Raw genomic sequence first — 55,830 nt, forward strand, 5'->3', positions numbered from 1 at the left:
TCTCAAGCAGCGCCCCGTCAGCCTCCAAGCCATATTCCTTCAATAAAAGGGAAAAACGGGTATTCATCACTTCATCGCGGCTGATGCCGCCGTCTTCAAAAGACCGCCATAAATGCTGATTGATTCTTTTGTAATCAGCTTTGATTTGATCTGTGAAAGGAATGTTTTGTTCCTCAAAGAGCAGGCGCAGCGCGGTGTTTTCCGCGGCGCCGAAATCCAAAAGTGTGTCATCGACATCAAACAATAAAGTGCGATACGTTTTCATAGGTATGCCTCCGCTTTTGTCTTTTGTTGGCCAGTGCCCTACAGCCAATGCCCAGGTTTCTTTAAAGCAGGCGGTAGTTGCGTTTTGCGATCACCCTTAGCCGAATTGACCTGAGCTTGCGTGAGAAAAATGCTTCCCAAAAGATTAGCCCCGCTCAAGTCAGCGTCTCGCAGATCGGCTCCGATCAGATCCGTCATCCTCATATCAGACCCTCGAAGATCAGCCGCAATCAAAAACGCCCCTCTGAGATCCGCTCCCCGAAGGTCGGCTCCTCTTAAATTGGCACCGATCATATCGATTCCCCTGCCTATCTTCATCCGCCGGTTCTGCTTTTTCGCTTTTGCCCGAACGAATTCGCTTGTCGAGAGAAGCAGGTCATTCACCATCGCCCGATGCCCTGGAACATCAAGATCAAGAAGTGATGCTGGATCCAGATTCGTGAGGGATTCCGTTTTTTCTATAGCAATCTGCAAATCTTCCTTAATGGGATGGGCCGCTTTTACATGAACCGCTTCATTCAGATAATACAGCATTTCATGAAGCTGCTGCATCACGGGAAACACGGCAAACATTTCTTCCGCCAATGCCGGGTGATCGCGCCAATCGTTTCCTTGATAGGCTTCTTGCGATACCTTTTGTCCGGCGCCGAAGCATTCATAAACAGCACAGCCCCGAAACCCTCTTTCCCGCAAATCGTGATGGATGCCGCACCTGTAATCCGGCTGCAAATTGGGACAAGGATCGCCTCCGTCTTTATCAAAAGCAAAGTCAGCAGACTTTGCATAAGGTAAAGCAACACAGCACAACCCGAAGCAATTCTCACAGTCCGCTCTTAAATGACCGGGAATACTGTCGTTGTTCATACTTACACTTCCTTCTGAAAATGGCTATGCTTAATCATAGTCTGATCTTGGAAAAAATACAATCGGGAATTGAAACAAGCCTTGCACGTGATGTGCAAGGCTTGCATCTCAGCTAAAATCAATCTCCTTGGCGCCGGATCGCAGATGCTGAACATGGACGAGGTACCGCTTCATCATGCAATGATCCCGACTGAAGTCTCCGCTTTCACTGATAAAGAAAGAAAAGATTGAGTAGCAATACACGACATCTTCGCAACATCCGCTCGGTCCATTTTGATGGCAATCATATGGCCTTTTGAGTAAATATAAGGATCTAAAAAGACGATTCATTTTGGTAATCCTCTCTTAATGGTTAGTTATTCATTTGCTATTAAAATGATGTGTAGTAAAATTAAGGTATTAAAGGTTTCTATTCCTATCTATTTAGTCGAACTTACGTTTAAAGGAGGATTTTTATGGCTAAAATCGGTTTGGTCGGCGGTTTAGGGCCCGAATCGACAGTTGATTATTATCAATCTATTATTAATGGCTACCAAGAAAAACATGGAAACAACAAAGTTTTACCACATCTTGTCATCAACAGCATCAATATGTATAAAGTGTTTGCGTTTATCGATGAACACAACACTCAAGGTTTAATTGATTATCTTACTAAGGCAGTTAATGAATTAGAAGCGGCCGGCGCCGAACTTGCTGCCATTTCGGCAAATACTCCACATATAGTGTTTGAACAAGTTAACCAACAAACCCGGCTTCCTATGATCAGTATTGTTGAGGAAACGGTTCAGGCTGTCCGTCAATATCATCTAAACAGTGTAGGACTAATTGGCACATGCTTCACGATGGAAAACGATTTTTTCAAAAAACCTTTCCGAAATGCAGGTATAAATGTAATTGTTCCCACCGAAAACGAACAAGCACTAATCCATGAAAAAACAGTTGAAGAATTGGAAAACGGGATTGTAAATGAGGACACTAAAGAAGTTTCCCTAAATATTATCAATCGGATGGAAAACGAGGACCGTATAGAAGGTCTAATTTTAGGATGCACGGAGCACCCTATGCTTATTAAACCGGCAGATACCTCCCTGCCGCAATTCAACACAACAGCTATCCATGTCTCTACTCTCGTCGAACGATTAGATTAAGTTTAAAGTGTGTAGATTGGAGGTATTAGTTTGAGGGAATATATCGGTGAATGTAAAATCTGTGGAAAAGAAATTTATTGTGAAAATGGATTTTTTAATGGGGTATTACTCTCAGACCATGACTATCTTTGCTTTAAGTGTGATGAAAGGGAACAACATAAACCACAAGAAGGCTGCTAACATATTTGTCAGTAAGCTCTCTGATAATTTATGTGTGTAATATGTGAAAAGCTCGTGAACATCAGTAATTTCTGTTGCGAACGAGCTTTTGTGTTAAAGGTTAACTTTCTATTTAGCTTTTAATTTGTAATGGGTTCGTGCATTTTGATAAATTTGCTGCAGTAGACTAAAAAACACACAAATCCAAGCTGTGATTGCGATATAAACCATAAAATGGGGTATTATCATTAATTTACCGAAGTCTAATGCCTTTGATAATTGCAGTGTACTTGTTGTGTACATCGCAAGCGGAAAAACCATCCCCCAAAGCTGAGGGTCATATGAAAGTGGATAACGATTGATCAGATGTCTCCAAATCATAAGAATAAATAATAATGGAATCCACCATGTCCCAGTAATCCAAAAAAACAAAGTAAAGCCTTTTAAAAAAGGAGTAATCTCACTTAACAAGGACCAACTTTTTGCGTGAAGAATTAAGGTGGAGCCTGCTAATGTTGTGATTGCAACCGCACCCATATTAATCCAATATGGTGGTGTTAATGCTGAGAATTCAAGTTTTAAAAAAGTAAAGCGATAAAAAATTAACGTAATAATATTTAAATAAAGCATACACCCGAGAAAATACATACATAATGTAAAAAATAAAACAGCAACTTTTACATTGTCTACATATGGGGTAAGAAGCGTACCTAGGATGGAAATAGACTGTGTTGCAACAGCAGCTATTAGCCATGCACCATTAATTCCCTCTGAGACAGAAGGTTTATTTTTTCTAATCGTAACAGCTGTGAAGAAGGTGTACATGATAAGTAACCACAATAGGATTGCAAGTACCCACAAATAGACAGCAATTGAATATTGTTCAGTAACGACAATAATCTGACTACCGAACACACATGTTCCGGCAACATACGTAAAGAAACCGGGTCCTCGAGTATGACTAGTGATATCTACTAGCATTCTTGGAAAAAAGAAATAAATACGCAGGAGAGTAAGCACCCATAAAGCAATGTAAGCAACTATATTCACGTATAACAAAAGCTTTGCAAAGATTGTCATACCAAGAAGGTAAGATCCGATAGACAAGGCACCAGTCGCCATAACTAGTGCAAAATATCCTGGAAATAAATCTTTTAAATGAATTTTTATATACCGTAACACAGGCTCACTCCTAATTCACTATTTCACTAACCTTAACTTAGTTTTATGTTGTTTTTCTCGACTAATAAAAAGAAATGTAGATCCAAACTTCCTGCAGGCGGCTTATTAATTGTAAAGGCGATAACAAATTCTATCAAAGCGCAGATCAGTAACGATACCCCCATCATTAAGACACTATATTCAAGCTTTTTTAAAACAAAATCCTCCAAATAATTATTCCATTCTTGATGATTAATATAAAAATTATAACAAATATACAAACGAACAACTGTTAGTTATATCATTAACATACATGTCTAATAACAAATTTAGCATTAAAACATTTGAAAGAAAAACAATCTCCCGGGTTTCAAAGGATAAAGATAGTTAAGGGTGATAGTGTAATTGGATGATATTTACAACAACTAATCTTCGATAATTCTTATTCGTAACAAACCAAAGTCATTTACTGTGTATTCAGCTTGACATGTTTGCCTAACTGCAGAGCCTGTAAATGAATGAATACATCTAAGCGATCGTCTTTTTCTCTGTCTTCCTCACCGCCCCAGCAAGAGTAAACTTCAATATCTTCGTCCTCGGCAATATTTAAATTGGTATAGTTGAATAACGCCCTAATGTCATTTCCGGGCTGATGCAAACAGCCGTTGCCTCATATACAAATAGTTTGCTGCATATTGTTCTGGCCATTTCGTACCCTTGATCAATCTCGTCGATATCAATCAAACCTTCTTCTGTTTGATCCCGAAAACTCCCCAGCGGAAGCTCCTTACCGTGTCTTCTCTCTTCCTTCCTGTATAAAAAAGAACCCTGTTAAAGGGTTCTTCAAATCGATCATATTCCGGCTTAGCAGCTGTTTCCGTCAAGATCGCACCGCAAGCCGTCAACAGACTTTTGTTTGCTTTCCTTTTCAATCACCTGTTCAAACACCTCTTGAGATGCAGCTCCGGCGATCCGCTCATTGCCGATGATAAAAGTCGGGACGGCTGTAATTCCGGCTTCTTCATAGGCATGCCTTAGCGCCTGCCGCTGTACGTCTTGATACTTTCTTTCAGCCAAAGCGTCATGAAATGCCTGTTCATCCAGTCCCGCTTCTTTAGCGAGTGTTGTTAACACATCGATATCGCCGATATTTTGGTCTTCTTGGAAAAACGCTTTGTAGACCCGGTCATTGTACGCTTTTTCTTTGCCATGCTCTTTCGCAAAGTGGCAGCCTTCATGGGCCAAATCTGTATAAGGATGCGGGGAGACATTCGGGAGCTTCATATCGACGCCCCACGCCTCAATTCTCGGCTTAATGGCGCCGTCCCACATCGCCAATTTTGACGGATCGTTTAAAGGATCAAGCTGCTCCGTTGGACGCGGCCTCAGCTCGAACGGCAGCCACTCGACTTCAACATCCTTCCCTTCGGTCGCTTTCTCAAACTGGTCTTTTCCCAGAAAACAAAACGGGCAGACGTAATCTGAATAGACTTTAATGTTCAAGGTCATGTTTTTTGTTCCTTTCTCATTTGTAACTACACAAGTTACATTATGTAATAATAATAGTTACACCTCTTTCATCTGTCAACCTTAAAGTTAAATAAAAAAACGGCAGGCTTGGAAACCTTTTGCCGCCTATCTCGTAGTATGATTCGTTACAGAAAGGAGGCAAGCAAATGAAAACAGAGAACAAACCAACCAGCATAAAACCGTTCTTCTCATTGATTCTCTCATCCAACGTCCCTAAACTCGCATTAGCAATCGGCTTAAGCACAAGCCTGATTACGACATTGGTGGGGCTGTCCATCCCGCTTTTAACGAGGGAAATGGTTGACGGCTTTTCCGCCCAATCGATCAACATCGCCTTAGCGGGAATCCTCGCGCTCGTTTTTATCATTCAAGCGATTTGCGACGGGTTTTCCACCTATTTTCTTGCCTATGCCGGGCAAAAAGTCGTCGCTTCCTTGCGTGAGCGGATGTGGTTTAAATTGCTGCGACTCCCCGTTCGGTACTTTGACGAAAAGACGAGCGGCGAAACCGTCAGCCGCGTTGTCAATGATACCGGCATCGTGGAAGACTTAATATCCGACCATTTTCCGCAATTCATTTCAGGGATGATCACGATTATCGGAGCCGTTGTCATTTTGCTGATCATGGACTGGAAAATGACGCTCCTCATGCTGATTGCCGTTCCGATTACAACCGTGATTATGATCCCGCTTGGTATGAAGATGCACAACATCTCGAAAACGATGCAGGATGAAACCGCCGCCTTTACGGGGAATGTCCAGCAGACATTAAGCGAAATCAGACTGATGAAAGCATCCAACGCGGAGGAGACAGAAAAAATGAAAGGGTTATCAGGGATTTCAAAGCTGTTTGAATACGGCTTGAAAGAAGCCCGTATTTTTGCGCTCGTCTCTCCGTTCATGCACCTTGTGATCATGATTGTCATCGTTGCTATCATCGGCTATGGCGGCATCCGCGTCGCCGACGGAACGATGTCGGCAGGCTCGCTTATCGCGTTTTTGCTTTATCTCTTTCAAATCATTTTTCCGATTACATCATTTACAATGTTTTTTACTCAGCTGCAAAAAGCAAAAGGCGCCACAGAACGGATTGTCGACATTCTCAATACGGAAGAAGAGGCAGGACAGAAAGGGATCGAACGCGATATTGCGAATCAGCCGATACGCGTTGAACATGTTTCTTTCTCCTACAGCCATGATGAACCCGTCCTGCGCAATATCTCCTTTGATGTCGAACCCGGGCAAATGATCGCCTTTGTCGGTCCGAGCGGCGGCGGGAAAACAACGATGTTCGGCCTGCTCGAACGCTTTTATGAACCGGATTCAGGCGTGATTAAAATCGGAGACACACCCATTCACGAACTGTCGATGAAATCGTGGCGCAGCCAAATCGGCTACGTCTCCCAAGACAGCCCGATGATGGCGGGGACAATCCGTGAGAACCTTTGCTACGGATTGGACAACGCCGGCGAAATTGACGATCAGAAGCTATGGGAAGTCGCAGAAATGGCCTTTGCCGCTGAATTCATCAAACAGTTTCCAAACCAGCTGGATACAGAAGTCGGTGAACGCGGCGTCAAGCTCTCAGGCGGACAGAGACAGCGCATCGCTATCGCCCGCGCCTTCCTGCGCGATCCGAAAATTTTAATGATGGACGAAGCGACAGCCAGCCTTGACAGCCAGTCCGAAGGCATTGTCCAGCAGGCCCTCACCCGCCTCATGAAAGGACGCACAACCTTCGTCATCGCTCACCGCCTCTCGACGATTGTAAACGCGGATCAAATTTTGTTTATCGAAAAAGGCGAGATTACCGGGATGGGACGGCATCATGAGCTGGTTGCTTCGCATGCGCTGTATCGGGAGTTTGCGGAGCGGCAGTTGACGTAGGTTTTCCTCGAATATAAAGGAGTTTCAATTGATAAATGCGGGACTCCTTTATGATTTTTTGATTAATCCTTCGAAAGAACAGGTATCTCCACCAATACCTCTCCGTTGTTGTTAGCATTATTATCAAGCTTCATTCTTCCATTATGCTGCTTGATGACCTTTTCGGTAAACGTTAATCCCAATCCATAATGGCTGTTATTCGTCCGTCCAAAGTTTTCGGTGTAAAAAAGTTCAGTACCTTTTTTTAGAGCTTCTTCCGAAAAACCGGGTCCTTGATCGATGATAACAAATTGAATATGGTCTTTATCCTGCTTGACGATCATTTGCACTTTTTTAGGCGGCGGTGTTCTTTCTATTCCGTTTAATACAATATTATTGATTGCTCGAATAAGCAGGATGACGTCTATATAAAGGCTAGCCTCTTTATGTGTCCAATCTTCGACAATGATATTATTGCCCAAGCTTTTAACTTCGGCTTTTAGCTTGCATAAGAAATCGGTTACCGATACTTCTTCCATATTCGTATTGGCTTGTTTGTTGTCCAGGTTGATATCGATCACTTCCTGAATGTATCGTTCAATCTGCTGTATAGAATTCATAATGTCGCTAAAATTTTCCTTCTCGTCCTCATCTCCCATTGCTTCCAAAAGTTCTATATTCCCTTTTATCACAGTCAGCGGAATTTTTATATCGTGGATTAAATAACTGATCTGTTCTGCCTTTGAATTGGTAATCTCAATTTCCTTCTGAATGGATTTAACAAGCGCTTTTGATAAACTCTCCATTGCGCCCATTACATCTTTGTACTCATTAAACCGAACTCGCGGAAATTCGATATTTAAGTCTCTTTCTTTTATTTTACGGGCTACTTGGATAAGCTTTTGGTTTTCTTGGACAATCATTCGAGAAAAACTTCTGATATGCCAAACTAAATAAACACAATAAATTAAGATTGAAAAAACGGATAGCCATACGCCAGGGTTCGGAAATACCCTTCTTAATTCAATATTGGCGAATTGAATTTTTAAACTATAATGAATCAAAATCGTTTCATAGCGACTGTCATACCTTATAAAGGAGCTCATGTTATCCTGACTAGGATGCTGATAAGCTTCTCTTGCTTTTACTTTATTTCTTGAGCTCATATTACTCTTTACGATTTTGTTTGTTTGCTTATTGAAAACGGCGTAATCCAGTTCTGGAGGAATGATGCTGGGATCAATATAATCGGCGCTTTCAACTTTACTCTGTATGTTTTCCGCTTTTTTTATCGGTTCGTTCGCCGGGAGAAAAAGTTGATGATTGAGTCCCCAAGTTACGAACCCGATATTCAGAGCCAACATTAACAAACCTGCAAAACCTAATTTTATGATCCATTTAACAAAATAAGCCGATAACGTATTCCTTATTCCCATATGTACCCCACACCCCAGACCGTACTGATGGGGGCTAAATTGAACTGGGCAATTTTTTTCCTTATGACTCTGATATGTTCAACAACCGTTGAAATTTGAGAATCGCTTTCTATTGAATAGACAGACTCATAGATATCTTCTTTGGAAAAGATTTTCCCTTTGTGTAATGCAAGTAGTTCACAAATTTTGTATTGAGTTTTAGTAAAGCTTACTTCCTCCCCTTTGATCATTACTTTTTTCGCTTCTAAATCAATCAGAATGTCACCATCGATAAATACACTTTTAACCCCCTTTTTCGGTCTTGCCTCCCGCCTTAAATGGGCCTCAATACGGGCATTCACTTCATGAATGCTGAATGGCTTTACAATATAATCATCTCCGCCAATGGATAAACCTTTAATTATTGAAGATTCATCACTTTTGGCAGTCATAAAGATGATCGGTATATCAATTAAAGACCTCATCTTCTCACAAATTTTAAATCCATCTTCATCCGGCATCATGACATCTAATAAAATGAGGTGATATTGATTCAATTCCTCTATCGTCATATCTTTTATACTTTGCAAAGTTGTAACCTCATGTTTTTTTAAGCTCAGCATTTTCCTGATCAGTCTTAGAATTGCAGCATCATCATCAATCGCCAAGATTTTGGCCATATTTGAACCACCCTTTAATCGTTTGTTTTCCTACCTGACCACCTATTTATCCAAACGATACTTAGTAGAATTATGCCTGTTGTCATAAGTAAAAAAGAATAACCTCCCATTAGAATTGTGGGATTACCCACCGGTTTTACATCTTTGATTTTCAAATACTCCGTTACATATTCTCCGAATCGGTTTGCCCACGCCCAAGGCAGGAGCCACCAGATTTTATCTCCTATTGTGGTCAAGCAAAGAGCGGTGATTATCACTCCTCCAAACCCGGATATACTGCACATCCCTATCCCATAATTATAACCAACGACTTGATAGAAGAAATATTGAAAGATGGAAGCTCCTGCAAAAATCATACCTGTTACATAGTAGAGAGAAAGGTCAACCTCATCGACGCCGGCCAGTTGTTTCAGAGCCAGGGTATAGATTGATATTGTTAAAAACAGTGCAGCAGTATAAAAGAATATCATCATTGTTGTTTGACTGATGAATGAAACGGTCCTGCTCTGAATCAATCCAAGTATATTTTGAAAATGGCCTGCCTCATTTTCAGAATCGGCCACCAGCCCGCAAATAATCGAAATGATGACCGGTGTACCGACTCCAATTAATTCGAAAAAAATGAGATAGCTTGCTTCCGCACCTACGGGTACATTCCTGAATAAGAAGTACATCACCAAAGCACCAGATAAAACGAGCGGAATGCTTAAGTGGGATAATAAAAATATACTTCGCTTTCTTTTTTTACATTCGCCCAGCAAACATCTGTAAAATTGCAGCATTAGTTCACCTCAAGTTTATTAAACGACTTAACCGTAATCAAAGTAAGGATAGTAAAAAGTGTAATGCTTAAAACTAGAGCGGTTGGAATTACTGAATAGCTCAGAAGTTCGTCATTTTGCGGCAAAGGGATTCCGTTTGAGTGCAGTTTCGTTAACGGCATTTGCACTCTTAAATGCCAGCTGTATGGAACAAACCACCAATATTCCGTAGGGGCAAAAACTGAACCTAGATTTAAATGAAGCATGCTATTTAACAGTAAGGTGATAAAAAGATTCGTTTTTCTAGAAAGCCACAAGCAAAACGGGATCTGCCATAGTGAAGTGATAAACATCAGGATCACCGCTAAAATACAAGAGGCAAGTGAAACCAAGTATGGACTTGTCTTAACCAGCAAACTCGTTAGGATGATAAAAATGATTAACAGAAGAGACCCTAGCCCCATTAATCCAGTTGTCAATAAAACTCTGCTCATTTCCTTTTTTTGAAGATCTATGGGTAAGCCAATAATCGTTTTAAAATTCGTCGATTTTTTTTCGAGATGATTTAAAAGCCCAGTGGAAAGGGCTGCAAACACGGATAGCCATAATATTCCCCAATGATTAATGATCGTTTCTGCACTCAGCCTTACGATCTCCGGACCGCCTAGAAAATTAAAACCTAGTGCAAGAATGGAACATATTAGGGGTATCACCAACAACATTTTTCTAATCATTGTTCTTTTTGTTTTTATGATTTCTGATTTTAAATATAAATACATTCGGCAACCTCCTATCGGGCTCTATGCTTTCGCACAACATCTGTAAATAGATTTTCTAAGTTATCATATGAATGATATTTACCTTCATAACCGAGTATTCCATTGCTGATAATGCCGACATCATCAGCTAAATGTTCAACTTCCGATAACAAGTGGCTGGATAAAAGAACGGTCATTCCCTGCTTCGGAAATGAAGCGATCAATTCTCTTAATTCTTGAATCCCAATAGGATCCAATCCATTAGTAGGCTCATCTAAAATTAATAACTTGGGACGATTCAAAATGGCAAGGGCAATGCCAAGTCGTTGTTTCATTCCCATAGAAAAATTCATCACTTTTTTACTTCCCGTATTTGTTAACCCAACAATTTGAAGAACCTCCTGAATTCGCTCTTTTGGCAGGCCGAGAATCGTATTTATCACCTCAAGATTTTCTATAGCAGTTAAATTCCCATAAAGCGGAGCATGTTCAATTAAAGAACCGATATAAAGCAAATCTTTCCTTGTCCACTGATTTCCATTGAAAATTACCTCTCCTGATGTTTGTTTGAGCAAACCGGATATTATTTTTAGCGTCGTTGACTTACCTGCCCCATTTGGCCCCAGCAGGCCGTAAACAGTGTTCTTTCTTACATTCATTGATACACCGTTTAAAACAATCGACTTTTTGTATTTCTTGGTTAAGTGCCTCGTTTGCAAAATAAACTCATGATTCATCTTCAAATAACTCCTTTTCGCCTTTATAAAAAGAGTTTAGCAATTAAAAATCAAGACTCTTCCAACATTAAAAAAATGGTTAAACCAATTGTTCAACCATCTGTCTGAGTTGTTCTATTCGTCAGAAAAAAGCCGACTCTATGTTTCTGTTTTCCACACAATCAATTAAAATAAAATGTAATTCAAACCATACCGCTTCATTAATCCAAAAGCTTTTATTTTAAATTGTTAAAGGAGGTCATAAACATGAACTTTCAGCTTGATGAAGCAATCGAAATCCTCGAACGCACGCCGGAAACGCTGAGTCAGTTGCTGACTAGATTATCGCGTGAGTGGATCAGCAGTGATGAAGGCGAGGGTACCTGGAACGCCTTTGATGTCGTGGGACATTTAATCGAAGGTGAAAAAAACAATTGGATTCCGCGGATCGAGATGATCCTGACAAAAGGAGAAACGGAAACATTTCCGCCCTTCGACCGCGTCGGGCAGATGCAGCAAAACGCCGGGAAGACCATTGAGCAATTACTTGGCGAGTTTGCGGCGCTCCGCCGGGAGAACCTGAAGACATTACGGCAACTCGTTGATTCAGAAACCGACTTCGAACAAACGGGAGTGCACCCCGAATTTGGAATCGTCAAGCTTAGAGAACAGCTCTCGACATGGGTGGCCCACGACCTCACTCACATCTCGCAAATCGCAAGGGTGCTGGCAAAGCGGTATCAGGACGATGTCGGACCTTGGAAGGCTTATTTGCGGATTTTGGCGGACTAACAAAAACATCCGCTCGCGTCTGTAACGAGCGGATGTCAGATTTTTCGATTTGTCGGGCTGCAAGAAGCAAATGAATATGACAATGAAACCATTGAATCTTCAAGGCAAGGTATTATTGATTGATTTCTTTTAAATGTGGCGCTTTCTGTTTAAAATGGGACGTCATCAAAGCAGCGACAATCGCGATCATAACCCCCAATGCACCAATCCAGGTGATCGAAGCCAATGATACGTTCTCTACAAAAATCCCCCCTGCTCCTGCACCTACAGCCATGGCAAATTGCATCATCGACTGATTGATGCCAAGCAATACACCTGATAATTCCGGTTCGATTGTAGCCAGATGATATTGCTGTGTCGGGCCGGTAGACCATGCGGCAAACGACCATAGAATGAGAATCACCAACACACCGATATAGGAATGGGTGACAAGCGACAGCAAAATCAGTGTGATGACATGTAATGTCATCCCGCCGACGAGTGTAAAGGGCACTCCCCACTTATCTGTGCTGTATCCTCCAAACTTCGATCCAACCAAGCTGGCGATGCCAAAAATCAGCAGAACGCCGCTCAGCAAATGGCTGCTTATCCCTGAAACGGTCAGGAGATATGGTGATAAATAAGTATAAGCAACGGAATATCCCCCGAGCCAGAAAAAAGTGATCGATAACCCCATCGCAACTTTTCGCTTCTTCAAAAGGGAAAGCTGTTGACGTATAGGTACGGGCTTATCTCCTTCCGTATGCGGAATCATAAAGGAAATAATGATCATTGCGATGAATCCCAATAGAGCAATTCCGCCAAATACAGATTTCCAGCCCAACGTCTCCGCTGTCATTCTTCCGAGTGGAACACCAATGATGAGGGAAGCGGTAAATCCCATGACGACAGTAGCAATCGCACTGCCCTGCTTACCTTCAGGCGCGATCTTGGCGGCAATCGTCAATGCGGTTACAACAACCATACCTGCCCCCATCGCCATTATGACCCGTGCTGCAATAAACCATCCATAACCAGGCAGGACAAAGGCGAGGATATTTCCAACCACAAATAAACCGAGTGCATAAATCATGATTTTCCGTCTATCCATGCTTGCGGTCAGCGCCATGAGAATCGGTGTAAAAATAGCATATACAAGTGAAAAGATCGTAATCAGCTGGCCCGCAGCAGCTAATGTGATCCCAAGTGTATGAGCAATCTGATCCAAAATACCGGAAATGATGTACTCTGAGGTTCCTACCAGGAAGCTCACAATGGCTAAAATATAAATTTTCCAGGTGTTAGACATCAATGTTCACTCCTTCATCATTATGAATCAACATATCGCGAAATATCGATATTTAGATTTAAAAAATAAACACATCGCAATATGTCGATATGTAGGGCGTAAAAATAAACACCTTGAGATGTTTATTTTTATCATCATATCTCTGTTTTCAGAAAGTCAGCAAGTTTTTCAATGGCCTCTTCGTCTCTTTTGTAGTACGTATACTTTCCGATTCGTTCCGCCTTAATCAGGCCGGCTCTTAAAAGGATGGTAAGATATTGGGAAGCCGTTGATTGCGTCATTTTCAATTTGTCAGTGATTTGGCTGACACAGACCCCGATTGTGTTCATATCAATCCCTTCATGGGGTGTAAAATGACGATCAGGCTCCTTCAGCCATTGCAAAATCTGCAGTCTTGATTCATTTGATAACGCCTTGAAAATTTCAATTGGTTCCATAGGAATCATTATATCGTAATATCCCGATATGTCAATATGTGTTTACACCAAAACATCCCTTTCCCATGATGACCAATTCTATTCGGGCCATTAGCCTGCCCAAAACGGTGTTGTCCGCAGTTTAAATCCCCGTCAGCACGATCCCCGCCTATTCCTGCTCGATAAACAGATACTTCTCTGGACTTCCCAAAACAGAAAACAGCCCCGCGAATATCTTCCACCCCCGGATCGGACTTCCGCATCTAAACTTCAGCACTTCTCCTTCATCTAAAGTAAACCTTAATATTTGGCTTGTGCACCAATCAATTTTCACTTGGATAGTATGTTCGCCAGGCGGTAAATCCATTCGCACACTCTCTCCATCCTTGATTTTTCCTGCCTCAACCCCATCAATCAGCACAGAAAATCCTCTCCATTTATTCATGTACTGTGATGTCCTGCTCATTTCAATATATGTTTCTTGATTCACGATTACACATCCTCAGGAATTTTAAAATCTATTATAAGAGCATCAATAGGACCGGCTCCCTATCTACGAGCTTTTTAACCCCTTTTAAGATTACCAAAAAAAGGCCGCGTGATCTATTGGTTTCTAACGAGACTGAACCCGACAGCCTATGATATAACCTATCAGTGAAAATAATAGAATGAAAAAATATGATCGCTTGATCGTTAAAACACATTTCTATGCTCTTTTTCAGCTCTCCATCATCAGGTAGAGTCAGAAGCTTCCCTCCGGAAATGAGCTTCTCGTTTTCACCTAAGGAAAAGCCATTCAGACATAAGCAAGCCGTTCCGCGGCATTGTCTCAACTGCGTTTATGAAGGCAGCATGATGGAAAGCGATCTTGCTTTACATCCTTTCCTTAAGATTACATAATGATCTATTGTAGGACATTTTTTCAAAGGAGAGTGTATGTGATGCGAAGTGAAACCGGAAAAACGTGTGTTCCGACTGGCGTTGACCTCAAGGACACGGGCTTTGGATATACGTTATCCTTAATAAGCGGCAAATATAAAATGATCATTATTTATTGGCTGTCTGAAAACAAGGTGATGCGGCATAATGAGCTGAAGCGAAGCATCGGTACCATTTCCTTTAAAACGCTCAGCATCATGTTAAGGGAGCTGGAGGCAGACGGCCTTATCATACGAAGAGAATTCCCTCAAATACCTCCAAAGGTTGAGTATTCATTATCTGAACGCGGTCTTTCTCTTGTTCCTTTGTTGAATATGATGTGCGAGTGGGGAGAGAAAAACAAATAGCCGGCTCTTTAGGGCCTCTTTTTTATGCTCCCATTACAGGCTGTCAATAAAATTCAAATAATCTTGTGCGCTTTTTTCCAATTCGCTTGCGCCAGGTGCATGTTCTTCTTCTTCGTTTCCGCCGGGATTGCTTTCTTTGCCGTAAAACGCAAAGAACGAGCGATAATCGGCATTGCAATACAGAAATGTCGTTTCAAACGGAACTAATATTTGCTCGAGCGTATATCGGTATCTTCCGGTTTCACGATAATCTTCTTTTTTGATTCCGGCAGTTACACCTAAAGCCACTTTGCGAGTCTTTAATTGATTCCCGCCATTTGAACCGTAAGCCCATCCATAAACCAAAACATCATCAAGCCATTTTTTAAGAAGAGGCGGACAATTAAACCAATGGATAGGGAACTGAAGCACAAGGTTACCATGGGATTCAACCAATGTTTGCTCTGCTTTTACATCTATGTTTCCATCAGGATAAACCGTGGACAATTCGTGGACAGTATACTTTTCCGGATACTTTTGGAGTTCTTTTACCCAACGCCTATTAACGACTGATGTTTCGATCCTTGGGTGTGTAACGATAACAAGAGTTTTCAAAGACTTGCCCTCCTAAAAGGATATTTTCATTCTGAGTATAAAGGGCACACGGAAAATATGTAAGTATGCACTTTTACTACAGGTACTTACATAGAGGTAAGCATCAAGCGGTTCCAGCTATCGTTTATCTTTTATATCAAGGTGAAATCAGCGCTATTTCGTTACATAAGGTCCAACACATTGCAAAGCTCAATCAGCTGATGCACGCCGCGTAATTGCTCGCGGTTACGCTTATTGATGCTGGAAAGCGCCTTTTCCAAGACTTTTTTCACTTGTTCAAGACTCTGGTTTTCAATAGCCTCCACAAATTCTTCCATGTGTTTGAGAAAATAGACGGTCTTTCTCAGTGTGCTTATGAGGAGGATCTTTCGTATGTGCAGAGGCGTGAACAGCCGATAACCATTCTCCGGATCACGTTTTGGAGTCAATAACCCTTCCTTTTCCCAATGGCGGATCGCTGATGCGTTCACCTTCGTAAAGTCTGCGGCTTCACCAATTGTCATCATTTGTTTTATATTTGTTTCGTCAGTCGGCAACTCCAAGTTCTCTATTAACGCCAAGGTCTGATCTGCAGAGTTTTTTTCTTGTTGCAGGTTGGCTTGTTCTTTGTTGACAAGCCAAAACGCTTTGTCCATCTCAGCGTTTTGTATGGATCGCAGTACTTCACAGGTGACCCCCACCCCAAAGCCGGCAAACATGGTACGCAGACACCGAAAGTAAGCGAAGTGCACCTTAGTATAGAGGCGATAGCCGTTGACATCCCGAGCGGGTTTGGGAACCACTCCCCAGGATTCGTAGTGCCGCAACGCGCTTGTGCTGATGTTGAGTTCTCTGGCAATCTCAATCGGTTTGTAGTAACGCATCTCTTCTTCTTCCTTTCATCATCACAAGTGTAAATTTCACGATACCCCATACACAAACCTTAGAGAAAAACATTAAAGTACATTGATAAAGTTTTTTATATTGATATGAAGAAAATCAAGGGTATGCTGACTTAACCTTCGCACTTGCATAAATGTTATACAATGAAACTAGATACGAAATGGAGGAGATTTCATTGGAAAGTGATCATATTGCTTCAACACCGCATTGGAATGCAAAGCCCGGCGAAATCATTACTTTTGGCACTTATCCGCAGACTGCTGACGGCACAGACAGATCGCCGATCAAGTGGCGGGTGCTGAAACATTCAGGTAAAGAGCTGTTCATTGTGAGCGAGTACATTTTGGATTGCAAGCGGTATCACGGCAAGTCCGTAAATATGACGTGGCGTGATTGCGTAGATATAACCTGGCGTGACTGTGATTTGCGCAAGTGGCTGAACGATGAATTCTATCACACCGCATTCAATACCGCCGAAAAAGAATTGATAAAAACGACTTATTGCACGGACAACGGAGAGAGCAGCCAGGATACAGAGGACAAGATTTTTTTGCTTAGCGTTAGCGAGATAAAGAATTTATCTGATATACTCGGCAACGATTTTCGGCGCGCCGTTGGAACGGACTTTGCCAAAACGAAAAAACCCGATGGATGCAACTTATATGTGTACGATAAAACGAATAAAAATGACTATATCATCAGAAACGGCGAAGAATTCGGCTGTTCCTGGTGGTGGCTGCGAACTCAAGGAAACAAGCCTTCGCGCGCGTTTTTTATCGGGACAAATTTCAGCATTCGCAGCTATGGAAACAACAGTATAGCTGGTTATGGTGTTCGTCCCGCTTTAAACATCAATCTTCAATGATAAGTTCCACAGGCTTCGTGGGAAGACCCCATTTCGCCGTGATAAACATAACACAGTATAGCTGAGAAATTGGACTTTTTACATCCTGATGAAAGAGTTCTAAGTGAGTTCCTTCAAACGAATCCCTCGTTTCTGTGGATTTACCGACTTCTCAACTCTATTCATTATAGCAGGTTGTCCTTTCCCTTCTTCTCCATCACACGTATTGTCTAGCATGTAGTCTCCAGAAAATAAAAAATATCTACCCATGCTTTCATGGGTAGATATTTTGCGAAGTGAACGCCTATTCCACCGTCACACTCTTCGCCAAGTTTCTTGGCTTATCAACGTCACAGCCGCGGTGCAGTGCTGCGTAGTATGCGATCAGCTGCAGCGGGATGACGGAGACGAGCGGTGCGAGCTCCGGATGCACTTCAGGCAGGACGAAGCGGTCGTCTGCTTCTTCCAGACCTTTCAGGGAGATCACGCAAGGGTTGGCGCCGCGGGCGGTCACTTCTTTGACGTTTCCGCGGATGCTTAAGTTGACGTGTGCCTGTGTCGCAAGAGCGATGACCGGTGTGCCTTCTTCGATCAAAGCGATCGTGCCGTGCTTCAGTTCGCCGCCGGCGAAGCCTTCAGCTTGAATGTAGGAAATCTCTTTCAGCTTCAGGGAGCCTTCAAGGCAGACGAAGTAGTCGAGTCCCCGGCCGATAAAGAAGGCATTGCGAGTAACGGTCAAGTATTCACGCGCGATCATTTCCATTTCATCCTTTTGGTCGCAAAGGGCTTCCATCGCGTTTCCGATGATGCCGAGCTCTTTAACAAGGTCAAAGCCGAGTTCATTGCCGCGGCTTTCCGCAGTGACGGCCGCCAGGATGGCCAAAACGGCGATTTGCGCTGTGTACGCCTTCGTTGATGCAACCGCGATTTCCGGTCCGGCATTCAGCAGAAGCGTGTAGTCCGCTTCACGGGAAAGCGTTGATCCCGGTACATTTGTCAGCGTCAGCGCTTTGTGGCCGAGCTCTTTTACCTGTACGAGAACGGCGCGGCTGTCAGCCGTTTCTCCGCTTTGAGAGATAAAGATAAACAGCGGGTTCTCAGAAAGCAATGGCATGTTGTAAGAGAATTCGCTTGCGACATGAACTTCAGTCGGAACTTTTGCCCATGTTTCAATGAATTGCTTACCGACAAGACCGGCATGGTAGCTCGTTCCGCAGGCGATAATATAAACGCGGTCAGCGTCAGCCACGGCTGCGGCGATATCTCCCGGAATGGAGAGCTTGCCGTTTTCATCCTGGTATGTTTGAATGATTTTCCGCATGACGAGCGGCTGTTCATCGATTTCTTTTAACATGTAGTGAGGGTATGTGCCCTTCTCGATATCGCTGGCATCAAGCTCTGCAATATAAGAGGCACGGGACATGATTTCACCGTCAAGGTTTTTAATCATGACCTTTTTGTCAGTGACAATCACCATTTCTTTATCCATAAGCTCCACATATTCATTTGTCACTTGAAGCATTGCCATCGCATCAGACGCGACAACATTGAAATTGTCTCCAAGGCCGACAAGAAGCGGGCTTTTATTTTTCGCAACATAGATGGTTTCTTTGTTTTCATGATCGAATAATGCAATCGCATAAGAGCCTTTGAGCAGCATGAGCGTTTGGCGGAACGCTTCTTCAGTGTCAAGACCTTTGTTGACGAATTGTTCGATCACTTGCACAACAACCTCTGTATCCGTATCACTTTTAAGGGTTACACCTTGCAGATATTCGCGTGTCAGCTGAACATAGTTCTCGATGACACCGTTATGCACAAGTGTAAAACGGCCTGATGCGCTTTGATGCGGGTGAGCGTTTAAGCGGCTTGGCTCTCCGTGGGTTGCCCAGCGTGTATGTCCGATTCCCGCCTGGGATACCACGTTTTCATCAACGGCTGCGCGCAGATCGGCAATGCGGCCTTTCTCTTTGAATACGTGCACGCCGTCTTCGTTCGCTACAGCGATTCCGGCTGAATCGTAGCCGCGATACTCCAATTTTTCCAAGCCTTTTAATAAAATTTCCTTTGCATCAAGCTGGCCAATATAACCTACAATACCACACATATGTTTCTTCCTCCTAAAGTCGCAGGCAGGAGACGAAGAAAGTCTGCTTTTAAGGCGGGGACATTTCTCCGTCCCCTCCTACATGTTTTTATTTGTTGGAAGATCATGCGATTTCCCTTTGTTCAAAGAGTCGCCTCTTTGGTTTGAGGAAATCCTTGCGGCTGTGATCTTTGAGGTCAGCCGGGAGGCATCCGCCGAATACTTCGATAACCTCCATCCTCGTCAACTAAGCTTTGTCATCCGTACGCTTAGTCCGGGCGCTATAACTATCAAAAATTCTCTCTACCCTGCCTTTCCTTTTAAATAAAACAAGACAAGCTGATTTTACTACACGCATAATTGAACCGTCAAACAATTTTTAAAATGGTTCACATTTTTTTCAAGATTGCACCGGTTCCCTTTATCGTATGCCGAATCAGCTTGTCTTGTTCATTCGTCTTTTGCGGAAAATTACTCCGCTCCCATTTCCGCCTTCACGACATCGACAATGCGGCCTACATATTGCTCGCAAAGCTCCTTCGTTCTGGCTTCGGCCATCACGCGGACAAGCGGCTCCGTTCCTGACGGACGCACGAGGATGCGGCCGTCGCCGTTCATTTCCTGCTCCACCTGTTCGATGACGGCTTTAACTTTTTCGTTCTCTGTCACTTTATATTTATCCGTCACTTTGACATTGATCAAAAGCTGCGGAAACTTCTGCATTTCCACCGCAAGCTCTGATAACGGCTTGCCCGTCATCTTGATCGTGTTCATCAGCATGATCGCTGAGAGCAAACCGTCTCCAGTTGTGTTGTAATCAAGGAAAATCAGATGTCCGGACTGTTCACCGCCGAGCGTAAACCCGTCTTTTTTCATCGCTTCCACTACATAGCGGTCGCCGACAGCGGTTTGAACGCTTTTAATGCCTTCCGCTTCAAGCGCCTTGTAAAAGCCGAGGTTGCTCATAACGGTTGAAACCACGGTATTGTCTGCTAAACGGCCTTCATTCTTCAAATACTTCGCACATATGTACATGATTTGATCGCCGTCGACAATATGTCCTTTTTCATCCACAGCGATCAAACGGTCGCCGTCTCCGTCAAACGCCATGCCGACGTCCGCTCCCTTTTCTTTCACAAATGCCGCCAGAGCTTCTGGGTGTGTCGATCCTACCCCGTCATTGATATTTAATCCGTTCGGAGACGTCCCCATCGTTGAGACATCTGCGTCAAGATCGGCAAATAAATGGGTTGCAAGCGACGATGTCGCCCCGTGTGCGCAGTCGAGCGCGATATGAATGCCTGTAAAGTCCTCATCGGCAGTCTGCTTAAGAAATTGCAGATATTTCTGTCCGCCTTCAAAATAGTCGTTAACCATTCCGAGATCAGCGCCGACCGGTCTTGGGAGAGTATCTTCCGGCTGATCCATCAGACGCTCGATTTCAAGCTCCTGTTCATCGGACAGCTTGAAGCCGTCGCCGCCGAAAAACTTGATACCGTTGTCTTGGACAGGGTTGTGGGAAGCCGAGATCATCACTCCCGCTTCAGCATCCATGGCTTTTGTCAAATATGCGACACCGGGCGTCGAAATGACGCCAAGGCGCATGACCTCCGCTCCTATCGAGAGGAGACCGGCGACAAGGGCCCCTTCCAGCATATGTCCGGAAATACGTGTGTCACGGCCGATCAGCACTTTGGGACGTTCTTTATCTTTTGTTAGGACATATCCGCCAAAACGTCCGACTTTAAAGGCCAGCTCGGGTGTAAGTTCACTGTTTGCCACACCTCTCACACCGTCTGTTCCAAAATACTTGCCCATTAATATCGCTCCTTTTTGATTCATGAAGGTTGTGAATCTGTTTCAGAATGATCCTGTTCTTTTTCATCCTGACCTTTGTCATTTTCTTTTTGAGATGTTTTAGAAGAAATTCTCACTTTAATGCTCTTCTGCGGCAGCGACCACGCTACATTCTGCGGTCCGTTCACTTCAAGCTTGACATCGTGCTCACCGTCATCGAGATCAGCCACATTGATATACAGCTCTATGTCTGACGGCTGCAGATTTTCAATCGAGGCCTCAGACCCCTTTGCCGTAATATCAAGCTTACCCGTCTTTGGGTCGAGAAACTCGAGGTTGCGGCTGTCATTCAGCCCAACGGCCTTGATTGAAACGTTTTTCAGTTCTTTGTCCTCTTCCTTGTCTACTTTCACTTTAATCTTGACTTTTTCGGGCGACACTTTTTTAGCGCCGTCAGGCACCGGAACATCAGCTTCCAATTCAGTGTCATCTTTAATTTTACTTAAATCAAGCTCAGGGCCGTCGACAAATTCTAACGAATCGAGAACATTTTCCGGTCCGTAGACCGTTACTTCACCAGGGCTTGTATCCACACTGGATATGCTGATGCCGTCCGGAAGGCTCCCTTTCCGATCAAGTTTGATCGGGACCTTTTTGCTGGGGCTTGTAACCGGAACGGTGATGTTGACGACGGAAGGATCAACCTCCACCGGAAGAACATTGCCGTCCCGGTCATAGACCGTCAGCTTGGCCTCCCTTTCAACCGATTGATCGATGCCTTCCAAATTAATCGTCGCTTTTATGCTTGCTATTCTGTCGATCACGGCTTTGGAGCCTGTGACACTGACGTTTTTCGGATTGACAATCGGCTGTTCCGGCGTGTAGCCGTCTTTCATTTTGTTTTTATTGTAAAAGTCGACTTCAACCGGAAACTCTTTCGACGTTTTTTCTTCGATCGTCACAGTCGTTACCGATGGATTGATGGAGATGCTTAGCCCGTCGGCAACGTTTCTGGCTTTCAGTTCAACTTTGTGTCTTCCTGTCTTCAAGTCCTGCATGTCTGCGTAGACCTCAAAATCCTTAACCTGTCTTACTTTCTTTACAGTTCCAGTCGGCCCTTTGATCGTGACATTCACGGTTTGCGGTACGCCTGTAACAACGTAGTTTTCATCATCATAATACGCCTTTACAGGTATATCGGTGAGCGTTGCTTCATCTGTCGTCGTTGTCGGGAAAAACGATTCACCTGGTTTCTTCGGGGTCGGAGCTTGCGCACTGTGGACCGCAAAGTAAAGCAGGAACGCGAACAATAACGCGACAACCTTGACGGCCCAAGGATTGTTTAAAAACTTATCCATTTTTCTTCGCCCTCCAATACCAGCGATTTGAGGAAGCTTCCCGCGAATTTTTCTTGAACTCCGCCTCAAGCATGTTCGTCAAAGCTTCTTCCGATAAATCACGATGAAGGTCCCCGTTTCTGGCAACGCTGATTCCGCCGGTTTCTTCGGATACGATGATCGTCAAGCTGTCGGTCACTTCACTGATCCCTACCGCCGCCCTGTGCCTCGTGCCGAGCTCTTTAGAAATAAAAGGGCTTTCCGACAGCGGAAGGTAGCAGGCGGCTGCGGCCACCTCGTCATTTTTCATAATCACAGCGCCGTCGTGAAGCGGTGTATTCGGAATAAAGATGTTGATCAATAGTTCAGAGCTGACCTTTGCATTCAAAGGAATCCCCGTTTCTATGTAATCGCCCATTCCGGTTTCCCGTTCAATGGTTAACAGAGCACCGATGCGCCGTTTCGCCATATATTTGATCGCCTTTGTAATCGCATCGATCGTTTTCTGCTGCTGCTCTTCTTCAGGGGTTCCGCTCCGGGAAAAAAACCGTCCCCGTCCAAGCTGTTCCAGCGCTCTCCTTAATTCAGGCTGGAATATGATGATAATTGCCAAAAACCCCCATGTTATCGCCTGGTCAACCAACCACTGCAGGGTGCTTAAGCCTAAATATTGACTGGCCAGCCGGACGAGAACAATGACTACGATTCCCTTCAAAAGCTGAACCGCCTTCGTCCCGCGGATGACCATCATTAATTTATATATTACGTACCAAACAAGGAGAATATCAACGGCATCGCCGAGGTACTGCAAGAAAGGGATATCCTCAAAAGCCATTTCCTCGTCCTCCAAGAATTCAGTCATTAGTAAAGTTAATATGTTACAAAATCGTATGATATTTATACAGAGGCTATTATAGCACAATTTGATTTTCCAAGTGAAATGACTGCCTTCCCTAAAAAAAGAGCAAAGCCCCTAATGTCCGCTTTGCTCTTGATCTTTCGAGTGACCCCCGCCGAAAACCGCTTTTCCTGTTGACTTGATTTTGTACCAGATCCAGTCAAACACCTTATTGACTTCGTGGATCTGACCGGTGACTTGTCCGGCTGAAGCCGTATATTTTTCTCCGTTTACAATGGTTACGTCGCCATCTATTTTACCTTTTATAATCAGCTTGCCGTTTTTCACGGTTACATCGCCTTTGACAACTTCGCCCTCAGGTACGATGACCGTGTTGTTTTTCACGACGAGATTAGGCTGGCTGGACACACTGAAGTCGTGGTCATTTTGCCAGCTCGAAAAAAAGCTGCCGCCCATTAAAATCACAAATAAAGCTGCCGCCACAATAAACGGGTGGGCTTTCAGCCATCTGTTAATGGACACCGTCCGCTTTTCCTTCGGCAGATTTGCCAGCACATTAGCTGTAAAGTTTGCCGGAGCTGTAAGATGCGACGTGCTTTGCACTAGAGCAATAGACTTCTCCATTTCACGAAGGTGTTTTTTGCACCTTTCACATGATTGCAGATGCTCTTTTAGTCGCGTTTCATCTTCGGGTAGAATGTCTCCGTCAAGATATTTATGCATAAGCTGAACAATGTGCTCCGGACAGCTCATTTCATCACCCCACTTAAAGATCCCTTAATTGTTTTCTGAGAGCCTCTCTGCCCCTGTGTATTCTCGTTTTTACAGTTCCCACGGGAATATTTAAAATTTCACTGATCTCAATGAGTGAGAGCTCATCAATGTACTTTAATACGATGACCGTCCTGTATTTATCGGGAAGCCTTAAGATTTTTTCCTGAATGGTGCTGTGCAGCTCCAAAGAAATCACTTCATCCTCTGGAAGCGCAGCATCCGCCGCAACTTGGGAATACATCGTCAGTCCTTCTGTCCCTGCCACCTCTGCATCCAAATAATAGTCCGGCTTTTTTTTGCGAATGCGGTCGATGGTTAAATTGGTTGCGATTCGATAAAGCCACGTGGAAAACTTCCGGTTGATATCAAAACTGTCGATATTCACGTATGCTCTAATAAATGCTTCCTGCGCAATATCTTCCGCTTCATGCGCATTGCCGAGCATACGGTAGCAAAGCTGATAAATTTTGTCTTTATAGATATCCACGATGTCTGCAAATGCGTTACGGTCGCCTTTTTTCACCTGTTTGATTCTCTTTTTTATCATTGTTTCCATATTTATCTAACCTCTGCCTTCACCGGTCTTTATGTATACGAATTGATTTTTAAAAGGTTTCATGAAATGCATAAAAATATTTTATCAAATAAATGACAGGGTGTAGACGGTTTCCGCTGGATCGAGCGCTTAATATTAGCTTAAAATTATTATACGTAGTAAATAGATTGAATCCGAGACATATGCCGATTATAACAGCGGCCTCCGTAAGCCGCTGCCAATGTAATGTTTATAGTAACTTTTCGCCAAACAATGATCCCATTAAAGCAACTGCCGCTTCCGCGGTTTTGTTTTTCTCATCAAGGATCGGATTGACTTCAACAAACTCAGCCGATGTAATCAAATTGGATTCCTCAAGCATTTCCATCGCCAAATGACTTTCACGATAGCTGATCCCTCCTGCTACAGGAGTCCCGACGCCAGGTGCATCATGCGGATCAAGACCATCTAAATCAAGCGACAAATGAACGCCGTCCGTCCGGTCACGCAGATAATCAATCGTTTCCTCCATCACCTTCGTCATACCGAGGCGATCAATTTCATGCATCGTATACACTTTGATTTCTTTTTCACGGATCAATTTCTTTTCCCCATCATCAAGAGATCTCGCTCCAATGATGACGATGTTTTCCGCTTTGATTTTGGCACCTTTTCCACAGAGACCGGTCAGCTCCTTATGGCCGATCCCCAGGCTGATGGCCAGCGGCATTCCGTGAATATTGCCTGAAGGAGACGTTTCCCTTGTATTTAAGTCTGCATGCGCATCATACCAAATGACACCCAGATTTCGATAATGTTTCGCAAGCCCGGCAAGCGTGCCGATCGCAATGCTGTGGTCTCCGCCAAGCACGAGAGGAAATGAATCTTTTGCAACGATCTCGTCAACGGTGTTAGCAAGTTTCAAACTCGCTTTTGTAATCGCTTTCAAATTTCGTAATTCCTCCGCGTCTTCTTCTCCGCCTTCCTTCTCATCCTCTCTCTGCCCGATTGTCAAATCTCCCAAATCTTCAATCTCGCGGAAAAGGCATTCCAAACGTTCATTTACCCCCGCACAGCGGATCGCGCTCGGTCCCATATCGACTCCCCGCCTCAGCTGTCCGAGATCCATCGGCACACCAACCATTGAAATCCGTTGTTTTAACATGTGTGTATCCCCCTTTCAGACCTTCATTGTACCGTCCAATACAAAATTGACTCAACACGACATGTTTTTGAATAGTTATACAAAAAGGCAAAATAAAAAGGACATCCGACACAGGATGTCCAAAAACTGGGCTAGCTGGATTCGAACCAGCGCATGACGGAGTCAAAGTCCGTTGCCTTACCGCTTGGCTATAGCCCAAAAATGGTGGAGGGGGACGGATTCGAACCGCCGAACCCTGAGGGAGCGGATTTACAGTCCGCCGCGTTTAGCCACTTCGCTACCCCTCCAAAAAACAGTGCCGGCCAGAGGACTTGAACCCCCAACCTACTGATTACAAGTCAGTTGCTCTACCAATTGAGCTAGACCGGCATATTTTATCTTATGTTTTAACTCGTGCGGATGTGAAGACCGCTCCGAAAAATGGTGGAGGATGACGGGATCGAACCGCCGACCCTCTGCTTGTAAGGCAGATGCTCTCCCAGCTGAGCTAATCCTCCGAAGTACAGGACGTACAAGTGCATGCGTTGCAACAGGATGTTGCGCCTTTAGCATGCCTTCCTCTTCTGTCCAAAAAAGAATGGTGACCCGTACGGGATTCGAACCCGTGTTACCGCCGTGAAAGGGCGGTGTCTTAACCACTTGACCAACGGGCCAAAATCGTTTGTCCAGACAGCTCTCGTAAAGCTGACAAAAGTTATTATATACAGGATCATCCCCATTTGTAAAGGGGTAATTTAAAATTTTTATTTTCCAACTTTTCAGCTGAAAAAGACGGGAGATGATATAAAATATGAATATCTGATTTAGAGGAGAGGGGAACGTCAGAATGATATTGGTCAGCTCGTGTTTGGCAGGTGTTGAATGCCGTTATAACGGGACGCACAGCTATGTCGAAAAGATCAACAAACTCGTTCAAGAAAAGAAAGCAGCGGTTGTTTGTCCAGAAGTCCTCGGCGGTTTTGCCACTCCAAGGGAACCCGCCGAAATATCCGGCGGGACGGGTGAAGATGTTTTAAATGGAAATGCGGCCATCATCACAAGGTCAGGCGAGGACGTAACAGACCTTTATATAAAAGGCGCTTACAAAACGCTGGAAATCGCCAGGGACATCCAGGCTGACACCGTTGTATTAAAAGAAAACAGTCCGTCCTGCGGAAGCAGCCACATATACGATGGAAGCTTTTCCAGCCAAAAAGTAGCCGGAAACGGAATCACAGCAGCCCTTCTGAAAAGAGAAGGTTTCAGGGTGGTTTCCGAACATCAGCTTGATGAGCTGTAAATGCCCGTCAGAGCGCAGTCTGCAACTGCGCTCTATTTTATTCGCTCTTCAACTGATTCAGAACCATTATAAAACTAAATTTCATTATTTTTCTTTTCATGTTGAAATAAAATTCCAGAGTTAATATACTGAAAATTAAGAAATCATTCGCATTTGTGTCAGGAGGATTTGTTGATGGAAAACAGCAATTTAAGCTCCTTAACGACCGAGCGCCGAAATGAAAAGACGAAGCATATTCATCGAGCTGAGACAATCGATATACTCAAAATCATGAATGAAGAGGACAAAACAGTGGCTGAAGCGGTCGAAGCCGTGCTGCCCGACATCAAAACAGCCGTCGACTATGTGGTCGATTCGCTGAAAAAAGGAGGACGGCTCATTTACATTGGCGCTGGAACAAGCGGACGGCTCGGTGTCCTCGATGCTGCTGAATGTCCGCCGACATTCAGCATCCCTCCAGATACTGTAAAAGGAGTGATCGCCGGAGGGGAAAAAGCAATGTTCGAAGCTGTCGAAGGCGCCGAAGACCGTGAGACGTTTGGAGTGCGTGATCTGAAATCGATCCGCCTTTCTAAGAACGACACGGTCATCGGAATTGCCGCCAGCGGCCGTACCCCATATGTTCACGGCGGACTGAAATATGCCGGACAAATCGGCGCAAAAACTGTATCCCTCACTTGCAACAAAGGCTCTGCCATCAGCCAATCAGCCGACCATGCGATCGAAGTGGTCGTCGGACCGGAAGTCGTTGCCGGATCAACCAGAATGAAAGCGGCAACTGCTCATAAAATGATCTTAAATATGATCTCGACGACAGCCATGATCCAAATGGGAAAAGTCTACGAGAATCTGATGGTCGATGTCAGTGTCAGCAATGCCAAACTGAAACAACGCGCAATCCGAATCATCCAAACTGTCACAGGGGCCGATCAAAAAACAGCGGAAACAGCATTGGCTGCTGCCGAAAATCAAGTCAAAACCGCAATCGTCATGCTCAAAATAAATGCCGATCTAACCACGGCGCAAAACCTGCTGAAAGAATCAGATGGCAGCATTGAAAAAGCATTAACCATTCATGGAGAACACTCTTAAAGGAAAGGAAGAAATGATGGCTACAGGAGGATTGGAAATCATTCGAACCATGCTTCACAAGCTGCCGCAGTCCGAACGGAAGCTAGCTGAGTACATTTTAGAAAATCCGCATGACATCGTAAACAGCACCATCCACGAAGTCAGCGCTTCGGCAAAGACAAGCGGCGCGGCTGCGATCCGGCTGTGCAAATCACTCGGACTGAAAGGATTCCAGGACTTAAAAATGCGCGTCGCCGGAGACCTGATGAAACCGACTGATCAGGGATACCGGGATATTGAACCGCAAGAACAGCTTTACTCAATCGTGCAAAAAACGGCCAACAATTCGATTCAGGCGATTCGCGATACATGTGAAAACATAGATCACGAACAGCTGCAAAAAGCCATTCAATTACTGATCGGTGCAAATACGATTCACTTTTGCGGAATCGGCGCCTCCGGCATCGTCGCACAAGACGCCCAGCAAAAATTTTTAAGAATTAATAAAAGAGCAACCGCCTTTACAGACATGCACCTTGTCGCAACATTAATCGCCAATGCGGATGAACATGATATCGTATTTGCCATCTCCCACTCCGGTGAAACGCAGGAAGTCGCTAATGTATTACAGCTTGCCAAAAGATACGGCATCAAATCGATTGGATTAACCCGCTTCGGCCAGTCTGCCGTTTCTTCATTAAGCGATATCATACTGTATACATCATGTTCAAATGAAGCGCCGTTTCGAAGCGCCGCAACCTCCTCTCGTTTAACTCAGCTTTATATGATCGATGTGTTGTTTTTAGGAATGGCCGCTGAGCGATACGAAGAAATCATTCAATATATTGATCAAACAAAAGCGGCCATCAGCTTGCTAGGCAAAATGGATGACTAAAGGGGGAACCTGTGATGAGCGGAAACAAAACATACGCCATCCTGGCAAAGCAGATTTTAGAACAAATCGGCGGTGCAGAAAACGTCGCCGGCTTCACCCATTGTATGACTCGTCTGCGGATCACACCCGTCAGCCGTCAAAAGGCAAATATCGAATCGATCAAAGCGCTTGAAGGCGTCATCGGTGTTGTCGAAGAAGAAACGCTGCAAATCATTCTTGGCACTGGCGTTGTTCAGCGTGTTGCAGATGAATTTGGCAAGCTGCTGGTTTCATCTGAACAAGATGATTTAAAAGAGGCGGCTGCCAAACATAAAGCGGCCCGCTCAAAGAAAAACGCAACACCCTTTAAACTGTTTCTGCGGCGAATCGCAAGCATTTTTATTCCGCTGATCCCCGCGCTTGTTGCCTCCGGCTTAATTACCGGAATTACAAAAGCCGTTGTCCAAGCCGGCTGGCTTGCCGAAACGTCTCAGCCCGCAATCATTTTAACAGTCATCGGCTCAGGTTTGTTTGCTTATTTGGGCATCCTCGTCGGGGTAAATACAGCGAAAGAATTCGGCGGTTCCCCGGCGCTCGGCGGTCTCGCAGGGATATTGATCATGAACCCTGCCGCAGGCGACATTAAACTGTTCGGTGAAGCCCTGCTCCCTGGAAGGGGCGGTTTGATCGGCGTTTTGTTCGCTGCCGCTTTTATCGCTTTTATCGAAAAACGAGTCAGGCGCCGCACCCCTCATTCACTTGATATCATTGTGACACCTACAGTCTCCCTTCTTCTCACAGGAATCGTCACCTACGTCATCTTCATGCCTGTCGGCGGCTTTATATCAGACGCAATTACTTCAGGACTTTTAGCCATATTAAATATTGGCGGCATTGCAGCGGGATTCATATTGGGCGCCACATTTCTCCCGCTCGTTGTCACCGGGCTGCATCAGGGACTGACACCCGTTCATATGGAATTGATCAATTCCATCGGAGACGATCCTCTGCTGCCGATTTTGGCCATGGGAGGCGCGGGTCAGGTAGGGGCCGCTTTTGCCATCTACTTTAAAACGAAAAAAGCCAGGTTAAAAAGAGCGATTGGCGGCGGTCTCCCGTCAGGTTTGCTCGGCATCGGAGAACCGCTGATATTCGGTGTGACCCTTCCGCTTGGACGGCCGTTTTTGACCGCTTGCCTTGGGGCGGGAATCGGCGGAGCATTTCAAGCCTATTTCAAAATCGCGACCGTATCAATCGGCGTCTCAGGACTCCCTCTTTCGTTCCTTGTTCATACACATCAAATCTTGCTGTACGTGGTCGGTTTATTGATTTCGTATGCCGCCGGATTTCTTTTCACATATGCTTTTGGCTTCAACGACGAAATGGCCGTTGAATTTGATTAAACGTTTGTTTAAACAAAAAAGGAGTGTCGGCATGAGAAAATGGATCACCGGAAGCATCGCAGCCTTCTTATCTCTTTCATTGATTCTGCCTTCCTCAGTTTCCGCTGAGACGACAATAGCTAAGGACAGGCAGCAGCAGACATACCCCACCTTAAAGAAAGCAAAGCAGCCTGAAGAAGCCGGCTTTTCTTCAGAAAAACTAAAACAGGTCGACGATTTAATCGAGCAGGATATCAGCAAAGGTTTCCCCGGCGCTGCGCTTATCATCATCAAAGACGGAAAGATCGTAAAAAAAGAAGCATACGGTTACAAGCAAAAATACAACGGACTCAATCCGCTCAAACATCCGAGAAAGATGAAAACAAATACGATGTTCGACCTGGCTTCCAACACAAAAATGTATGCCGTCAACTTCGCTTTACAGCATTTGGCTAGCAGCGGAAAGCTTGATCTAAATGCGAAAATCTCGCGCTATATCCCCGAATTTAAAGACCGGCCCGAAGACATCATCAAAGGAAAGAATCGAATTCGGGTGATAGACCTGCTTCATCATACGGCAGGATTCCCGGCAAGCTGGAACTACTACGATCCAAATACGGCTGGCAGGCTTTATTCCCAAACGCGGGAGAAAACGCTGTCCTTTCTTTCAAAAACCCCCTTGGCATATGAACCAGGCACAAAGCAGCTTTACAGCGACGTCGATTATATGCTGCTCGGACTCGTCATCGAGAAAATCACAGGCCAGCCTTTAGATCATTATACGGAAAATCGACTTTACCGTCCTCTCGGTTTGCGGCATACCATGTTCAATCCTCTAAAAAAGGGATTTAAGCCTGCCCAATTCGCCGCCACAGAGTTAATGGGAAATACGAGAGACGGAACGGTATGGTTTCCCAATATTCGAACATATACATTACAAGGGGAGGTTCACGACGAAAAAGCGTTTTACTCGATGGAGGGCATTTCTGGGCATGCCGGTCTATTTTCAACAGTAGATGACATGGCGGTGCTTCTCCAAGTCATGCTGAACGGAGGAGGATACGGCGAGGAGCGGCTATTCAGCAAAAGGATTATTGCGCAGTTTACGAAACCGTCAAAAACAGATGCAACATATGGTCTAGGGTGGCGTCTCAACGGCAATACCGATATGGAATGGATGTTTGGAAAGCATGCCTCAAGCAGGGCATATGGACATACCGGCTGGACGGGGACTGTCACCATCATTGATCCAGCATATCAATTGGGGATTGTCTTATTGACCAACAAAAAACATTCACCTGTCATCGATCCTGCGAAAAACCCGAATCAGTTCGAGGGTGATTTATTTTCAACGGGAAAGTACGGCAGTGTGATCACTGCTGTTTATGAAGCGCTGAACAATCAATAGGAGGCGATTCTCCGAATGAAAACATTTTTTCGATGCACACTGGTCATTGTATTGCTGTCATCCCTTGCATTGCAGCCTGGCACTTCCGGTGCGGAAGCAAAACAATCGCAACAGAGCATTCAACAAATGGTGAGCGCAATGACACTGGAAGAGAAAATCGGGCAGATGCTGATGCCTGATTTCAGGAACTGGAAGAAAAAAGACGATTCCAGCGCAACAGGGTTTACGAGAATGAATGAGGAAGTAGCCGGAATCATTCAAAGGTATCACCTCAGCGGCGTGATTCTGTTCGCAGAGAATGTGACAGGCACTGAGCAGACAGTCCGATTAACCGACGGTCTGCAAAAAGCGAGCCCGGATATTCCGCTTTTGATTGCAATTGACCAGGAAGGGGGAATTGTCACAAGGCTGGAATCAGGCACGAACTTGCCCGGAAATATGGCGATCGGCGCTTCAAAAAGCAGGAAAAACGCTTACCGGTCAGGACAAATCATCGGAAAAGAATTAAAAGCATTGGGCATTAACGTCAACTTCAGCCCTGTCTTGGATGTGAACAACAATCCCGACAACCCGGTGATCGGCGTCCGCTCCTACAGCTCCAAACCGGAACTGGCCGCCCGGCTCGGCATCCAGACAATGAAAGGTCTTCAAGGCGAGCAAATCGCAGCCACCGCGAAACATTTTCCCGGCCACGGCGATACAGCGGTTGACAGCCATTACGGCCTGCCGCTTGTTCCACACGATGAAAAACGGCTCAGAAGCGTCGAACTCGTCCCATTTCAACAAGCGATCAATGCCGGAATGGACATGATCATGACGGCGCACGTCCAGTTCCCCGCATTTGACGATACAACCTATAAAAGCAAAAAAGACGGAAAAGACATCATGGTTCCGGCAACACTCTCCAAAAAAGTCATGACAGATCTTTTACGTAAAGATCTCGGTTTTGACGGCGTTGTCGTGACTGATGCCTTGAACATGAAAGCCATCTCCGACAATTTCGGTCAGGAGGAAGCCGTCGTCATGGCCGTCAAAGCAGGGGTCGACATCGCACTGATGCCGGCACAGGTCACATCCCTGGAGACGGAAAAAAACCTTGCCGCTGTATTTGATGCCCTTCTCAAAGCTGTCAGACAAGGAGAGATTCCGGTTGAACAAATCAATCACTCGGTGGAAAGAATCCTTTCCCTCAAATTGAAAAGGGGCATCCTTGACAGCGCGTCATCCGAATCGCTTCAGAAAAAAATCAAACACGCTTTAAAAACGGTCGGCAATCCAAAACACGCGAAAGCGGAAATGAAAATGGCTAGAGAAGGCGTCACCGTATTAAAAAACAACAGCCGCATCCTTCCGTTTAAGCCAAAAAAAGGGGACACCATTCTCATTCTCGCTCCTTATGAAGACCAAACAAAAGCGATCTCGAAAACAATCAAAAGCATCAAGAAAAAGGTTGTATTAAACGAATATTCCTTTGCAGAGAAAACCTTTAATGAAGATGTCCAAAAACAAATCGACCAGGCTGATTATGTCATTACAGGCTCATACGTCGTCAAAAACGACCCTGTTGTCAACGACGGAATCATCGACGATACCATTGAAGACTCAAGTAAATGGGCGACTGTTTTTCCGCGCGCAGCCATGAAATACGCCCAATCCAAACAGAAAAAATTTGTCATCATGAGCCTTCGCAATCCCTATGACACGGCAAATTTTGAAGAAGCCCAGGCGGTGATTGCGGTGTATGGATTTAAAGGCTATTCAAACGGGCGGTTCAGGCAGCCGAACATCCCGGCGGGTGTTGAAGTCATCTTCGGAAAAGCAAAACCTAAAGGAACATTGCCGGTCGACATCCCTTCCGTTACAAAGCCAGGGGAGATTTTGTACGAATATGGATTTGGATTAAATCTCAAAAACGGTAAACCGCTTCGATAAGGAGGGGATTGAATGAAAAAACAAGCGTTTTGGCTGATCACTGGATTGGTTGTCTTAAGCACACTGACGGCGGCGGCTGCCTATCCGGAAAAAGAAAAGAAAGCGAAAGTTTCACCAGGCATCGAAGTGCTCATAGAAAAGAAACGTTTTTTAAAAGGAAAGAAAGTGGGGCTCATCACAAATCCTACCGGTGTAAATGCTGAGTTGACGAGCAGCATCGATTTGCTTTACCAAGACCGAGATATTGAGCTGACAGCGCTTTTCGGCCCGGAACACGGCGTCAGGGGAGACGCGCAAGCCGGCGACGAAGTTGAATCATATATTGACGAAAAAACCGGTCTGCCCGTCTACAGTCTTTACGGTGATACGAAAAAACCCACACCGGAAATGCTGAAAAATGTTGATGTTCTTCTTTTTGATATTCAAGACGTCGGAACACGCTTTTACACCTATATCTACACCATGGCATACGCAATGGAAGCAGCCAAAGAAAACGACATTCCGTTTATCGTACTGGACCGGCCAAATCCGCAAAGCGGCACAAAAGTGGAAGGCCCGGTTCTCGACCCTGATTATTCATCATTTATCGGAAGATATCCGATCCCTTTAATACACGGCATGACAGCTGGAGAACTGGCAAAGTTTTTCACCCGGGAGTTTGACATCGGAGCTGATTTAACCGTCATCAAAATGAAGGGCTGGAAACGGAAGATGTTTTTTGAGGATACAGGGCTTCCTTTCGTCCTTCCTTCTCCAAATATGCCGACGGCTGACACAAGCATCGTTTATCCCGGCACAGGCTTAATCGAAGGCACCAACGTTTCCGAAGGAAGAGGAACAACCAAGCCTTTTGAGCTCATAGGCGCACCTTACATGAAAAGTACAGAGCTGGCAGACAAACTAAACAGCCTGAAGCTGCCCGGCGTTGTATTCAGAGCAGCATCCTTTACACCGACGTTTTCAAAGCATCAAAACAAACTGTGTCACGGTGTTGAGCTTTACGTGAAAAACCGCACCGCCTTTCAGCCTGTCAAAACCGGCATCGCGATCATAAAAACGATTCATGATCTTTATCCAAACGACTTTGAATTCCTCCCCAACAGCCATTTCAACCGCCTCATTGGCAACGGATGGGTCAAAACAATGATTGAACAAGGTGCTTCATTAGACGACACCGTTGCAAAATATGAAGCGGAGCAGAAACGGTTTATGAATGTCAGAAACAAGTATTTGCTTTATTAGGAAGAGCGGCAGGCGCTCTTCTTTATTTTTTAGGCTTAGACTGTTCAATAGCCCCCATCTCGTGTAAGATATGTAAAACTGCTTGAGGCAGGAAGTGGCATTTTAAGGGGGAGAGATTTCAACATGGAATTTTATCTTGTAGATGTGTTTGCAGAGGCAAAATACACAGGAAACCAGCTCGCTGTTTTTAAAGTCGAAAAGGACCTATCGAGTGACGAGATGCAAAAAATCGCGAGGGAAATCAATTTTTCCGAAACAACATTTATTTTTGGAAAACAGAGAAACGGCGGGTATGACGTCCGAATTTTCACCCCGGAAAAAGAAATTCCGTTTGCGGGCCATCCGACATTGGGCACAGCATTTATCATTCAAAATGAAATCGAAACTGGACTTTCTTCAAAGATCATTTTGAATGTAGAAGTTGGCGCCATTCCAGTGACGTTTGACAAAAGTGAAGATCAGGTCATTTGGATGAAACAAAACCCTCCTGTGTTTAACAAAACCTTTGACAAAGAAATGATGGCAGGCGTACTGGGAATCGATATATGCGATATAGACGCGAATTTCCCGATACAGGAGGTTTCCACAGGTCTTCCCGCGGTTATTGTTCCATTAAATTCGCTGAATGCAGTTAAAAAATGCAAAGTCAACAGAGAACGGTATGAAGCTTTTATAAAAGAAACAGAAGCCAGTCTGCTCGTTTTTTCTACGGAAACATATCATGAACAAAACGACATCAATGCCCGGGTATTTTGCGACTGTTTCAGCGTTCCGGAAGATCCTGCAACAGGAAGCGCAATCGGGGATCTCGCAGGATATTTACTGCATAACAGTTACTTAAGTAAAAATCATCTCAGCATAAGGGCTGAACAAGGGTTTGAAATAAACCGACCTTCCCTGCTTTATATTGAAGCGCAAACAACGGAAAACAGCATAGAGATCCATGTCGGCGGAAACGTTCACCTGATCGCAAAAGGAACTTGGAGAACTTGAAGATAGCGCGGGTCTTTTTATTCGTCTTAAGCCTGTAAAGAGGCAAAATCAGAAAGAAGTATTCACTGACGGCCGGCGAAAAGCGACGAATAACCAAATAACATTCACGAAGGCTAACACAATGCAGATACCGATGATTCCTAATAATGAAGGCGTCGTTCCACTAAAGGCTCCAAATATCAAAATAATTGGAATCATCGCAATAACGGCCAATAGTCCGATTCCGCAAAGAACGGCCATCACAAACTTCATTGCATTAATTCCAATCATATATACAATAAGAGGCAGCATATAAAATAGCAAAACGGTTGCCATTGCCGCCCACATACCTAATGAACCAAACTGATTAACGTTAGGTCCTGAATCCGCAAGCGGGGAAAGTGAAGCAGAGACTAACAAAGAACAAAATAGGACTGCAGAGATTAAAGTCATGATCATCACACTTACTTTATTCGTTTTAATCATTTTTCTCTCCTTAACGAACTTCAATTTAAACTTGCAGGCGGAAACATTGAGTCTGACCTTCTATGAAGGCAGACTCGTTTTTTTATCGACATGACACGATTTCTTCAACTTGCTTCTTGCCAGCATTTGGCCAAACAACGCCGCCAATATTTGTTGAAACAGCATGCCGATCACGACCGGCACGGCCACTTTCGCCGGAAAAAAACTGGTGGCCAAGACGGCGCCTGCGCTGATATTACGCATGCCGCCAGTAAAAATTAAAGCAGTGATTTCCTCCTGCGGCCGTTTCAACAGCCTGCCTAATAGCCACGCTGTTACATAGCCTGTGAAGGCCACTAAAAATACCGTCACCGCTATTGTTAAAAACCGAAGGTCAACAGATTTCAGGTAAGGAGCGACAACTGAGCTGTTAATAGCAACGACGAGGGCCAAGCCGATTTTAGAAAACGGAGCACAATTGGCGCTTAATCGCGCTGTTTTTTCCGGATCTGAAAACTGATTGACGAGCATGCCCAACAAGGAAGGGATGACAACCATTCCGAACAAGCCCTTCATCATCCCCGCCACATCCATTTCCACATGAGCACCTGCAAGCACTGAAAGGCTGAACGGCACAATAAAAGGAGAGAGGATTGTATCAATTAAAATAATCGACAGGGTCAAGCCGACATTCCCTTTATGCATGGCCGCCCAAATCATGCTTGTTATACCGGTTGGTATCACAACGCCAAGAACGAGCCCCGTAATCGTTAATGAATCCCCATGAAACACAAGGTGACCCGTAGCCAATGCCAACAGCGGCATAAATATATGCAAAACAAACAGAGCCAGCAGCATTGGCAGGGGATGAATCACCGCTGCCTTTAGAGACTGAAAGTTGGCTGCCAAACTTCCGGCAAACGTCATAAAAGCAAAAATCCACGGTACAAAATCCGCAAACCCATTTAAATAGGCTGACAGCAGCACCCCGCTGACAACGCTGACAGGCGTCAGTAAAGGCATTATTTTTCCAAGTGTTTGATTGATGGTCTGAAGCATAGGTGTAAAACGCCCGCTCTCTTTAAAACATATTTACATTAATTATAACAAAAGATGGAATATTAAAACAGGAAGGGATTGAATAAGCGGAAGACTGTGTACAGAGGAGAACACGTATCTATGCATAATAAGCCGGATTTGTTCTTTTTTTATGCGGAAGCACAGCCAAAATGGCCTCGCTTTTAAACATTCTGATCTGGCGCTTTTGGAAACAGAATGCCTTCACATAACCATTTTTGATTTGTTTAACGAGAATCGTCCTTTTTGTGAATTCGCTTTTCTTCATATAAATGATATCGACCGGAAAACAGTCTTCCATGGCCCGCTGCAGCATGTTTTGCATCTTCTCACTCCTTTCATATATTATTTTATACGAACACTCGTTCTGTTTCAAGAGTAAATTTTGGCACACATGAAAATTTTAGCAGTAAATAAGAAACTTTTTAAGGAGATCATGCGTCAGTAAATACGTCACATCTTTTAGAAGGAGTACCGCCATGTCAAGAACGTACCGAACACGAATAAAAAAAAGAAAAAGGCATAACAGAAATCGGAGACTGCTCATTTTCGCCTCTCTCCTTATTTGCGGATTAATTTATATCGCTTTTCCAAAAGCCCCAAATGATCAACAGGAACATCATGTGCAGGCAACTGAAAAACAAACAAAACCAGAGAAGAAAAAGAGCACGTCTCATAAGAAAAAAGAAGAAAAACAAAGTCATATCATAACAAAAAATGATAATGCACAATTGGACGACTATTTAAAAAGCATTGAATTCAGCGGTACAGCACTGATTGTAGACAAAGGAGAAGTTGTTACAAGCAAGGGCTATTCGTATGCAAACCGGAAACAACAGGTGCCGAATACGCCGGATACCGTCTTTTATATCGGTTCTTCTCAAAAAGCGATTATTGCAACTGCCATTCTTCAGCTTGAAGAAAAAGGACTGCTGTCAGTAAACGACCCGGTTTCGTTATACCTTCCGGATTTTCCAAATGGCACAAACATCACCCTCTATCATTTTCTGACACACACATCAGGCATTCGCGGGCATAAAGAAGGCACTGGCTATATTTCACCAGACGACCTTATACAAGACATTGAGGATCGCGGGGTTAAATCAGGGCCCGGACAATGGAATTACAAAGACTCCAACTATTCTGTTCTGGCTTACATTGTTTCAAAGGTAAGCGGCGAACCTTTAGATCAATATGTCGAAGAACATATTTTTAAACCTGCCGGCATGAAGCATGCAGGGTTTTATAAAACCTTTTCCGATCAGTCTTACCAGTCAACAGGTTATAAGCTCAATGCACTTAAAAAGCTGTATACGCCTGATATGCCTGATTTATCACAGCTTTACGGAGCAGGGGATATATACATGACCGCTTATGACATGTACTTGTTTGATAAGGCGCTTTACGACAGAAAAATTATTAGCGATAAAAGTTTCACAAAAATGTTTACGCCAAACAAAGCCACATACGGGATGGGCTTTTATATTTCTCCGGGAAGCTATTCAAGCCACGGCGTGATGCCCGGGTATAATATTTTAAACAGCTTCAGCCTGACAGGGGACAGATACGTGATACTCTTTTCCAATATCCAAAATAATATTAAATCATTTGGGACCGTCAACAATCGCATCTTCTCTATTTTAAACGGATCTTAAATTGAAAGGGATTTATTCGCTTTCGTCGAAGAAGTAATAAGACTAAAAAGACATGAGGGTTGTTTAGAATGTCAGCTTTAACGATTAGCAAATTACTGCTTGTCATCACAGTTTTAGGCTTATTTGTTTGGACTTTTAGAGGCCAAAAGCATTTCGATCAGGAAATATTCAAATACGGCAGGTACATGATCTATCTCTTGGTTTTAGAAATAGCGGCAATCGTATTATTTGGCTCCGGATAACAAAAGCAGGCATCGTGCCTGCTTTTGTCTTTTCTCTAACGAGGGTTCAGAATATATTCCCACTACAAATAACACATAAGGAAAACTTCCCGATAACCTAATTATTGCTGGCAAAACAAAAACACGGCCTCTAGCTTTTAACAAGAGACCGTGATTTGAGGATTCTTCCCTATTGTGATCACTTATTTAAACGTTTGTTTAAACCTTACGTTAAAGCGACCGCTGTATAATTCATCATCAAAACAAAAAAAGCTTTCTCATTCTTGAGAAACCAGATCGTCAGTTTTTATTAAGCTTCCAAGCGGGCTCGAACCGCTGACCTCTTCCTTACCATGGAAGTGCTCTACCTGCTGAGCTATGGAAGCATTGGCTCCGCAGGTAGGATTCGAACCTACGACCGATCGGTTAACAGCCGATTGCTCTACCACTGAGCTACTGCGGAATAAATTAAGCTTCATTTCATGCAAGGTAAAATATATAAATGGCTTGGCGGCGTCCTACTCTCACAGGGGGAAGCCCCCAACTACCATCGGCGCTGAAGAGCTTAACTTCCGTGTTCGGCATGGGAACGGGTGTGACCTCTTCGCTATCGCCACCAAACCTTATTTGAGAGGTGTTCTCTCAAAACTAGATAACGGTGTCGTAAGACATTCATTTGGTTAAGCCCTCGATCGATTAGTATCTGTCAGCTCCATGTGTAGCCACACTTCCACCTCAGACCTATCAACCTGATCATCTTTCAGGGATCTTACTTCCTTAACGGAATGGGAAATCTCATCTTGAGGGGGGCTTCATGCTTAGATGCTTTCAGCACTTATCCCGTCCGCACATAGCTACCCAGCGATGCCCTTGGCAGAACAACTGGTACACCAGCGGTGCGTCCATCCCGGTCCTCTCGTACTAAGGACAGCTCCTCTCAAATTTCCTACGCCCGCGACGGATAGGGACCGAACTGTCCCACGACGTTCTGAACCCAGCTCGCGTACCGCTTTAATGGGCGAACAGCCCAACCCTTGGGACCGACTACAGCCCCAGGATGCGATGAGCCGACATCGAGGTGCCAAACCTCCCAGTCGATGTGGACTCTTGGGGGAGATAAGCCTGTTATCCCCGGGGTAGCTATGTGCGGACGGGATAAGTGCTGAAAGCATCTAAGCATGAAGCCCCCCTCAAGATGAGATTTCCCATTCCGTTAAGGAAGTAAGATCCCTGAAAGATGATCAGGCTGATAGGTCTGAGGTGGAAGTGTGGCGACACATGGAGCTGACAGATACTAATCGATCGAGGGCTTATAAGAGAGAGGATGGCATGCATCACTGTTAGAATAAGATCGGAGGGCTCTTTGCATCAACAAGAAAAGAGTGTGCTTTATGGTCCGGCTGTTTTGATATTCCCACAATATATAAAAACCCACTCTATAAGTGGGTTTTTATATTAAGATCATTCTTCATCTTCATAGAAACCAAACAATTTCTCTTCTTCATATTCATATTTCCGACCTGACAGCGCCTAAAAATCAAGTGTTTCCTGCCTGTTGTGCAAAGAGACAACTGCCAAAAAACCATGCTGGAAACCATTGGATTTACCTTCACAAATACAGGATAAGATTGGCCACCTGTTATTCAAACTGAAAATATACTTGATTCCCCGCTTCCATTTGAAATGAGTATATCATTTCTTACATATATGTCAATTTATATATTTAAAAATTTACATATGATATACTGTAGATATTTAAGTTGAAAAGAAGGAGATGATACATGATGCAAAAAAACAAGCATCATTTATTAAGCGAGGGGGTGTTTTTCCCTTTAATAACAGCTTCTCTCAAAGGCATCTCTCAAGTCATCCTGATTGAGAATGTAATGACCGGCTTTCTAATTCTGATAGCCATCACTGTTTCTTCTTATTATTTAGGCATAATTGCTCTGTTGTCCGCTATTATCGGCACCTTAGCAGGGAAATTGGGGGCGGCAGATGAAAAGAATATAAATCAGGGTTTGTTAGGATATAATTCTGTGTTAACTGGAATGGCATTGGCATCATTCTTAACTGGCCCTTACATGTGGCTTATCGCTTTAATTGGGGCAGCCGCAGCAGCCATCTTCACAGCCGCCATGATGCATTTTACGAAAAGAACCGAAGTTCCAATTCTTACATTCCCCTTTGTTATCCTGACATGGTTTATATTATTAGCTTCATACAAATTAAAAGGGATTAGATTAAGTTCTGCCCTGGTACCTCAGGATTTAACACACTGGGAACTAAAGACAGCAGGTGAAGTCAATTTAATAGACGGGGTCTTTCATGGAATTGGACAAGTATTTTTTCTTAGTAACACAGTATCTGGGATTTTAGTATTCCTCGCCGTATGTTGGGCAGGAAGAAAACTAGGACTATATACAGTTATCGGAAATGCAGTTGCTATCATCAGTGCTGCATAGATCGCCATTCCAACCGGATGCGTGTAATCAAACGTTTTTTGGATCCAGTTCGTCACATCGTTGGTACCAAAGAATGAAGCCACGGTCCGCGGTGTAATGATAAACGAAACAGCAAAGATAACCGGAATAACACCCGCCGGGTTAACCTTCAGCGGCAAGTGTGTTGACTGACCGCCAGGAACCGGTGAACGGCCTGAACCTTTCGCATATTGAATTGAGATTTTTCTTACTGCCTGTTGGATAAAAATCACGCCAACGACAATCGCCACAATCGCAACCAATATGATGACAACCTTTAAGATTTGCAAGAACAACTGATCTCCAGCGTCTGTAAACTGCTGAGCGTAGATCTGATTGACCGTCTGCGGAATACCGGCAACGATACCGGCGAAGATGATAATCGATATTCCATTACCAACTCCATGGGACGTAATTTGTTCTCCCAGCCACATTAAAAAAGCAGTTCCGGCAGTCAGCACAATCGCAATGGTCAAATAAGTACCGAATCCCTGAAATGAATTGCGGAAAATGGTCGGATATTAAGTCTTCCACGATGCCGGTATCATTGACAACGCGGCTGACGGTTTCGCCGCTCGTCTTTTCGTCAAAGTACCGAACGGGGAGTCGCAGCAATTTAAACCACATCCGCTCACGCAAGGAAGCGACGACTTTTTGCCCGGCATAGGCAAGAAAATAGGTGGAAAACCCGTCGCAAATCGCTTGAATGATAAAAACGAGCGCGAGGATTCCCGCTAAGGCGATGTTGATCGATTGGGCGGAAAAGCCGTCAACCATTTCCCTCGTTAAAAGCGGGATGGACAGCCCCACCAATGTCGTAATCAGGCTTGTGCTTAAGCCGATTGCTAATGCGAGTTTAGGGACGTTGGATGAGAGAATCAATGAGAAGAACGGTTTTATGCTGGTTGGTTTGTTCTCTGTTTTCATTTGCTTGCCTCCTTTCTGTAACGAATCATACTACGAGATAGGCGGCAAAAGGTTTCCAAGCCTGCCGTTTTTTTATTTAACTTTAAGGTTGACAGATGAAAGAGGTGTAACTATTATTATTACATAATGTAACTTGTGTAGTTACAAATGAGAAAGGAACAAAAAACATGACCTTGAACATGAAGGATAAGCCGAATAATACGAGAAATGAAAGCATATAAGCGAAATCCTCCGATTGGATTTTTTCGCGTTTTAAAGAGAAGGGCTTCTCCTGTGAACGCGAGGGGGTTTGATTATCCGTATTTTAACATAAAAAAGCCTTGTTGAGTGACTCTCAACAAGGCTTCCCATTATTCGACGATAAACGGCTCCTCTGTCAGCACATAGCTTGATTTTCCTTTAGAAGAGGCGTAAGCGAGCATATGATATTTGCCCGGTTTAAGGGCGGTTGTATCATTGATCTTTCCGTTCCATTGATATGTTTGATACCCTTTTCCTTGGTTTTTATAAACCCCTGCCTGTCAAACAGAACCTGCTGGATATTGTCAGCTTCTTCCTGTGTGATGGCGACAAGGGACACTTCCGCTTCTTTGCCGTCACCGGCCGTTTCGACCTGAAGCTTGACAAGCTTAAACATTTGCTGGATGAGACCCGCGCTCGTGTTGATCGTTTGAATGCGCTCAATCGGAATGTACCTTTTCTTTCTGGTGATCAGACCTTCCTCGATCCGCAGTTCATCCTCCTCAATCCGATAGGTGAATTTCCGCCATTTGATTATGCTGCTTGCAATCAAAAAAAGGAAAATCAGCACACCCGCAGCAGCCGCCAAACATAATATCTTTTTCAATAGAACACACTCCTCTTATTTCTTTAGCTCACTGATCAGCCTTGCTTCATCCCAGACTTCGATGTTCAGCTCTTCAGCTTTGGCCAGTTTGCTGCCTGCCGCTTCGCCGGCAATGATAAGATCGGTTTTTTTGCTTACACTGCCTGTGATTTTTCCCCCGAGCGCTTCAATTTCCGCTTTCGCGTCGTTTCGCGACATCTCGCTGAGCTTACCGGTCAGCACGATCGTTTTTCCGGCAAAATAGGAATCGCTGTCTTCGGCGGCCGCTTGTTCAGCGGCTTTAATAATATAACATCAAGCCCACTGTATTGTCAATAATTTTTTTCGAAATTATTTTTTGGGGCTTTTTCATGTCGGCTGTTCATCAGCGACGAATAACAATATACCATACATAAAGAAATGAAGTCAACCACGTTTTTAATTTTTTTCTAATGACGAATAATTGTTATGTTCTATTTTAAACAAGCATAGGATGAAAACAAAGCAGCATGGACAAGGAGGAGTTTTTCTGTGAACCATTTTTATGTATGGCATATAAAACGGATTAAGCAGCTGATCATTATTATGATTGCCGCTTTTGCCACTGCCAGTTTTTTTTATATGCAAAACCTGCTTCCTCTTCCTGTGTTTTCAACAGACGGCGGATCAAAAGCAGTGTATCGGGGAGATAAGGACTCCAATGAAGTGGCCCTGACATTTAATATCAGCTGGGGAGACCAAAAAGCAATCCCGATTTTAAATACATTAAAAGCAAACGGAATAAAAGATGCCACTTTCTTTATTTCCGCTTCATGGGCGGAACGCCATCCGGATGTCGTGGAAAGAATTCAAAAAGACGGCCATCAAATCGGCAGCATGGGCTATGCCTATAAAAACTATTCGCAAATGAAGAAAAGCGAGATCAAAAAAGATCTGACAAAGGCGCAAAATTCGTTTCAAAAGTTGGGTATCGATGACCTGACTCTGCTCAGACCGCCTACCGGCCAGTTCAATAAAGATGTACTTGATGTCGCCAAACAGTACGGCTACACTATCGTACATTATAGTATCAATTCCGATGACTGGACGAACCCGGGCGTTCGGAAAATTGTTCAAAACGTCAATGACACAGTGAGTGCAGGAGACATCGTTCTTTTTCATGCGTCAGATTCGGCGAAGCAGACAAAAGAAGCCCTGCCTGAGATCATCCATCATCTGCGGGGCAAGGGGCTCAAAAATGTATCCGTGAGCGAGTTGATCTCCAATACCGATGCTCAATCTTCCGAAGTGAAATAACAAAGGCTATGTACGACTTAAGAATTTCGGCAGCATTAAAAGCTGAAAAGCGTTGCAGCTTAATAAAGGGAGCAGCATTAAATAAAGCCAGTCCTCTTCATTCACCCTTAACGCCGGGAACCATTCCAAGACCGTAAACACGACCATTAAAAACAACGCGGAAACAAATGTTTTTTTTGAGGACTGTTTTTGTTTCATATAGGCTGCTACAAGTCCAACCGCCAATATAAACAACGGCAGCCAAATATACGGGATGAATGCTCCCCCTTCTTCTTCAAAAAACAAATAACGCAAATACACTAAATCGAACGTGACAAATATAACTAAAAACAATTGAATGGAATTCCACAAAGAATGGGATCTGAATATTTCAAGCGCAAATCGATGAATCGTTAAAAAAATGACATACCCCATTTGGGCAATCACACTAAAGATCATGCCCACCCCGATAAACCAAAATAAAACAGAAAGAATTTCAAGAACCTCAAAGGACAAAAACAGTTCCTTATACCTTCCCCACTCTATCCCAAAACCGACAATGCTTGTAGTCAATGCTCCAACACCTAACACAGAAAAGAAAAATCGGACAAGATTACGGCTTTTCATTTAGACTTTCCAACCCCTAAATTGCCGCTTCATGCAGCGATATTTTGTTATGTATAAATTCATCAAAGACATTCATATTAAAAGTAAGAAGAGTTTTCGAAAGGAGCTTAAGCATGTTCAAACACGCAATGCTATGGATAAGCTGTTTTCTGTTTCTATCTGTAACAGCTTGTGCTCCCAAGGACCAAGCAGCTGAGCTGGACTATGAGGAAACAAAAAAAATGGTTGTCGATATATTAAAAACAGATGACGGAAAAAAGGCGATTCAGGAAATTTTAAATGATGACAAATTGAATGAAACACTTGTAATGGATGAAAAGACCGTCAAAGAGACCGTCGAAAAAACACTGACTTCAAAAAAGGGAACCGAGTTCTGGAAGAAAGTTTTTGAAGACCCGAAGTTCGCTGAAGGCTTTGCCAAAACGCTTGAAAATGAGCATGAAAAGGTACTCAAAAAGCTGATGAAAGACCCTGACTATCAAAAAATGCTCATGGAGGTCATGCAGGATCCGGCAATGGCCAAAAAATACGGCGAACTGGTCAAGAGCCAAGAATTTCGAACCCATCTTAAAGAAGTAATAACCGAAACTCTTACAAGTCCCCTTTATAAAAAGCAGTTTGAAGAAGAACTGAAGAAAGCGGCCGCCGAAAGCATGAAGGAAGAATTAAAGGGCGGCGAGGAAAAACAAAGCTAAACGCTTCGCCTGACCTCATCACCTGGCTTCTTCTCCGGAAGAAGCTTCTTTTTCATGCTTGCGGGCTGATGCTTTGATCGATTTTTTTGGCAATATCTAAATAGATCTCACCTGTCGGATGGTTTTGATCATACACGGATGGTGCAAAATCATCATCATCCCAATCCGGCTGCCTGAGCGGTATTTTGCCTAAAATAGGGATGCCTAGTTCTTCGGCAAGCTTTTCGCCTCCGCCTTTGCCAAAGACGTATTCCTTTTCGCCCGTCTTGGCACTTTCAAAATAAGCCATATTTTCAACGATTCCCACGATTTCATGGTCGGTCTTCAACGCCATAGCCCCTGCTCTGGCGGCGACAAATGCTGCCGTCGGATGCGGTGTCGAAACGATCACTTCCTTGCAGCTCGGTAGCATGGAATGGACGTCAAGCGCGACATCACCGGTACCTGGCGGAAGGTCTAAAATAATGTAATCGACATCTCCCCATTCCACCTCGTGAAAGAAGTTATTCAGCATTTTCCCAAGCATCGGGCCCCTCCAAATGACAGGTGCATTATCTTCAACGAAAAAGCCCATCGAGATCACTTTGACGCCAAGTCTTTCGACAGGGACAACCTTCTCGCCTTCTATTGTAGGCCGCACCGTGATTCCCATCATATCAGGCACGCTGAAACCGTAAATATCGGCATCAATCAAGCCGACTTTTTTTCCGAGACGCGCAAGGGAGACAGCCAAGTTTACCGAAACCGTCGACTTGCCGACACCGCCTTTTCCGCTTGCAACGGCTAAGAAAACGGGCTGTTTATCACTGTTCAGCAATGACTTGCCTTGGCCTGGAGCGGGCTCTTGATATTTCATGACCACTTCTTCCGGCAGCTCTTCAAATCGCAGTCCCACCGTCTCTGCACCGGCTTCCTTCAGTCTTGTAACGATCTCCTGCTGAAGCTGCATCTGTTCGGCAGATCCCGTTTTTGCGAGCGCCACTTTTACGCTGACATGCTGCTTTTCAGGCTTTATTTTAATGTCTTTGACAGCATCCAGTTCGCTGAGCGGCTTATGAAGAAAAGGCTCGTACAAATCGCCGACTATTTTATTTACATCGTCTTCTCGCATCATTGAATCTCACCCTTTGTTGTATTCGTTTACAAAATAAGTATAGCATATCTTTCCTTTCAGTGTCTTTGACGCAATGCGGAAAACGCAGGAAACCCTCCTTATTCAGGAGGGTCTCTGTCTTCTGTGAAATATCGAAGCACACCTTTATAAATGGAGGCAGCGATTTTATCCTGGTATTTCGGTTTCCCCAGCTGTTTGGCTTCCCCGGGATTTGATAAGAACCCGATTTCGACTAACGCTCCCGGCTTCTCCACATGCTGCATCAGATAAATACCGTGGATCCGCTTTGCTTTCCGGTTTGTATTCTCAAGGTTATGCCTTAGTTCATCCTGAATAAACTTGGCCACCCGTTCATTTTCTTCATACTGTCCATAGAAAAAACTCTGCGCTCCGCTCCATCTTGCTGAAGGAATGGCATTCAAATGAATGCTGATGTAAAGATCCGCTTCAGAGCTATTGATCATATCCACCCTCTTACGCAGATCCTCCGCTTTCCTTCTGCTAAGCCCCCTCGTTTCCTCCGGGGCAAGGTCATGATCATCTTCACGGGTCAGCAGCACCAACGCTCCCTGCTCCTGAAGGTAATCCCTGACTCTCAATGAAACCTCAAGCGCCACGTCTTTTTCCAGAAGGTCTCCACCGGAAGCGCCTCCGTCAGGGCCCCCATGTCCGGGATCAATATAAATGATTTTTCCGCTTAATGGCAGATTCCATGATTTCCAAGAATCATCATTGTTGAATTGGTACTGAAATAAACATAATAAAACGACAAAGCCGAGTAAAAACCCAAGCCATTTTATTTTCTTCTTCATCCCTTTCCCTCCCGCTTGTCCTTATTACAAGATATGGGACAAGGAAAGGAAATATGATTCAGTCCTGCTGCACATTCAAATAAAACTTTTTCCGATTCTCAAGATTATTTGAGGCGGAGTTTGAACCGCTTTTCCCTTTGGTTGAAGCCTTCCTTCCACCAGCTTTGGATAAAGGACTCACATGCATAATAGAGCGGTTCATTGGCAACTGCAATGTTAAAAGCTTCAGACCAGCTGACCGCATAGTCATAAAGTTCATGAAGAAGCTGCCTTTCTTCCTTTTCCGAACGAGCCATCGCTTTTTGAACAGATTCTCCGTGATAGCCGAATTTACCATATTGAGCACCCATCAAATACGCTTCAATCGCAAAATCGATGCATCCGTCATATAGGATATCCGTATGCTTTGAATAGAAATAAAAAAGAGGTGCAAAGCATTCCTCTGCCCTGGTGATCATTTTTTCCAAAGAAAGCTCACAGAGCAGCTTTTTCTCTAAATGAATCTGCTTTTTTTGTTTTACTTCAATAAATGATAATACAGTCCCCATAACACCGCCTCCTTTTTACCCTGTATTGTGCAATCAGGAGCCGCAAATCATGCTTGCCTAAAGAAGGGAAACGGAGGAAGAAGCCGAAAATATTAGGAGAGGTGAGCATGAGGTGAAAGGATTGTTTCAGTATAATTGGCAGGTTCGCGATGAATGGTTTGACTGGTGTATGCAGCAGCCGCGGGAAGAACTTGAGAAGAGGCGTTCAGGGGGTATGGGAAGCATTTTGAAAAATCTCTTTCATATTGTCGATGTTGAAGTGAGCTGGATTTACGCCATATTAGACAAACCGGATATTGCCCCTGACTTTACCGACTTTCAGACCATACAGCATATCATTCGTTTTTCTGAAGCATATCGGCCTGAAGTGGAAGATGCGGTATCCAGCTTTTGCAGCGCTTCTGAACAAAAGCTGATTAAAGCGTCATGGTCTGATGAGGCTTATACAGAGGGGGCTATTTTAAGGCATTTGATCGCTCATGAAATTCACCCTACCGGACAAATATCCGTCTGGGCAAGGGAGATGAACTGTACTCCGGTATCCGCTTCATATGTGGGACGACGCATTTAAAACGGACCGTGATGAAGAACAAAAGGCTCCCAATCCAAAGGATTGAGAGCCTTCCAAACGTCCAAAATTAACGTTTTGAGAACTGAGGTGCACGGCGTGCGCCTTTAAGTCCGTATTTTTTACGTTCTTTCATACGAGCGTCACGAGTCAGAAGACCAGCGCGTTTAAGAGTTGAACGGTATTCTGGATCTGCTTCAAGCAATGCACGAGCGATACCGTGACGGATTGCTCCTGATTGACCAGATAAGCCGCCTCCATGTACGTTTACCAAAACATCATAAGTTCCAGCTGTTTCAGTCAAAGTTAATGGTTGTTTGATATCTTCGATTAGAGCTGGAGACGGGATGTGTTCGCTGATTTCACGATTATTAACGACGATACGACCTTCTCCTGGAACTAAACGCACACGCGCTACAGAACTTTTACGACGGCCAGTACCGTAATATTGAACCTGTGCCAAATTGGTAACCTCCTTTTTAATTAACCGCGAAGTTCGTAAACTTCAGGTTTTTGTGCTGCATGTGGATGCTCAGAACCACGGTATACGTTCAATTTTTTGAACATTTGACGGCCTAGAGAACCTTTTGGAAGCATGCCTTTGATAGCAAGCTCAAGCATTTTCTCAGGGTAGTTTGTACGCATTTCAAGAGCAGTTCTTGATTTTAATCCGCCTGGATGTTGAGTGTGACGGTAGTAGATTTTGTCCGTTAACTTTTTACCAGTTAACTCGATTTTTTCAGCGTTGATGATGATCACATGATCTCCAGTGTCAACGTGTGGTGTGTAAGTTGGTTTATGTTTTCCGCGAAGGATAGATGCAACTTCTGTAGAAAGACGTCCTAGCGTCTTGCCAGCAGCATCAACAACTAACCACTTGCGTTCAATAGTGCTTGCGTTAGCCATAGGTGTTGTACGCATTGAATTTCCCTCCTAAAAGATCTGTCAATTTCAATAAACTTTGATTACGTTCTATTTCACAACACAATAAGTTCCGGGGCTTATCGTGGGGTTGAAATACATACCATATGATATCTTATAACTTTCTGTACTCTCTGTCAAGAAAATGTTACACCTGGTTTAGTTGTCATAGATGACGTTCCATAAGTACAGTCCATGAGCCGGTGCGGTGCGCCCCGCGGCATCGCGATTTTGGGCGGCGATCATCTTCCCGATGTCATCGGGAGAAAATTTACCAGTTCCGACGTCAAGCAGTGTACCGGTGATAATCCTGACCATGTTATACAAAAATCCGCTTCCCACGATTCTCATTTGCAGGCCGTCATCCGTTTCAGACCATTCCAGCTCATAGATCGTTCTGACTTTGTCTTTCACATCGGTTTTGACCGCGCAAAAGCTTGTGAAATCATGGGTGCCGATCAAATAATCGGACGCTTCTTTCATTTTCTCCGTATCAAGCTCATACGGAACATGGTATGCATAGTGCCGTTTAAATACATCCGCATGTCTGCCCCTGTCGATCAGATAACGATACTCTTTTCTCTTTGCGGAAAACCTCGCATGGAACTGCTCATCGACCGCTTCCGCTTTGTTGACGGTTATATCATCGGGAAGCAGGGCATTTAATGCATAAGGCCATTTTGCTTCAGGGATGGAGAGCGTGCTGTCAAAGTGGATCGTCTGTCCGACCGCATGGACGCCGCTGTCGGTTCTGCCGGATGATACGACAGGGATGCGCTCCTTCGATTTGTGAAGGGTCTTCAACGCCTTTTCCAGCTCATCCTGAACCGTTCTTTTCCCCGGCTGAACCTGATAGCCGAAAAAAAGGTGTCCGTCATATGAAATGGTGCACTTCATTCTCATGTCTATATCACCTAAGTCCGCAAAAGGATTAGCAATACGGCAAGCACAACTAAAATCAGGATGGCGGAAGTATCCTTCCATTTCCACGTCAGCTGCCTGTATTTCGTGCGTCCTTCCCCTCCCCGGTATCCGCGTGCTTCCATTGCGGTTGCAAGCTCTTCAGCCCGCTTAAACGCACTGACAAACAGCGGAACAAGAAGGGGAACAATCGCCTTGACGCGTTCTTTGACAGAACCACTTGTAAAATCTACGCCTCTCGCCATCTGCGCCTTCATGATCTTATCCGTTTCTTCAATAAGGGTCGGTATAAATCTGAGCGAAATGGACATCATTAAAGCGAGTTCATGAACAGGCAGCTTCAGCTTTTTAAACGGACCAAGCAAATGCTCAAGCCCATCTGTTACTTCGATCGGTGTGGTCGTTAATGTTAATAGCGTTGTGATCAAAATCAAATAAATAAAACGAAGCGAAATAAAAATTCCCTGAACAAGCCCCTGCTCATATATTTTAAACAGCCCGAGATCGGCGATCACAGATCCTTCCCGTGTCATCAAAATATGAAGCAGAAACGTAAACAGCACAATCCAGATAACCGGCTTCATCCCTTTCATAAGGAAACGGGCCGGAACGCCTGAGAAAGCGGCCGCAAGCAGCGTAAACACGCCAAGAAGCGCATATGTTTCTGTATTGTTTGCAAAAAAAACGATAAAGACAAAAAGGAAAATGGTCACAAGCTTTGTGCGCGGGTCAAGACGATGAATGATCGAAGAACCGGGCACATACTTGCCGATAATAATACTGTCCATCATAGGGCATTTTCCTCCTGAAAGAGCGCTTTGATTTCAGAGGCTGCCTCTTCAATCGTCAGGATGGGCTTTTTAAAGGTAATGCCGAGCGCCTCTTCAAGCCGTTGCTGAAATTTAATCGTTTCCGGCAGGTCAAGCCCTAAACCGGCGATTTCATCTCGCTTAGAAAAGATATCGCGCGGCGATCCTTTCGCTTTTACCGTGCCTTTGTGCATCACGATCAGCTCATCTGCATAGGCGGCCGCATCCTCCATGCTGTGTGTGACGAGAATCGTCGTCAGCTTCCTTTGTTTGTGAAGGCGGTAGAACATGTCCATGATCTCTTTCCGGCCCCTCGGATCAAGGCCTGCCGTCGGTTCATCAAGAACGAGAACTTCAGGCTCCATCGCCAGAACACCAGCGATGGCCACCCGGCGCATCTGACCTCCGCTCAGCTCAAATGGAGAACGGTCTGACAGTTCTTCATCCAACCCAACAAGCTGCAGCATTTCCCTCGCCTTTTTTTCAGCGTTCTCCCGGCTCATGCCAAAATTGACGGGCCCAAAAGCAATGTCCTTTAAGATCGTCTCTTCAAACAGCTGATGCTCGGGAAACTGAAAAACAATGCCGACCTTTTTGCGCAAAGCCTTTAAATGTTTATTTTTCTTGCCTGCTTCGATCACATCTTGTCCAAGGCGAATCTGTCCTTTTGTCGGCTTTAACAGACCGTTCAGGTGCTGAAGCAGCGTCGACTTGCCCGATCCTGTGTGACCGATGACGGCGACGTAGCTTTCTTCCTTGATCACGGCATTGACATCATATATCGCCAGGCGTTCAAAAGGCGTTTTCATCTGGTATCGGTGCTCTACATCTTTGATCTCAATGTCCATAGCTCATTCACCAATCCTTCTTGTGTCAGATGATCGCCCTTCACATCAAGACCGTTTTCTTTCAGCATCTGGCTGAGCTGAAAGGAAAATGGCAAATCAAGTCCGATGTCGATGAGATCCTTGTTGAGACGAAACACATCTTCAGGCACACCTTCGGCATATTTCCTGCCGCCGTTCATGACAATGATCCGGTCGGCTTTTGCCGCCTCATTTAAATCATGCGTAATCGAAATGACCGTCACCATACCTTCGTCCTTTAACCGCCTGACCGTCTCAAGCACTTCCTCTCGCCCCATCGGGTCAAGCATTGAAGTCGCTTCATCAAGAATCATGATATCAGGACGGGCGGCAAGCACTCCCGCAATCGCAACGCGCTGCTTTTGTCCTCCTGAGAGATGGTGCGGCTCTTGATCGAGAAATTCCTGCATGTTCACTTGCTGAACAGCCCAATCTACCCTTTCCACCATGTCTTCTCTGGGAACGCCGTTGTTTTCCAAACCAAAAGCCACATCATCGCGAACGGTTGTCCCGACAAATTGATTATCGGGATTTTGAAACACCATGCCGACTTTTTTTCTGATATCCCAGACCGTTTCTTCCGTCAGTCTGATGCCGCCGACTTCAATCGATCCTTCATCAGGAAGAATCAAGCCGTTTAAAGCGCGGGCAAGCGTCGATTTCCCCGACCCGTTGTGACCGACGATCGCCAGCCACTCACCCTTTGAAACATGGAAAGATACATGATCAAGTGCAGGTCTGTCGGCGCCTTCCTGGTAGCGGAACGTGATATCCTTTGCAGCAATTAATCGTTCTTGATTCATTCGCCCGTCCGGCCTCCTCTCCTCTAAAGCTCCGCTTATCTGACTGTTCTTCGTGCAAAAATATTCCAGTATCTAAAAAAAGGGCATAGATCCAGTTAAAAACTGTCCCGCCCTTCTTTAGACACACAAAATATGTGATTAAACCAATTCGATGATAGCCATTGGTGCTCCGTCACCACGGCGAGGACCAAGCTTCATAATACGTGTGTATCCGCCTTGGCGCTCTTCATAACGAGGTGCTACATCAGAGAAAAGTTTTTGAAGTGCATCTTGGTCTTTCTCTGCGTCCGCTACCTCGTTGCGGATGTATGCAGCTGCTTGGCGGCGTGCGTGTAAATCTCCGCGCTTGCCAAGTGTAATCATTTTTTCTACAACAGAGCGAAGTTCTTTCGCGCGAGCTTCTGTTGTTTCAATTCTCTCGTTGATGATCAAGTCTGTTGTAAGATCACGCAGCATTGCTTTACGCTGTGCACTAGTGCGTCCCAGTTTTCTGTATGACATGTGGTGTCCCCTCCTTTATTGAAATACTCTATCTGAAATAAAAAACACACGAAAATCCTAGTTCACATGGAAACTAGTCAATCGTCTTTGCGAAGGCCGAGTCCAAGTTCTTCAAGTTTCGCTTTCACTTCTTCAAGTGATTTGCGACCCAGGTTGCGAACTTTCATCATATCTTCTTCGGTCTTGTTCGCAAGCTCTTGAACCGTATTGATGCCCGCACGTTTCAAGCAGTTGTAAGAACGGACGGAAAGATCAAGCTCTTCAATTGTCATTTCAAGAACTTTTTCTTTTTGATCCTCTTCTTTTTCAACCATGATTTCAGCATGCTGGGCTTCGTCGGTCAAACCGACAAAAATATTAAGGTGTTCAGTCAAAATCTTTGAACCAAGCGCAATTGCTTCTTTTGGTCCAGTGCTTCCATCTGTCCATACGTCAAGCGTAAGTTTGTCATAGTTTGTAATCTGACCCACACGAGTATTCTCAACTTGATAAGATACACGAGAAACAGGTGTAAAGATGGAATCAATCGGGATGACGCCAATCGGCTGATCGTCTCTTTTATTCGCGTCAGCTGGTGTATACCCGCGACCTCTTTGAGCGGTTAAGCGAACTCGGAAACTCGCATTTTGGCCAAGAGTCGCAATGTGAAGATCAGGATTCAAAATCTCAACATCGCTGTCGTGGGTAATATCAGCAGCTGTTACAACTCCTTCACCCTGTACATCAATCTCAAGCGTCTTCTCTTCTTCAGAGTAGATTTTCAGTGCAAGTTTTTTAATGTTTAAGATAATCGTTGTAACATCTTCAACAACGCCTTCGATCGTCGAGAATTCATGCAGTACACCATCTATCTGGATCGATGTTACAGCGGCACCAGGGAGTGAGGATAAAAGGATACGACGTAAGGAGTTACCCAAAGTTGTACCATATCCACGCTCAAGTGGCTCTACGACAAATTTACCATACTTGGCATCGTCGCTGATTTCAACCGTTTCGATTTTTGGTTTTTCAATCTCGATCATTTCATAAAACCCTCCTTCAAAACGTCGAAACCCCGGAAAGAACGGCTCTCATTCTATCCGAAATTCCCCATTGTTTAGTCCCGTATGTGCTCAGGCAACGAGTGTGCATTCGTTTTATAAATTAACTGTATCATAACCCATTATTGACAGGGACACAAAATCTATACAAACAAATTACACGCGGCGACGTTTTGGCGGACGGCATCCGTTATGAGGAACAGGTGTTACGTCTCTGATCGCTGTAACTTCAAGTCCGGCAGCTTGGAGAGCACGGATTGCAGCTTCACGGCCAGAACCCGGTCCTTTAACAGTTACTTCGAGAGTTTTCAGTCCATGTTCGATAGAACCTTTAGCAGCTGTTTCAGCAGCCATTTGTGCAGCAAATGGAGTGGATTTACGAGAACCTCTAAATCCTAGAGCTCCGGCACTTGACCAAGAAATAGCATTGCCATGAACATCTGTAATAGTAACGATCGTGTTGTTGAAAGTTGAACGAATATGAGCGATTCCAGATTCAATATTCTTTTTCACGCGGCGTTTACGCGTGTTTGATTTACG

General features: G+C 44.4%; 56 protein-coding genes, 7 tRNA genes, 1 rRNA gene, 5 pseudogenes and 2 other annotated features (2 of these 71 running past the window's edge). Of the genes and pseudogenes, 18 read left to right on the top strand and 51 right to left on the bottom strand.

The annotated features are described in order from the left end of the window. Both M654_RS22805 and M654_RS22810 read right to left on the bottom strand, forming a co-directional pair. A protein-coding gene (locus tag M654_RS22805) for a YjjG family noncanonical pyrimidine nucleotidase (protein WP_026585639.1) crosses the window boundary here: on the bottom strand, positions 1 to 265 show its 5' end (the start). Its footprint begins 443 nt before the window's first position; only the first 265 of its 708 coding nucleotides appear in the window; the start codon lies at positions 263 to 265; the stop codon falls past the left edge of the window. Positions 266 to 303: 38 nt separating this feature from the next. Then, entirely contained in the window at positions 304 to 1,128 is an 825-nt protein-coding gene (locus M654_RS22810; protein ID WP_026585638.1) for a pentapeptide repeat-containing protein, read from the bottom strand. Between the two features lie 455 nt (positions 1,129 to 1,583). On the opposite strand from M654_RS22810, the gene M654_RS22815 reads away from it, so the two are divergent. Beyond that, entirely contained in the window at positions 1,584 to 2,276 is a 693-nt protein-coding gene (locus tag M654_RS22815) for an aspartate/glutamate racemase family protein (protein ID WP_026585637.1), read from the top strand. Positions 2,277 to 2,564: 288 nt separating this feature from the next. On the opposite strand, the gene M654_RS22820 is transcribed toward M654_RS22815, so the two are convergent. The 3 genes from M654_RS22820 to M654_RS22830 all read right to left on the bottom strand — a co-directional run bounded on the left by M654_RS22820 (position 2,565) and on the right by M654_RS22830 (position 5,105). Then, positions 2,565 to 3,617: a tellurite resistance/C4-dicarboxylate transporter family protein gene (locus tag M654_RS22820; protein ID WP_026585636.1), complete on the bottom strand. Its 1,053-nt coding sequence runs from the start codon at positions 3,615 to 3,617 to the stop codon at positions 2,565 to 2,567. A gap of 445 nt (positions 3,618 to 4,062) precedes the next feature. Further along, the gene (locus M654_RS24070; protein WP_236251177.1) at positions 4,063 to 4,254 is read right to left on the bottom strand and encodes a hypothetical protein; all 192 of its coding nucleotides are present in this window, start codon (positions 4,252 to 4,254) and stop codon (positions 4,063 to 4,065) included. Positions 4,255 to 4,460: 206 nt separating this feature from the next. Next, entirely contained in the window at positions 4,461 to 5,105 is a 645-nt protein-coding gene (locus M654_RS22830; RefSeq protein ID WP_026585635.1) for a DsbA family oxidoreductase, read from the bottom strand. Positions 5,106 to 5,272: 167 nt separating this feature from the next. On the opposite strand from M654_RS22830, the gene M654_RS22835 reads away from it, so the two are divergent. After that, a complete protein-coding gene (locus M654_RS22835) occupies positions 5,273 to 7,012 on the top strand; it encodes an ABC transporter ATP-binding protein (RefSeq protein ID WP_026585634.1) in 1,740 nt (579 codons plus the stop codon). A gap of 62 nt (positions 7,013 to 7,074) precedes the next feature. Here the strand turns inward: M654_RS22835 and M654_RS22840 are convergent, their stop codons facing one another. Genes M654_RS22840 through M654_RS22860 form a run of 5 tightly spaced genes read right to left on the bottom strand, consistent with a single transcriptional unit; the run spans position 7,075 to position 11,342 of the window. Continuing rightward, positions 7,075 to 8,427 (bottom strand): sensor histidine kinase, encoded by a 1,353-nt coding sequence (locus M654_RS22840; RefSeq protein ID WP_026585633.1) that lies wholly within the window; start codon positions 8,425 to 8,427, stop codon positions 7,075 to 7,077. Continuing rightward, positions 8,418 to 9,086 (bottom strand): response regulator transcription factor, encoded by a 669-nt coding sequence (locus tag M654_RS22845; RefSeq protein WP_026585632.1) that lies wholly within the window; start codon positions 9,084 to 9,086, stop codon positions 8,418 to 8,420. The genes M654_RS22840 and M654_RS22845 overlap by 10 nt, the downstream gene beginning before the upstream one ends. Positions 9,087 to 9,100: 14 nt before the next feature. Beyond that, a complete protein-coding gene (locus tag M654_RS22850; RefSeq protein WP_026585631.1) occupies positions 9,101 to 9,868 on the bottom strand; it encodes a lantibiotic immunity ABC transporter MutG family permease subunit in 768 nt (255 codons plus the stop codon). Next, entirely contained in the window at positions 9,868 to 10,626 is a 759-nt protein-coding gene (locus tag M654_RS22855) for a lantibiotic immunity ABC transporter MutE/EpiE family permease subunit (RefSeq protein WP_026585630.1), read from the bottom strand. The genes M654_RS22850 and M654_RS22855 overlap by 1 nt, the downstream gene beginning before the upstream one ends. A gap of 11 nt (positions 10,627 to 10,637) precedes the next feature. Further along, complete coding sequence (locus M654_RS22860) at positions 10,638 to 11,342, bottom strand: lantibiotic protection ABC transporter ATP-binding protein (RefSeq protein ID WP_026585629.1); 705 nt, start codon at positions 11,340 to 11,342, stop codon at positions 10,638 to 10,640. Between the two features lie 246 nt (positions 11,343 to 11,588). Here M654_RS22860 and M654_RS22865 point away from each other — a divergent pair, with 246 nt between their 5' ends. Further along, positions 11,589 to 12,113 carry a DinB family protein gene (locus M654_RS22865; RefSeq protein ID WP_026585628.1) on the top strand — a complete coding sequence of 175 codons (525 nt, stop codon included), beginning with the start codon at positions 11,589 to 11,591 and terminating at the stop codon, positions 12,111 to 12,113. Positions 12,114 to 12,225: 112 nt separating this feature from the next. Here M654_RS22865 and M654_RS22870 read toward each other — a convergent pair whose 3' ends face one another. The 3 genes from M654_RS22870 to M654_RS22880 form a co-directional block, all read right to left on the bottom strand. Continuing rightward, complete coding sequence (locus tag M654_RS22870; protein ID WP_026585627.1) at positions 12,226 to 13,401, bottom strand: MFS transporter; 1,176 nt, start codon at positions 13,399 to 13,401, stop codon at positions 12,226 to 12,228. 134 nt (positions 13,402 to 13,535) lie between these two features. Then, positions 13,536 to 13,838, bottom strand: a complete 303-nt coding sequence (locus tag M654_RS22875) for an ArsR/SmtB family transcription factor (protein WP_026585626.1) — start codon at positions 13,836 to 13,838, stop codon at positions 13,536 to 13,538. A 148-nt stretch (positions 13,839 to 13,986) separates the two neighbouring features. After that, positions 13,987 to 14,307 (bottom strand): hypothetical protein, encoded by a 321-nt coding sequence (locus tag M654_RS22880; RefSeq protein ID WP_026585625.1) that lies wholly within the window; start codon positions 14,305 to 14,307, stop codon positions 13,987 to 13,989. Between the two features lie 451 nt (positions 14,308 to 14,758). Here M654_RS22880 and M654_RS22885 point away from each other — a divergent pair, with 451 nt between their 5' ends. Beyond that, positions 14,759 to 15,103 carry a winged helix-turn-helix transcriptional regulator gene (locus tag M654_RS22885; protein ID WP_026585624.1) on the top strand — a complete coding sequence of 115 codons (345 nt, stop codon included), beginning with the start codon at positions 14,759 to 14,761 and terminating at the stop codon, positions 15,101 to 15,103. Positions 15,104 to 15,136: 33 nt separating this feature from the next. On the opposite strand, the gene M654_RS22890 is transcribed toward M654_RS22885, so the two are convergent. Both M654_RS22890 and M654_RS22895 read right to left on the bottom strand, forming a co-directional pair. Then, a complete protein-coding gene (locus M654_RS22890) occupies positions 15,137 to 15,697 on the bottom strand; it encodes an NAD(P)H-dependent oxidoreductase (RefSeq protein WP_026585623.1) in 561 nt (186 codons plus the stop codon). A 161-nt stretch (positions 15,698 to 15,858) separates the two neighbouring features. Then, positions 15,859 to 16,560, bottom strand: coding sequence for a TioE family transcriptional regulator (locus M654_RS22895; protein WP_026585622.1), 702 nt, complete (start codon positions 16,558 to 16,560; stop codon positions 15,859 to 15,861). Between the two features lie 194 nt (positions 16,561 to 16,754). Here M654_RS22895 and M654_RS22900 point away from each other — a divergent pair, with 194 nt between their 5' ends. Further along, positions 16,755 to 17,444 (top strand): DUF6273 domain-containing protein, encoded by a 690-nt coding sequence (locus M654_RS22900; protein WP_026585621.1) that lies wholly within the window; start codon positions 16,755 to 16,757, stop codon positions 17,442 to 17,444. A gap of 283 nt (positions 17,445 to 17,727) precedes the next feature. Here the strand turns inward: M654_RS22900 and glmS are convergent, their stop codons facing one another. The 12 genes from glmS to M654_RS22960 all read right to left on the bottom strand — a co-directional run bounded on the left by glmS (position 17,728) and on the right by M654_RS22960 (position 26,629). Continuing rightward, a complete protein-coding gene (gene glmS / locus M654_RS22905; RefSeq protein WP_026585620.1) occupies positions 17,728 to 19,530 on the bottom strand; it encodes a glutamine--fructose-6-phosphate transaminase (isomerizing) in 1,803 nt (600 codons plus the stop codon). A 450-nt stretch (positions 19,531 to 19,980) separates the two neighbouring features. Further along, positions 19,981 to 21,327 (bottom strand): phosphoglucosamine mutase, encoded by a 1,347-nt coding sequence (glmM, locus tag M654_RS22910; RefSeq protein ID WP_026585618.1) that lies wholly within the window; start codon positions 21,325 to 21,327, stop codon positions 19,981 to 19,983. A gap of 20 nt (positions 21,328 to 21,347) precedes the next feature. Beyond that, on the bottom strand, positions 21,348 to 22,664 hold the full coding sequence (locus tag M654_RS22915; RefSeq protein WP_026585617.1) for a CdaR family protein: 1,317 nt from the start codon (positions 22,662 to 22,664) through the stop codon (positions 21,348 to 21,350). Then, the gene (gene cdaA, locus M654_RS22920) at positions 22,657 to 23,478 is read right to left on the bottom strand and encodes a diadenylate cyclase CdaA (RefSeq protein WP_026585616.1); all 822 of its coding nucleotides are present in this window, start codon (positions 23,476 to 23,478) and stop codon (positions 22,657 to 22,659) included. Before cdaA ends, M654_RS22915 begins: the two co-directional genes overlap by 8 nt. 138 nt (positions 23,479 to 23,616) lie before the next feature. Then, positions 23,617 to 24,255 carry an anti-sigma-W factor RsiW gene (gene rsiW / locus M654_RS22925; protein ID WP_026585615.1) on the bottom strand — a complete coding sequence of 213 codons (639 nt, stop codon included), beginning with the start codon at positions 24,253 to 24,255 and terminating at the stop codon, positions 23,617 to 23,619. A 13-nt stretch (positions 24,256 to 24,268) separates the two neighbouring features. Next, positions 24,269 to 24,832, bottom strand: coding sequence for an RNA polymerase sigma factor SigW (gene sigW, locus M654_RS22930; RefSeq protein ID WP_026585614.1), 564 nt, complete (start codon positions 24,830 to 24,832; stop codon positions 24,269 to 24,271). A 229-nt stretch (positions 24,833 to 25,061) separates the two neighbouring features. Next, a complete protein-coding gene (gene rocF, locus M654_RS22935; protein WP_026585613.1) occupies positions 25,062 to 25,976 on the bottom strand; it encodes an arginase in 915 nt (304 codons plus the stop codon). 126 nt (positions 25,977 to 26,102) lie between these two features. Next, a tRNA-Gln gene (locus tag M654_RS22940) sits at positions 26,103 to 26,174 on the bottom strand. A gap of 4 nt (positions 26,175 to 26,178) precedes the next feature. Beyond that, positions 26,179 to 26,263 (bottom strand) — tRNA-Tyr (locus M654_RS22945). A gap of 9 nt (positions 26,264 to 26,272) precedes the next feature. Next, positions 26,273 to 26,345: transfer RNA gene (locus M654_RS22950), tRNA-Thr, on the bottom strand. 52 nt (positions 26,346 to 26,397) lie between these two features. Next, positions 26,398 to 26,473, bottom strand: a tRNA-Val gene (locus M654_RS22955). An 81-nt stretch (positions 26,474 to 26,554) separates the two neighbouring features. Continuing rightward, positions 26,555 to 26,629: transfer RNA gene (locus M654_RS22960), tRNA-Glu, on the bottom strand. Positions 26,630 to 26,802: 173 nt separating this feature from the next. Between M654_RS22960 and M654_RS22965 the strand changes: the two genes are divergently transcribed. The 8 genes from M654_RS22965 to M654_RS23000 all read left to right on the top strand — a co-directional run bounded on the left by M654_RS22965 (position 26,803) and on the right by M654_RS23000 (position 36,157). Then, positions 26,803 to 27,255: a 2-thiouracil desulfurase family protein gene (locus M654_RS22965; protein WP_026585612.1), complete on the top strand. Its 453-nt coding sequence runs from the start codon at positions 26,803 to 26,805 to the stop codon at positions 27,253 to 27,255. Positions 27,256 to 27,429: 174 nt separating this feature from the next. After that, positions 27,430 to 28,347 carry an N-acetylmuramic acid 6-phosphate etherase gene (gene murQ, locus M654_RS22970; RefSeq protein ID WP_081692805.1) on the top strand — a complete coding sequence of 306 codons (918 nt, stop codon included), beginning with the start codon at positions 27,430 to 27,432 and terminating at the stop codon, positions 28,345 to 28,347. Positions 28,348 to 28,363: 16 nt separating this feature from the next. Beyond that, complete coding sequence (locus M654_RS22975) at positions 28,364 to 29,221, top strand: MurR/RpiR family transcriptional regulator (protein ID WP_026585610.1); 858 nt, start codon at positions 28,364 to 28,366, stop codon at positions 29,219 to 29,221. A 14-nt stretch (positions 29,222 to 29,235) separates the two neighbouring features. Continuing rightward, on the top strand, positions 29,236 to 30,603 hold the full coding sequence (locus M654_RS22980; RefSeq protein ID WP_026585609.1) for a PTS transporter subunit EIIC: 1,368 nt from the start codon (positions 29,236 to 29,238) through the stop codon (positions 30,601 to 30,603). 31 nt (positions 30,604 to 30,634) lie between these two features. Then, positions 30,635 to 31,990, top strand: coding sequence for a penicillin binding protein PBP4B (gene pbp4b / locus M654_RS22985; RefSeq protein WP_026585608.1), 1,356 nt, complete (start codon positions 30,635 to 30,637; stop codon positions 31,988 to 31,990). 15 nt (positions 31,991 to 32,005) lie between these two features. Further along, entirely contained in the window at positions 32,006 to 33,922 is a 1,917-nt protein-coding gene (locus M654_RS22990) for a glycoside hydrolase family 3 protein (protein ID WP_026585607.1), read from the top strand. A gap of 12 nt (positions 33,923 to 33,934) precedes the next feature. Further along, on the top strand, positions 33,935 to 35,164 hold the full coding sequence (locus tag M654_RS22995) for an exo-beta-N-acetylmuramidase NamZ family protein (RefSeq protein ID WP_026585606.1): 1,230 nt from the start codon (positions 33,935 to 33,937) through the stop codon (positions 35,162 to 35,164). Positions 35,165 to 35,287: 123 nt separating this feature from the next. Beyond that, on the top strand, positions 35,288 to 36,157 hold the full coding sequence (locus tag M654_RS23000) for a PhzF family phenazine biosynthesis protein (protein ID WP_026585605.1): 870 nt from the start codon (positions 35,288 to 35,290) through the stop codon (positions 36,155 to 36,157). 48 nt (positions 36,158 to 36,205) lie between these two features. Here M654_RS23000 and M654_RS23005 read toward each other — a convergent pair whose 3' ends face one another. From M654_RS23005 to M654_RS23015, 3 genes are all read right to left on the bottom strand, one after another. Next, positions 36,206 to 36,622 (bottom strand): DUF5391 family protein, encoded by a 417-nt coding sequence (locus M654_RS23005; protein WP_372708730.1) that lies wholly within the window; start codon positions 36,620 to 36,622, stop codon positions 36,206 to 36,208. Positions 36,623 to 36,682: 60 nt separating this feature from the next. Next, on the bottom strand, positions 36,683 to 37,660 hold the full coding sequence (locus M654_RS23010; RefSeq protein ID WP_026585603.1) for a bile acid:sodium symporter family protein: 978 nt from the start codon (positions 37,658 to 37,660) through the stop codon (positions 36,683 to 36,685). A gap of 118 nt (positions 37,661 to 37,778) precedes the next feature. Beyond that, positions 37,779 to 38,003: a WYL domain-containing protein gene (locus M654_RS23015; RefSeq protein ID WP_026585602.1), complete on the bottom strand. Its 225-nt coding sequence runs from the start codon at positions 38,001 to 38,003 to the stop codon at positions 37,779 to 37,781. Positions 38,004 to 38,157: 154 nt separating this feature from the next. Here M654_RS23015 and M654_RS23020 point away from each other — a divergent pair, with 154 nt between their 5' ends. Next, the gene (locus M654_RS23020; protein ID WP_026585601.1) at positions 38,158 to 39,333 is read left to right on the top strand and encodes a serine hydrolase domain-containing protein; all 1,176 of its coding nucleotides are present in this window, start codon (positions 38,158 to 38,160) and stop codon (positions 39,331 to 39,333) included. A gap of 534 nt (positions 39,334 to 39,867) precedes the next feature. On the opposite strand, the gene M654_RS23025 is transcribed toward M654_RS23020, so the two are convergent. The 3 genes from M654_RS23025 to rrf form a co-directional block, all read right to left on the bottom strand. Further along, positions 39,868 to 39,940: transfer RNA gene (locus M654_RS23025), tRNA-Thr, on the bottom strand. A gap of 2 nt (positions 39,941 to 39,942) precedes the next feature. Continuing rightward, a tRNA-Asn gene (locus M654_RS23030) sits at positions 39,943 to 40,017 on the bottom strand. Between the two features lie 42 nt (positions 40,018 to 40,059). Beyond that, positions 40,060 to 40,175 (bottom strand): 5S ribosomal RNA (gene rrf / locus M654_RS23035). A 67-nt stretch (positions 40,176 to 40,242) separates the two neighbouring features. Further along, positions 40,243 to 40,505 (bottom strand) — a sequence feature (23S ribosomal RNA rRNA prediction is too short). Between the two features lie 15 nt (positions 40,506 to 40,520). Further along, positions 40,521 to 40,860 (bottom strand) — a sequence feature (most likely nonfunctional fraction of RNA operon). 580 nt (positions 40,861 to 41,440) lie between these two features. Here rrf and M654_RS23040 point away from each other — a divergent pair. Next, positions 41,441 to 42,019 carry an urea transporter gene (locus M654_RS23040; RefSeq protein ID WP_236251234.1) on the top strand — a complete coding sequence of 193 codons (579 nt, stop codon included), beginning with the start codon at positions 41,441 to 41,443 and terminating at the stop codon, positions 42,017 to 42,019. Here the strand turns inward: M654_RS23040 and M654_RS23045 are convergent. The 5 pseudogenes from M654_RS23045 to M654_RS23060 all read right to left on the bottom strand — a co-directional run. Next, a pseudogene (locus tag M654_RS23045) lies at positions 41,989 to 42,528 on the bottom strand (preprotein translocase subunit SecY); the annotation flags it as partial. The gene M654_RS23040 and the pseudogene M654_RS23045 sit on opposite strands and share 31 nt — an antisense overlap. Beyond that, a pseudogene (locus tag M654_RS23050) lies at positions 42,524 to 42,964 on the bottom strand (ABC transporter transmembrane domain-containing protein); the annotation flags it as partial. The pseudogenes M654_RS23045 and M654_RS23050, both read right to left, overlap by 5 nt. Before the next feature lie 350 nt (positions 42,965 to 43,314). Then, positions 43,315 to 43,485, bottom strand: a pseudogene (locus M654_RS24475) (hypothetical protein); the annotation flags it as partial. Next, positions 43,479 to 43,790 (bottom strand): annotated as a pseudogene (locus M654_RS23055) (PH domain-containing protein); the annotation flags it as partial. The pseudogenes M654_RS24475 and M654_RS23055, both read right to left, overlap by 7 nt. Positions 43,791 to 43,826: 36 nt before the next feature. Beyond that, a pseudogene (locus M654_RS23060) lies at positions 43,827 to 44,075 on the bottom strand (BRCT domain-containing protein); the annotation flags it as partial. A 246-nt stretch (positions 44,076 to 44,321) separates the two neighbouring features. On the opposite strand from M654_RS23060, the gene pdaB reads away from it, so the two are divergent. Next, positions 44,322 to 45,086, top strand: coding sequence for a polysaccharide deacetylase family sporulation protein PdaB (gene pdaB, locus M654_RS23065; RefSeq protein ID WP_026586037.1), 765 nt, complete (start codon positions 44,322 to 44,324; stop codon positions 45,084 to 45,086). A gap of 6 nt (positions 45,087 to 45,092) precedes the next feature. Here the strand turns inward: pdaB and M654_RS23070 are convergent, their stop codons facing one another. Continuing rightward, positions 45,093 to 45,692, bottom strand: coding sequence for a KinB-signaling pathway activation protein (locus tag M654_RS23070; protein WP_026586038.1), 600 nt, complete (start codon positions 45,690 to 45,692; stop codon positions 45,093 to 45,095). 113 nt (positions 45,693 to 45,805) lie between these two features. On the opposite strand from M654_RS23070, the gene gerD reads away from it, so the two are divergent. Then, positions 45,806 to 46,387, top strand: coding sequence for a spore germination lipoprotein GerD (gene gerD / locus M654_RS23075; protein ID WP_026586039.1), 582 nt, complete (start codon positions 45,806 to 45,808; stop codon positions 46,385 to 46,387). 52 nt (positions 46,388 to 46,439) lie between these two features. Here the strand turns inward: gerD and M654_RS23080 are convergent, their stop codons facing one another. The 3 genes from M654_RS23080 to M654_RS23090 form a co-directional block, all read right to left on the bottom strand. After that, positions 46,440 to 47,501: an Mrp/NBP35 family ATP-binding protein gene (locus M654_RS23080; protein WP_026586040.1), complete on the bottom strand. Its 1,062-nt coding sequence runs from the start codon at positions 47,499 to 47,501 to the stop codon at positions 46,440 to 46,442. Positions 47,502 to 47,599: 98 nt separating this feature from the next. Beyond that, on the bottom strand, positions 47,600 to 48,313 hold the full coding sequence (cwlD, locus tag M654_RS23085; RefSeq protein ID WP_026586041.1) for an N-acetylmuramoyl-L-alanine amidase CwlD: 714 nt from the start codon (positions 48,311 to 48,313) through the stop codon (positions 47,600 to 47,602). Positions 48,314 to 48,417: 104 nt separating this feature from the next. After that, entirely contained in the window at positions 48,418 to 48,861 is a 444-nt protein-coding gene (locus M654_RS23090) for a YbaK family protein (RefSeq protein ID WP_026586042.1), read from the bottom strand. A 112-nt stretch (positions 48,862 to 48,973) separates the two neighbouring features. Here M654_RS23090 and M654_RS23095 point away from each other — a divergent pair, with 112 nt between their 5' ends. Next, the gene (locus tag M654_RS23095; protein WP_026586043.1) at positions 48,974 to 49,432 is read left to right on the top strand and encodes a DinB family protein; all 459 of its coding nucleotides are present in this window, start codon (positions 48,974 to 48,976) and stop codon (positions 49,430 to 49,432) included. A 67-nt stretch (positions 49,433 to 49,499) separates the two neighbouring features. Here the strand turns inward: M654_RS23095 and rpsI are convergent, their stop codons facing one another. The 9 genes from rpsI to rpsK all read right to left on the bottom strand — a co-directional run. Continuing rightward, positions 49,500 to 49,892, bottom strand: a complete 393-nt coding sequence (gene rpsI, locus M654_RS23100; protein WP_026586044.1) for a 30S ribosomal protein S9 — start codon at positions 49,890 to 49,892, stop codon at positions 49,500 to 49,502. Between the two features lie 20 nt (positions 49,893 to 49,912). After that, on the bottom strand, positions 49,913 to 50,350 hold the full coding sequence (gene rplM / locus M654_RS23105; RefSeq protein WP_026586045.1) for a 50S ribosomal protein L13: 438 nt from the start codon (positions 50,348 to 50,350) through the stop codon (positions 49,913 to 49,915). A gap of 159 nt (positions 50,351 to 50,509) precedes the next feature. Continuing rightward, complete coding sequence (gene truA / locus M654_RS23110; protein ID WP_026586046.1) at positions 50,510 to 51,253, bottom strand: tRNA pseudouridine(38-40) synthase TruA; 744 nt, start codon at positions 51,251 to 51,253, stop codon at positions 50,510 to 50,512. Positions 51,254 to 51,264: 11 nt separating this feature from the next. Next, positions 51,265 to 52,062: an energy-coupling factor transporter transmembrane component T family protein gene (locus tag M654_RS23115; protein WP_026586047.1), complete on the bottom strand. Its 798-nt coding sequence runs from the start codon at positions 52,060 to 52,062 to the stop codon at positions 51,265 to 51,267. Next, entirely contained in the window at positions 52,059 to 52,928 is an 870-nt protein-coding gene (locus M654_RS23120) for an energy-coupling factor ABC transporter ATP-binding protein (RefSeq protein WP_026586048.1), read from the bottom strand. Before M654_RS23120 ends, M654_RS23115 begins: the two co-directional genes overlap by 4 nt. Beyond that, positions 52,904 to 53,749 carry an energy-coupling factor ABC transporter ATP-binding protein gene (locus tag M654_RS23125; protein WP_026586049.1) on the bottom strand — a complete coding sequence of 282 codons (846 nt, stop codon included), beginning with the start codon at positions 53,747 to 53,749 and terminating at the stop codon, positions 52,904 to 52,906. Before M654_RS23125 ends, M654_RS23120 begins: the two co-directional genes overlap by 25 nt. A 138-nt stretch (positions 53,750 to 53,887) precedes the next feature. Continuing rightward, positions 53,888 to 54,250 (bottom strand): 50S ribosomal protein L17, encoded by a 363-nt coding sequence (gene rplQ / locus M654_RS23130; protein ID WP_020449876.1) that lies wholly within the window; start codon positions 54,248 to 54,250, stop codon positions 53,888 to 53,890. 77 nt (positions 54,251 to 54,327) lie between these two features. Next, the gene (locus tag M654_RS23135) at positions 54,328 to 55,272 is read right to left on the bottom strand and encodes a DNA-directed RNA polymerase subunit alpha (protein ID WP_003178382.1); all 945 of its coding nucleotides are present in this window, start codon (positions 55,270 to 55,272) and stop codon (positions 54,328 to 54,330) included. A gap of 174 nt (positions 55,273 to 55,446) precedes the next feature. Then, positions 55,447 to 55,830 carry the 3' portion of a 30S ribosomal protein S11 gene (gene rpsK, locus M654_RS23140; protein WP_026586050.1) on the bottom strand. Its footprint extends 12 nt past the window's final position, so the window shows 384 of its 396 coding nt (coding positions 13-396); its start codon lies beyond the right edge, outside the window; it ends in the stop codon at positions 55,447 to 55,449.

Source organism: Bacillus sp. NSP9.1 (genome assembly GCF_000465465.2).
Lineage (GTDB): Bacteria > Bacillota > Bacilli > Bacillales > Bacillaceae > Bacillus > Bacillus sonorensis_A.

What these genes read in the sequence shown, in the direction of transcription:
- gerD (WP_026586039.1), top strand. Translation starts at nt 45,806, where the DNA reads ATGTTCAAACACGCAATGCTATGGATAAGCTGTTTTCTGTTTCTATCT.
- M654_RS23120 (WP_026586048.1), bottom strand. Translation starts at nt 52,928, where the DNA reads ATGGACATTGAGATCAAAGATGTAGAGCACCGATACCAGATGAAAACG.
- M654_RS22965 (WP_026585612.1), top strand. Translation starts at nt 26,803, where the DNA reads ATGATATTGGTCAGCTCGTGTTTGGCAGGTGTTGAATGCCGTTATAAC.
- M654_RS23005 (WP_372708730.1), bottom strand. Translation starts at nt 36,622, where the DNA reads ATGATTAAAACGAATAAAGTAAGTGTGATGATCATGACTTTAATCTCT.
- M654_RS23010 (WP_026585603.1), bottom strand. Translation starts at nt 37,660, where the DNA reads ATGCTTCAGACCATCAATCAAACACTTGGAAAAATAATGCCTTTACTG.
- M654_RS22835 (WP_026585634.1), top strand. Translation starts at nt 5,273, where the DNA reads ATGAAAACAGAGAACAAACCAACCAGCATAAAACCGTTCTTCTCATTG.
- M654_RS22990 (WP_026585607.1), top strand. Translation starts at nt 32,006, where the DNA reads ATGAAAACATTTTTTCGATGCACACTGGTCATTGTATTGCTGTCATCC.
- M654_RS23135 (WP_003178382.1), bottom strand. Translation starts at nt 55,272, where the DNA reads ATGATCGAGATTGAAAAACCAAAAATCGAAACGGTTGAAATCAGCGAC.
- M654_RS22870 (WP_026585627.1), bottom strand. Translation starts at nt 13,401, where the DNA reads ATGTCTAACACCTGGAAAATTTATATTTTAGCCATTGTGAGCTTCCTG.
- M654_RS22895 (WP_026585622.1), bottom strand. Translation starts at nt 16,560, where the DNA reads ATGCGTTACTACAAACCGATTGAGATTGCCAGAGAACTCAACATCAGC.
- pbp4b (WP_026585608.1), top strand. Translation starts at nt 30,635, where the DNA reads ATGAGAAAATGGATCACCGGAAGCATCGCAGCCTTCTTATCTCTTTCA.
- M654_RS22840 (WP_026585633.1), bottom strand. Translation starts at nt 8,427, where the DNA reads ATGGGAATAAGGAATACGTTATCGGCTTATTTTGTTAAATGGATCATA.
- M654_RS23090 (WP_026586042.1), bottom strand. Translation starts at nt 48,861, where the DNA reads ATGGGGACTGTATTATCATTTATTGAAGTAAAACAAAAAAAGCAGATT.
- rsiW (WP_026585615.1), bottom strand. Translation starts at nt 24,255, where the DNA reads ATGAGCTGTCCGGAGCACATTGTTCAGCTTATGCATAAATATCTTGAC.
- M654_RS22860 (WP_026585629.1), bottom strand. Translation starts at nt 11,342, where the DNA reads ATGAATCATGAGTTTATTTTGCAAACGAGGCACTTAACCAAGAAATAC.
- rplM (WP_026586045.1), bottom strand. Translation starts at nt 50,350, where the DNA reads ATGCGTACAACACCTATGGCTAACGCAAGCACTATTGAACGCAAGTGG.
- cdaA (WP_026585616.1), bottom strand. Translation starts at nt 23,478, where the DNA reads ATGGCTTTTGAGGATATCCCTTTCTTGCAGTACCTCGGCGATGCCGTT.
- M654_RS22915 (WP_026585617.1), bottom strand. Translation starts at nt 22,664, where the DNA reads ATGGATAAGTTTTTAAACAATCCTTGGGCCGTCAAGGTTGTCGCGTTA.
- M654_RS22845 (WP_026585632.1), bottom strand. Translation starts at nt 9,086, where the DNA reads ATGGCCAAAATCTTGGCGATTGATGATGATGCTGCAATTCTAAGACTG.
- M654_RS22975 (WP_026585610.1), top strand. Translation starts at nt 28,364, where the DNA reads ATGGCTACAGGAGGATTGGAAATCATTCGAACCATGCTTCACAAGCTG.
- M654_RS23115 (WP_026586047.1), bottom strand. Translation starts at nt 52,062, where the DNA reads ATGATGGACAGTATTATTATCGGCAAGTATGTGCCCGGTTCTTCGATC.
- M654_RS22830 (WP_026585635.1), bottom strand. Translation starts at nt 5,105, where the DNA reads ATGACCTTGAACATTAAAGTCTATTCAGATTACGTCTGCCCGTTTTGT.
- M654_RS23020 (WP_026585601.1), top strand. Translation starts at nt 38,158, where the DNA reads ATGTCAAGAACGTACCGAACACGAATAAAAAAAAGAAAAAGGCATAAC.
- M654_RS22815 (WP_026585637.1), top strand. Translation starts at nt 1,584, where the DNA reads ATGGCTAAAATCGGTTTGGTCGGCGGTTTAGGGCCCGAATCGACAGTT.
- M654_RS23040 (WP_236251234.1), top strand. Translation starts at nt 41,441, where the DNA reads ATGACCGGCTTTCTAATTCTGATAGCCATCACTGTTTCTTCTTATTAT.
- M654_RS22855 (WP_026585630.1), bottom strand. Translation starts at nt 10,626, where the DNA reads ATGTATTTATATTTAAAATCAGAAATCATAAAAACAAAAAGAACAATG.
- rocF (WP_026585613.1), bottom strand. Translation starts at nt 25,976, where the DNA reads ATGTTAAAACAACGGATTTCAATGGTTGGTGTGCCGATGGATCTCGGA.
- M654_RS23000 (WP_026585605.1), top strand. Translation starts at nt 35,288, where the DNA reads ATGGAATTTTATCTTGTAGATGTGTTTGCAGAGGCAAAATACACAGGA.
- glmM (WP_026585618.1), bottom strand. Translation starts at nt 21,327, where the DNA reads ATGGGCAAGTATTTTGGAACAGACGGTGTGAGAGGTGTGGCAAACAGT.
- M654_RS22810 (WP_026585638.1), bottom strand. Translation starts at nt 1,128, where the DNA reads ATGAACAACGACAGTATTCCCGGTCATTTAAGAGCGGACTGTGAGAAT.
- truA (WP_026586046.1), bottom strand. Translation starts at nt 51,253, where the DNA reads ATGAGAATGAAGTGCACCATTTCATATGACGGACACCTTTTTTTCGGC.
- M654_RS22995 (WP_026585606.1), top strand. Translation starts at nt 33,935, where the DNA reads ATGAAAAAACAAGCGTTTTGGCTGATCACTGGATTGGTTGTCTTAAGC.
- rplQ (WP_020449876.1), bottom strand. Translation starts at nt 54,250, where the DNA reads ATGTCATACAGAAAACTGGGACGCACTAGTGCACAGCGTAAAGCAATG.
- M654_RS22865 (WP_026585628.1), top strand. Translation starts at nt 11,589, where the DNA reads ATGAACTTTCAGCTTGATGAAGCAATCGAAATCCTCGAACGCACGCCG.
- cwlD (WP_026586041.1), bottom strand. Translation starts at nt 48,313, where the DNA reads ATGAAGAAGAAAATAAAATGGCTTGGGTTTTTACTCGGCTTTGTCGTT.
- M654_RS22875 (WP_026585626.1), bottom strand. Translation starts at nt 13,838, where the DNA reads ATGGAACCAATTGAAATTTTCAAGGCGTTATCAAATGAATCAAGACTG.
- M654_RS22885 (WP_026585624.1), top strand. Translation starts at nt 14,759, where the DNA reads ATGCGAAGTGAAACCGGAAAAACGTGTGTTCCGACTGGCGTTGACCTC.
- M654_RS22850 (WP_026585631.1), bottom strand. Translation starts at nt 9,868, where the DNA reads ATGCTGCAATTTTACAGATGTTTGCTGGGCGAATGTAAAAAAAGAAAG.
- M654_RS23080 (WP_026586040.1), bottom strand. Translation starts at nt 47,501, where the DNA reads ATGATGCGAGAAGACGATGTAAATAAAATAGTCGGCGATTTGTACGAG.
- sigW (WP_026585614.1), bottom strand. Translation starts at nt 24,832, where the DNA reads ATGGAAACAATGATAAAAAAGAGAATCAAACAGGTGAAAAAAGGCGAC.
- murQ (WP_081692805.1), top strand. Translation starts at nt 27,430, where the DNA reads ATGGAAAACAGCAATTTAAGCTCCTTAACGACCGAGCGCCGAAATGAA.
- M654_RS23015 (WP_026585602.1), bottom strand. Translation starts at nt 38,003, where the DNA reads ATGCAAAACATGCTGCAGCGGGCCATGGAAGACTGTTTTCCGGTCGAT.
- M654_RS22980 (WP_026585609.1), top strand. Translation starts at nt 29,236, where the DNA reads ATGAGCGGAAACAAAACATACGCCATCCTGGCAAAGCAGATTTTAGAA.
- glmS (WP_026585620.1), bottom strand. Translation starts at nt 19,530, where the DNA reads ATGTGTGGTATTGTAGGTTATATTGGCCAGCTTGATGCAAAGGAAATT.
- M654_RS23070 (WP_026586038.1), bottom strand. Translation starts at nt 45,692, where the DNA reads ATGAAAAGCCGTAATCTTGTCCGATTTTTCTTTTCTGTGTTAGGTGTT.
- M654_RS23125 (WP_026586049.1), bottom strand. Translation starts at nt 53,749, where the DNA reads ATGAATCAAGAACGATTAATTGCTGCAAAGGATATCACGTTCCGCTAC.